This is a genomic window from Lactobacillus gigeriorum DSM 23908 = CRBIP 24.85 (assembly GCF_000296855.1).
GTDB lineage: Bacteria > Bacillota > Bacilli > Lactobacillales > Lactobacillaceae > Lactobacillus > Lactobacillus gigeriorum.
This window is the reverse complement of the sequence record NZ_CAKC01000028.1, coordinates 1-57671: the sequence shown is the minus strand read 5'-3', so window position 1 is coordinate 57671 and position 57671 is coordinate 1. Positions and strand designations below refer to the sequence as shown.

General features: G+C 39.3%; 53 protein-coding genes, 2 tRNA genes, 2 pseudogenes and 1 riboswitch (1 of these 58 running past the window's edge). Of the genes and pseudogenes, 20 read left to right on the top strand and 37 right to left on the bottom strand.

What is annotated here, in order from left to right; genetic code table 11:
* From BN52_RS02490 to trpS, 13 genes are all read right to left on the bottom strand, one after another.
* Window positions 1-374: the 5' portion of an SLAP domain-containing protein gene (locus tag BN52_RS02490; protein WP_008472578.1), read on the bottom strand. 343 nt of this gene lie to the left of the window's left edge; the window shows 374 of its 717 coding nt (coding positions 1-374); the start codon lies at window positions 372-374; its stop codon lies beyond the left edge, outside the window.
* 89 nt (window positions 375-463) lie between these two features.
* Window positions 464-1060, bottom strand: a complete 597-nt coding sequence (locus BN52_RS02485; RefSeq protein ID WP_008472577.1) for an SLAP domain-containing protein — start codon at window positions 1058-1060, stop codon at window positions 464-466.
* A gap of 95 nt (window positions 1061-1155) precedes the next feature.
* Entirely contained in the window at window positions 1156-2541 is a 1386-nt protein-coding gene (gene glmU / locus BN52_RS02480) for a bifunctional UDP-N-acetylglucosamine diphosphorylase/glucosamine-1-phosphate N-acetyltransferase GlmU (RefSeq protein WP_008472576.1), read from the bottom strand.
* 47 nt (window positions 2542-2588) lie between these two features.
* Window positions 2589-3419, bottom strand: a complete 831-nt coding sequence (gene purR, locus BN52_RS02475; protein ID WP_008472573.1) for a pur operon repressor — start codon at window positions 3417-3419, stop codon at window positions 2589-2591.
* A 98-nt stretch (window positions 3420-3517) separates the two neighbouring features.
* The gene (locus BN52_RS02470) at window positions 3518-3775 is read right to left on the bottom strand and encodes a Veg family protein (protein WP_008472571.1); all 258 of its coding nucleotides are present in this window, start codon (window positions 3773-3775) and stop codon (window positions 3518-3520) included.
* Between the two features lie 71 nt (window positions 3776-3846).
* A complete protein-coding gene (gene rsmA, locus BN52_RS02465) occupies window positions 3847-4728 on the bottom strand; it encodes a 16S rRNA (adenine(1518)-N(6)/adenine(1519)-N(6))-dimethyltransferase RsmA (RefSeq protein ID WP_008472570.1) in 882 nt (293 codons plus the stop codon).
* On the bottom strand, window positions 4706-5281 hold the full coding sequence (gene rnmV / locus BN52_RS02460; RefSeq protein WP_008472569.1) for a ribonuclease M5: 576 nt from the start codon (window positions 5279-5281) through the stop codon (window positions 4706-4708). Before rnmV ends, rsmA begins: the two co-directional genes overlap by 23 nt.
* Entirely contained in the window at window positions 5268-6035 is a 768-nt protein-coding gene (locus BN52_RS02455; RefSeq protein ID WP_008472568.1) for a TatD family hydrolase, read from the bottom strand. Before BN52_RS02455 ends, rnmV begins: the two co-directional genes overlap by 14 nt.
* Window positions 6036-8015, bottom strand: coding sequence for a methionine--tRNA ligase (metG, locus tag BN52_RS02450; protein ID WP_008472567.1), 1980 nt, complete (start codon window positions 8013-8015; stop codon window positions 6036-6038). It lies immediately after the preceding gene.
* A gap of 133 nt (window positions 8016-8148) precedes the next feature.
* Window positions 8149-10839, bottom strand: a complete 2691-nt coding sequence (mgtA, locus tag BN52_RS02445; protein WP_008472565.1) for a magnesium-translocating P-type ATPase — start codon at window positions 10837-10839, stop codon at window positions 8149-8151.
* A 96-nt stretch (window positions 10840-10935) separates the two neighbouring features.
* Window positions 10936-11099: riboswitch (M-box (ykoK) riboswitch) on the bottom strand.
* Between the two features lie 60 nt (window positions 11100-11159).
* Window positions 11160-11768 carry a hypothetical protein gene (locus tag BN52_RS02440; protein ID WP_008472564.1) on the bottom strand — a complete coding sequence of 203 codons (609 nt, stop codon included), beginning with the start codon at window positions 11766-11768 and terminating at the stop codon, window positions 11160-11162.
* The gene (locus BN52_RS02435; RefSeq protein ID WP_008472563.1) at window positions 11749-12237 is read right to left on the bottom strand and encodes a deoxycytidylate deaminase; all 489 of its coding nucleotides are present in this window, start codon (window positions 12235-12237) and stop codon (window positions 11749-11751) included. The genes BN52_RS02440 and BN52_RS02435 overlap by 20 nt, the downstream gene beginning before the upstream one ends.
* 17 nt (window positions 12238-12254) lie before the next feature.
* Window positions 12255-13274 (bottom strand): tryptophan--tRNA ligase, encoded by a 1020-nt coding sequence (gene trpS, locus BN52_RS02430; protein ID WP_008472562.1) that lies wholly within the window; start codon window positions 13272-13274, stop codon window positions 12255-12257.
* A gap of 114 nt (window positions 13275-13388) precedes the next feature.
* Between trpS and BN52_RS02425 the strand changes: the two genes are divergently transcribed.
* Complete coding sequence (locus tag BN52_RS02425; RefSeq protein WP_008472561.1) at window positions 13389-13988, top strand: SOS response-associated peptidase; 600 nt, start codon at window positions 13389-13391, stop codon at window positions 13986-13988.
* Between the two features lie 64 nt (window positions 13989-14052).
* A tRNA-Gly gene (locus tag BN52_RS02420) sits at window positions 14053-14123 on the top strand.
* Window positions 14124-14173: 50 nt separating this feature from the next.
* Here BN52_RS02420 and BN52_RS02415 read toward each other — a convergent pair.
* From BN52_RS02415 to BN52_RS02370, 10 genes are all read right to left on the bottom strand, one after another.
* A complete protein-coding gene (locus tag BN52_RS02415) occupies window positions 14174-14836 on the bottom strand; it encodes a CPBP family intramembrane glutamic endopeptidase (protein ID WP_008472559.1) in 663 nt (220 codons plus the stop codon).
* Between the two features lie 89 nt (window positions 14837-14925).
* Window positions 14926-15387 (bottom strand): transcription elongation factor GreA, encoded by a 462-nt coding sequence (greA, locus tag BN52_RS02410; protein WP_008472558.1) that lies wholly within the window; start codon window positions 15385-15387, stop codon window positions 14926-14928.
* 274 nt (window positions 15388-15661) lie between these two features.
* The gene (locus BN52_RS02405) at window positions 15662-16975 is read right to left on the bottom strand and encodes a C1 family peptidase (RefSeq protein WP_008472557.1); all 1314 of its coding nucleotides are present in this window, start codon (window positions 16973-16975) and stop codon (window positions 15662-15664) included.
* 11 nt (window positions 16976-16986) lie between these two features.
* Entirely contained in the window at window positions 16987-17928 is a 942-nt protein-coding gene (locus tag BN52_RS02400; RefSeq protein ID WP_008472556.1) for an ABC transporter ATP-binding protein, read from the bottom strand.
* A 1-nt stretch (window position 17929) separates the two neighbouring features.
* Window positions 17930-18979: an ABC transporter ATP-binding protein gene (locus tag BN52_RS02395; RefSeq protein WP_008472555.1), complete on the bottom strand. Its 1050-nt coding sequence runs from the start codon at window positions 18977-18979 to the stop codon at window positions 17930-17932.
* Window positions 18980-18993: 14 nt separating this feature from the next.
* On the bottom strand, window positions 18994-20025 hold the full coding sequence (locus tag BN52_RS02390; protein ID WP_008472553.1) for an ABC transporter permease: 1032 nt from the start codon (window positions 20023-20025) through the stop codon (window positions 18994-18996).
* On the bottom strand, window positions 20026-20955 hold the full coding sequence (opp3b, locus tag BN52_RS02385; protein ID WP_008472550.1) for an oligopeptide ABC transporter permease: 930 nt from the start codon (window positions 20953-20955) through the stop codon (window positions 20026-20028).
* Between the two features lie 132 nt (window positions 20956-21087).
* Window positions 21088-22710: a peptide ABC transporter substrate-binding protein gene (locus BN52_RS02380; RefSeq protein WP_008472549.1), complete on the bottom strand. Its 1623-nt coding sequence runs from the start codon at window positions 22708-22710 to the stop codon at window positions 21088-21090.
* Window positions 22711-22925: 215 nt separating this feature from the next.
* Window positions 22926-24068 carry an IMP dehydrogenase gene (guaB, locus tag BN52_RS02375; RefSeq protein ID WP_008472548.1) on the bottom strand — a complete coding sequence of 381 codons (1143 nt, stop codon included), beginning with the start codon at window positions 24066-24068 and terminating at the stop codon, window positions 22926-22928.
* A gap of 124 nt (window positions 24069-24192) precedes the next feature.
* Window positions 24193-24846: an HD domain-containing protein gene (locus BN52_RS02370; RefSeq protein ID WP_008472547.1), complete on the bottom strand. Its 654-nt coding sequence runs from the start codon at window positions 24844-24846 to the stop codon at window positions 24193-24195.
* A gap of 165 nt (window positions 24847-25011) precedes the next feature.
* Here BN52_RS02370 and BN52_RS02365 point away from each other — a divergent pair, with 165 nt between their 5' ends.
* Both BN52_RS02365 and BN52_RS02360 read left to right on the top strand, forming a co-directional pair.
* Window positions 25012-25668: a hypothetical protein gene (locus tag BN52_RS02365; protein ID WP_008472546.1), complete on the top strand. Its 657-nt coding sequence runs from the start codon at window positions 25012-25014 to the stop codon at window positions 25666-25668.
* Between the two features lie 193 nt (window positions 25669-25861).
* Window positions 25862-26806, top strand: coding sequence for an ISL3 family transposase (locus BN52_RS02360; RefSeq protein WP_008472545.1), 945 nt, complete (start codon window positions 25862-25864; stop codon window positions 26804-26806).
* A gap of 44 nt (window positions 26807-26850) precedes the next feature.
* On the opposite strand, the gene BN52_RS09585 is transcribed toward BN52_RS02360, so the two are convergent.
* From BN52_RS09585 to BN52_RS02320, 7 genes are all read right to left on the bottom strand, one after another.
* Complete coding sequence (locus BN52_RS09585; RefSeq protein ID WP_008472543.1) at window positions 26851-29061, bottom strand: YSIRK-type signal peptide-containing protein; 2211 nt, start codon at window positions 29059-29061, stop codon at window positions 26851-26853.
* Between the two features lie 767 nt (window positions 29062-29828).
* Window positions 29829-29901, bottom strand: a tRNA-Thr gene (locus BN52_RS02345).
* A gap of 72 nt (window positions 29902-29973) precedes the next feature.
* Window positions 29974-31236, bottom strand: coding sequence for a tyrosine--tRNA ligase (gene tyrS / locus BN52_RS02340; protein WP_008472542.1), 1263 nt, complete (start codon window positions 31234-31236; stop codon window positions 29974-29976).
* Window positions 31237-31496: 260 nt separating this feature from the next.
* Window positions 31497-34472 carry an LTA synthase family protein gene (locus tag BN52_RS02335; RefSeq protein ID WP_040473322.1) on the bottom strand — a complete coding sequence of 992 codons (2976 nt, stop codon included), beginning with the start codon at window positions 34470-34472 and terminating at the stop codon, window positions 31497-31499.
* Window positions 34473-34511: 39 nt separating this feature from the next.
* The gene (locus BN52_RS02330) at window positions 34512-35129 is read right to left on the bottom strand and encodes a glycerol-3-phosphate acyltransferase (protein WP_008472540.1); all 618 of its coding nucleotides are present in this window, start codon (window positions 35127-35129) and stop codon (window positions 34512-34514) included.
* Window positions 35129-36232: an LCP family protein gene (locus tag BN52_RS02325; protein WP_008472539.1), complete on the bottom strand. Its 1104-nt coding sequence runs from the start codon at window positions 36230-36232 to the stop codon at window positions 35129-35131. The genes BN52_RS02330 and BN52_RS02325 overlap by 1 nt, the downstream gene beginning before the upstream one ends.
* Before the next feature lie 277 nt (window positions 36233-36509).
* Window positions 36510-36794, bottom strand: a complete 285-nt coding sequence (locus tag BN52_RS02320; RefSeq protein WP_008472538.1) for a type II toxin-antitoxin system HicB family antitoxin — start codon at window positions 36792-36794, stop codon at window positions 36510-36512.
* A 224-nt stretch (window positions 36795-37018) separates the two neighbouring features.
* Here BN52_RS02320 and BN52_RS10355 point away from each other — a divergent pair, with 224 nt between their 5' ends.
* Together BN52_RS10355 and BN52_RS10055 are read left to right on the top strand one after the other, a co-directional pair.
* Complete coding sequence (locus BN52_RS10355; protein ID WP_008472536.1) at window positions 37019-37696, top strand: SLAP domain-containing protein; 678 nt, start codon at window positions 37019-37021, stop codon at window positions 37694-37696.
* A gap of 6 nt (window positions 37697-37702) precedes the next feature.
* Window positions 37703-38032, top strand: a complete 330-nt coding sequence (locus BN52_RS10055) for a hypothetical protein (protein WP_008472535.1) — start codon at window positions 37703-37705, stop codon at window positions 38030-38032.
* A 60-nt stretch (window positions 38033-38092) separates the two neighbouring features.
* Here the strand turns inward: BN52_RS10055 and BN52_RS02310 are convergent, their stop codons facing one another.
* The gene (locus tag BN52_RS02310) at window positions 38093-38785 is read right to left on the bottom strand and encodes a 2,3-diphosphoglycerate-dependent phosphoglycerate mutase (RefSeq protein WP_008472533.1); all 693 of its coding nucleotides are present in this window, start codon (window positions 38783-38785) and stop codon (window positions 38093-38095) included.
* Window positions 38786-38934: 149 nt separating this feature from the next.
* Between BN52_RS02310 and BN52_RS02305 the strand changes: the two genes are divergently transcribed.
* The 4 genes from BN52_RS02305 to BN52_RS02290 are packed head-to-tail and all read left to right on the top strand — an operon-like array spanning window position 38935 to window position 41890.
* Window positions 38935-39357: a PAS domain-containing protein gene (locus BN52_RS02305; protein WP_008472532.1), complete on the top strand. Its 423-nt coding sequence runs from the start codon at window positions 38935-38937 to the stop codon at window positions 39355-39357.
* An 11-nt stretch (window positions 39358-39368) separates the two neighbouring features.
* Window positions 39369-40112 carry a hypothetical protein gene (locus BN52_RS02300; protein WP_008472531.1) on the top strand — a complete coding sequence of 248 codons (744 nt, stop codon included), beginning with the start codon at window positions 39369-39371 and terminating at the stop codon, window positions 40110-40112.
* A 10-nt stretch (window positions 40113-40122) separates the two neighbouring features.
* Window positions 40123-40914, top strand: coding sequence for a DUF6612 family protein (locus BN52_RS02295; RefSeq protein WP_008472530.1), 792 nt, complete (start codon window positions 40123-40125; stop codon window positions 40912-40914).
* 19 nt (window positions 40915-40933) lie between these two features.
* Window positions 40934-41890 carry a Gfo/Idh/MocA family protein gene (locus tag BN52_RS02290; protein WP_008472529.1) on the top strand — a complete coding sequence of 319 codons (957 nt, stop codon included), beginning with the start codon at window positions 40934-40936 and terminating at the stop codon, window positions 41888-41890.
* 43 nt (window positions 41891-41933) lie between these two features.
* Here the strand turns inward: BN52_RS02290 and BN52_RS02285 are convergent, their stop codons facing one another.
* The 3 genes from BN52_RS02285 to BN52_RS02275 all read right to left on the bottom strand — a co-directional run bounded on the left by BN52_RS02285 (window position 41934) and on the right by BN52_RS02275 (window position 46311).
* Window positions 41934-43766 (bottom strand): monovalent cation:proton antiporter family protein, encoded by a 1833-nt coding sequence (locus BN52_RS02285; protein WP_008472527.1) that lies wholly within the window; start codon window positions 43764-43766, stop codon window positions 41934-41936.
* Between the two features lie 73 nt (window positions 43767-43839).
* On the bottom strand, window positions 43840-45087 hold the full coding sequence (locus BN52_RS02280; protein ID WP_008472526.1) for an SLAP domain-containing protein: 1248 nt from the start codon (window positions 45085-45087) through the stop codon (window positions 43840-43842).
* Window positions 45088-45105: 18 nt separating this feature from the next.
* Window positions 45106-46311, bottom strand: coding sequence for a glucosaminidase domain-containing protein (locus BN52_RS02275; RefSeq protein WP_040473327.1), 1206 nt, complete (start codon window positions 46309-46311; stop codon window positions 45106-45108).
* Window positions 46312-46584: 273 nt separating this feature from the next.
* Between BN52_RS02275 and BN52_RS10350 the strand changes: the two genes are divergently transcribed.
* Complete coding sequence (locus tag BN52_RS10350) at window positions 46585-46785, top strand: hypothetical protein (RefSeq protein ID WP_008472523.1); 201 nt, start codon at window positions 46585-46587, stop codon at window positions 46783-46785.
* Between the two features lie 74 nt (window positions 46786-46859).
* A pseudogene (locus BN52_RS10345) lies at window positions 46860-47276 on the top strand (SLAP domain-containing protein); the annotation flags it as partial.
* A gap of 106 nt (window positions 47277-47382) precedes the next feature.
* Here the strand turns inward: BN52_RS10345 and BN52_RS02265 are convergent.
* Window positions 47383-47589: a hypothetical protein gene (locus BN52_RS02265; protein WP_008472520.1), complete on the bottom strand. Its 207-nt coding sequence runs from the start codon at window positions 47587-47589 to the stop codon at window positions 47383-47385.
* A gap of 372 nt (window positions 47590-47961) precedes the next feature.
* Between BN52_RS02265 and BN52_RS10340 the strand changes: the two genes are divergently transcribed.
* Genes BN52_RS10340 through BN52_RS02255 form a run of 3 tightly spaced genes read left to right on the top strand, consistent with a single transcriptional unit; the run spans window position 47962 to window position 49032 of the window.
* Complete coding sequence (locus tag BN52_RS10340; protein ID WP_236698444.1) at window positions 47962-48387, top strand: hypothetical protein; 426 nt, start codon at window positions 47962-47964, stop codon at window positions 48385-48387.
* A gap of 6 nt (window positions 48388-48393) precedes the next feature.
* A complete protein-coding gene (locus BN52_RS10335; RefSeq protein WP_008472518.1) occupies window positions 48394-48753 on the top strand; it encodes a hypothetical protein in 360 nt (119 codons plus the stop codon).
* Window positions 48754-48765: 12 nt separating this feature from the next.
* Complete coding sequence (locus tag BN52_RS02255) at window positions 48766-49032, top strand: hypothetical protein (RefSeq protein ID WP_008472517.1); 267 nt, start codon at window positions 48766-48768, stop codon at window positions 49030-49032.
* Between the two features lie 190 nt (window positions 49033-49222).
* Here BN52_RS02255 and BN52_RS02250 read toward each other — a convergent pair whose 3' ends face one another.
* Window positions 49223-50737 carry an ATP-binding protein gene (locus BN52_RS02250; protein ID WP_008472516.1) on the bottom strand — a complete coding sequence of 505 codons (1515 nt, stop codon included), beginning with the start codon at window positions 50735-50737 and terminating at the stop codon, window positions 49223-49225.
* Between the two features lie 342 nt (window positions 50738-51079).
* Between BN52_RS02250 and BN52_RS02245 the strand changes: the two genes are divergently transcribed.
* Complete coding sequence (locus BN52_RS02245) at window positions 51080-51313, top strand: hypothetical protein (RefSeq protein ID WP_008472514.1); 234 nt, start codon at window positions 51080-51082, stop codon at window positions 51311-51313.
* Between the two features lie 116 nt (window positions 51314-51429).
* A pseudogene (locus BN52_RS10620) lies at window positions 51430-52602 on the top strand (ATP-binding protein).
* Between the two features lie 74 nt (window positions 52603-52676).
* Here the strand turns inward: BN52_RS10620 and BN52_RS02235 are convergent.
* The gene (locus BN52_RS02235) at window positions 52677-54284 is read right to left on the bottom strand and encodes an SLAP domain-containing protein (protein ID WP_008472509.1); all 1608 of its coding nucleotides are present in this window, start codon (window positions 54282-54284) and stop codon (window positions 52677-52679) included.
* A gap of 781 nt (window positions 54285-55065) precedes the next feature.
* On the opposite strand from BN52_RS02235, the gene BN52_RS02225 reads away from it, so the two are divergent.
* The 3 genes from BN52_RS02225 (at window position 55066) to BN52_RS02215 (ending at window position 57502) form a co-directional block, all read left to right on the top strand.
* Window positions 55066-55920, top strand: coding sequence for a hypothetical protein (locus BN52_RS02225; protein WP_008472508.1), 855 nt, complete (start codon window positions 55066-55068; stop codon window positions 55918-55920).
* A gap of 112 nt (window positions 55921-56032) precedes the next feature.
* Window positions 56033-56476 (top strand): hypothetical protein, encoded by a 444-nt coding sequence (locus tag BN52_RS02220; RefSeq protein ID WP_008472507.1) that lies wholly within the window; start codon window positions 56033-56035, stop codon window positions 56474-56476.
* Between the two features lie 135 nt (window positions 56477-56611).
* Window positions 56612-57502, top strand: a complete 891-nt coding sequence (locus BN52_RS02215; protein WP_008472505.1) for an Rpn family recombination-promoting nuclease/putative transposase — start codon at window positions 56612-56614, stop codon at window positions 57500-57502.
* Window positions 57503-57671 lie beyond the last annotated feature (169 nt).

The following is a 57671-nucleotide window of genomic DNA, read 5'->3' as shown; positions in this document are numbered from 1 at the left end:
ACCTTGCCTTTGCCATCAGTGGTTAAGGTAACCAGCTTCTTACCATCCTGATATTGAACTGAACCCTTAGTTAAACTAGCTGGCATCCAATAAGCCATATTGGTTTGGATGCTGTAGTACCACTTACCAGCAATTTGCTTTACTTCCCAAATAGTGTATTGACCATTTTCTGGAATAGCCTTGCTAGTTTTTTTGCCATTTTTATCAACGAAATAGCCCTTCTTAACAGTTTTAACGGTGCTATTCTTGCCATTGGTCTTGTAATATTGACTAGCTGCTTGAACTGTCATTACAGGAGCTGTAGTGGCTAAAACTGGACTAATGCCTAATAAGGCAACAGTTGAAATTGTAACTAACTTTTGTGATAACTTCATAAGTTTTTCCTCCATGCAAAATATCTTTGCTAATCCAAGTGAATATTTTAGTACTATTTGCACAGATTGCTAGCATTTTTTGCTAAAAGTTAGATATTCTTAAGAATTTTGGTATTGCTGACTTTAATCCAGCCTTCTTTAAGCAAATAATATGGTTTGCCATGGATCTGTTGCTTAGTATAAACTGTCAACTTTTTGCCTTTAAGCAGCTTTACCAAATTTCCTTTACGATTTAAGATTAACTGACCTTGGCGATCGTATAAATAAGCATTATGAATCAATTCAACCGTCGCACTTGCTACCGGATCATATAATTGATAAGTTATTTTTCCTTTACTATCAGTAAAAACCACCATATTTATTTTGCCATCTTCTTGATACCACACCGTTCCAGTGGTGCTGCTTGCAGGTAGCCACTGTTTTTTCTTCGTTCCATAAAGTAGCCCTTGATCGGTAATCTTGACATAATAAATCCGCACGCCACTATTTGCGCGATATGGTTTAACTGCCTTAATTAACCGCACATAGCTCTGCTTAGCATCGGTTTTGATAATTTCTACTGGATCGGTTTCTACTACAATTTTCGGCGCCTTGGTTTTATTTTTAGGACTAGCAGTCACAAGCGTACTAGGCAACATTAATAAACAGCCAATTAGGGTCAAAATTTTTATCAGCCAACGATTCATATGAGCCACCTCTCTCAAGCTCATTGTACTACGTTAAAGTAAATAATTGGTTTTTAGCCATTAAAAAACCGCCTACTAAGAGGTGGTTAAAACCATTATTGCCAGTCTTTTCCTTCAGATAAAGGCAACTTATGCCAGTAATCAGGTTTATTAACTTGACGGCCACGGCCAATTGCCATTTCATAACGAGCAACATCCTTAGTAACAGTAGTATCAGCTGCTACAAAGGCATGATCAGCTACATTGATTGGTGCAATCAAAGTTGAACCAGCACCAATAAATGCCTTATCGCCAACATTAGTATGGAACTTCTTAACGCCATCAAAGTTAGAGAAGATTGTACCACAGCCGATATTAATATCCTTACCTAAGGTTGCATCCCCAACATAAGTTAAGTGACCAATCTTGGTATTTTCACCAATTTCAGCCTTCTTAATTTCCACAAAGTTACCAATGTGAACACCTTGACCAATCTTAGCATCTGGACGAAGGTGTGAATTAGGACCAATATCGCTCTTGTCAGCCATTTGCGCATGATCTAAAGTCGATGAAGTAATCGTCACTTCATTGCCAACAACAGAATCAACGATTCTTGAACCACTTGTAATGTAGCAGTCATTGCCAATTTCAGTCTTGCCCTTAATTACTACATTGCCTTCAATGATCGTATCATTGCCAATCGTAACGTCAGCATCGATATAAGCAGTAGTTGGGTCAATGAAAGTTACGCCATTGCGCATATGAGCTTCATTAATCCGTTTTTGCATGATCTTCGTTACTTGTGCTAAAGCAATACGGTCGTTGACGCCAAGGCTTTCACTAAAGTCATGCATTCGGTAAGCCCCAACGCGTTCGCCTTCATTACGCAAAATTTCTAGCACATCAGTTAAATAATATTCTTCTTGAGCATTATCATTTTTCACATGACCTAAGGCTTCAAACAACTTCTTGTTGTCAAAACAATAGACTCCAGTATTGATTTCTTTAACTTTTAATTCTTCTGGCTTGCCATCTTTTTGTTCAACAATCCGCAAGAGATTGCCTTGATCATCGCGAATAATTCGACCGTAGCCAAAAGGATTAGGTGCTTCAGCAGTCAAAACTGTTGCTGCGTTGTCTTTTTGAGCATGGTAGGCGAACAAGTCGTTAAAAGTTTTAGCAGTTAACAACGGTGTATCCCCATATACTACTAAAGTTACCCCTTCTTCTTGACCAAGCATGTCTTTGGTGGTCAAAACTGCATGCCCTGTACCTAATTGCTTAGCTTGAAATGCAAATTCTGATTGCCCTTGTAACATATCCTCAACTGCTTCAGCACCAGTTCCGACAACAGTAATAATTTTTTCTGGGTCAACGCCTTGAGCAGCTGTTACCACGTGTTCAACCATGGTCTTACCACAAACTTGGTGCAAGACTTTATAAAGCTTCGATTTCATACGAGTACCCTTACCAGCAGCAAGGATCACAACAAATTTCTTCACAGTTAATAACCTCTTTTAAATCAATCTTAGCTCCTAGTATACCATTTTTATAATTGACTAAAATCAGTTTCTGTTAAGAAGTTGCCTGGTTCTGCTAAAATAATTCGTTTTTGAGTATCGATCTTACTAATCTTCACTAATGATAGGTAGTCTTCAACCAATTTTTCTTTGTCAAAATCAGCTTCACAAAGTACGCAAATACCTGCAACTGTTGAGTCGAACTCGCGAGCAAGTTCTTCCATACCGGTTAAAGTACCGCCACCCTTCATAAAATCATCGACTACTAAGACATTAGAGTTTTTCTTCAAAGCTCTGGTTGGCAATTCCATCTTAGCCACGCGATCCAATGAAGATGAAATATAGTTAACAGAAACAGTCGCACCTTCAGTCACCTTTGAACGTTTACGGGCAGTTACAAATGGAACGTTCAAGTAACGTGCAACTGATTGGGCAAGTGAAATCCCCTTAGTTTCAACTGTCATTACGACATCAATATCTGAATAAGCATAGCGGGTAGCAATTAAGCGGCCAATCCATTGCAAGTCCTGAGAATTGCTTAATACGTCTGAAAGGTAAACGAATCCACCTGGCAAAATTCGGTTAGGATCTTCAATTCTAGAAGCCAAATCGCCCAGATACTCTTCTGCATGACCCTTACCGATATAAGGGATATAGCGCACCCCGCCAGCTGCTCCAGCTACAGTTTCAAGAATACCGTCTTGATTAGTGGCAAGCGTGTGCTTCAAAATTGCTAAATCTTCGGAAATTGATGATTTAGCAGCATCATAGCGTTGAGCAAAAAACGGCAATGAGATTAAAGTATGTGGCCGTTCCATTAAATACTTGGTCATGTCTACTAGTCTTTCTGAACGTTTCATATTATTTCCTTCCTAATGTTTGTAATTTGTCTTAATAACTATACTCTAAATGCAAAAAAAAAGCACTAACATTTGTAAAAAATGTTAGTGAAAATTTTTTATGCTTCTACCGCTTCTTGGTCATCGTCAAATTCTAAAGCAATATTCTTAGTAAGCAAATCAGTATAGCTATAAGAAACGTGCTCAAAGTTATTTTGATCTTGATCTAATTCAACTACAAACACTGCTGGGAAAGTTTCTCTCAAAATTCCACGGCGTTTTGTAATTTTCTTACGCCCCGCTTGAGCTACAACGGTAATTGAATCACCCAAGTGAGAATCCAGCTTATGCTTAATTGTAGTAATTGATGTTGGCATTAAAACAACTCCTTTAAGGAGCATTTTATCACAAATTAGCCTATATAGCAATATGTTTCATGAGAAAATATTTATGCTGTTATTAGTTTTGCCAACTCTACGAATTGTTCAATTGTTACATTTTCCGGTCTAGCCTGTGGCTTTAAGCCTAATTCCGCAATAATTTTAGCTCTTCTATCTGAATCTGAAATTAGATTTTTTAAATTATTGTTGAGCGTTTTCCGTCTTTGTGCAAAACACATTTTAACCACTCTGTTGAAGTGTTTCACATCTCCGACAGCTATTTTCTTAGCAAGCGGACGCAACACCACTACGCTTGAATCAACTTTGGGTGCCGGCATAAACGAACTATGGTCAACCGTCAGCGCTAGCTTAACTGCCATCTGCGTCTGTACGGCAATCGTTAAGGGACCATAATCCTTGCTATTAGGTTGAGCTTCCAATCTTTCAGCAACTTCCTTTTGCATCATTAAGGTTAATGAGACAAAATTCAAATCAGAATTAGCCAAGCTAAAAATAATTGGTGTCGTAATGTAGTAAGGCAGATTGGCTACAACTTTGATTGGCTGCGAAAAATCAAAGAAGTCACCGATGTCCGCTTTAAAATCAGCCTGTAAAATGTCCTTTAATAACAACTTAAAGCGACTAGCTAGATCTTCGCCTGCAATTTTAGCCGGTAATTCATTATCTAAAATTTCTGGCAAAGAATCATCGACTTCATAAGCAAATACCTTAGCTCCAGCCAATAGCAGTTGCTCTGTCAGCGACCCAATGCCTGGTCCAATTTCGATTACTTGATCACCAGCTTCAATTTCTGCTGCCTCAATTATGCCCATTACTGCTTGATGATCAACTAAGAAGTTCTGCCCAAGATTTTTCTTAGCTTTGACAAAATAACGATTAACAATCGCCTGCGTTCTTACGGGATTATCAATTGCGATCGTGCTGTTCATGCTTAACCCCCTCAACTGCTTGCGTCAATTGAGCAAGCGAAATACCAAAAGTCTGCAATCTCTTATAAAAAGTTTGAGAATTGCCATAACCAATACCTAGTTCAATTCCAACTTGTTCGCGCAACTTACGGGCGCATTGTCCCCCAGCTAACCCCAAAGCTTGGTATGCTTCACTAGTTAAATCGCTAGTACGCTTTTGTTCATGCAAATCGCTCAATGCACGTTCAATCGCCTCTTTCGAAGCATGTTCAACGCCTAAGCTACCAGTTTTATGGGGTTCGCCTTCTTTACGCGTGATAAATGCTTGCTTGGCAGTTGGGACCGCTTCAGTTACCAGACGTCTAATGCGCTCGCCATTAAAATCAGGATCGGTGAAAATAATGATTTCTCTAGTTTGACTCAATTGCTTTACTTTAGCTAAAAACGCTTCAGATACAGCTGAACCATTGGTTTCTAAAGTTTCAATTCCAGGAAAAAATTGACGTAAGCGAATGGTATCATCTTTACCTTCTACAACTACAACTGCATTAAAATTCTTTTTATTCAAGCCCATACACCCTCACTGTATTCGCATAAGTGGCAGCCGCTACTTCTTCAAGCGAAATTTCACGCAAATCCGCAATTGCCTGTGCCACATAGTGCACATAAGCAGGTTCATTTTGCTTGCCACGATACGGCTTAGGCGTCAAATACGGCGCATCAGTTTCAACTAGCAAGCGATCAAGTGGCACTAGCTTAGCTGAAGCATGAACATCAACAGCCTTGGTAAAAGATACCACGCCTGAATATGAAAAATTGATATTTAAAGCCATAAATTTTTCCAGCCATTCAGGATCGCCGTTAAAATTGTGCAAAATTGCACCGTATTCAAGATTGCTTTGACGCAAAATATTATAGCAATCTTCAAAAGCATCCCGCGTGTGGATGTTTACTGGCAATTGTAATTCATGAGCCACTTCAATTTGGCGAGCAAAAACTTGTTGTTGCAGATCGCGTGGCGATTCATCCCAATAATAATCAAGACCAATCTCGCCTAGCGCTACTACTTTCTTTTCGTGCAATTGCGCAATTAAAGTAGCTTCTGCTTGTTCATCATAATCCTTGGCAACATCAGGACAATAGCCCACCATAGCGTAGACGTTATCAAATTCATTAGCCAGCTCAACTGCTCGCTCATTGAATTCAGGATCTTGACCTACACAAATCAACTTGTTTACGCCCAAGCCCTTAGCGCGTTCCAAATAGAGCTGTTCCTTACCACGAAAAGGCGTGTCATTTAAATGAGTATGGTTGTCAATTAACTCCATCTAGCCTAATTCCGCTCCAACTTCATGTTCATCGCCAACGATTGCCAACTTCACTTTGCTATCCTTTTCGCTAGAAAGCAACATACCTTGGCTTTCTAGGCCCAACATCTTACGAGGCTTCAAGTTGGTTACTGCCAAGACCTTCTTGTTTAACAATTGACTTTCATCAGGATAGAATTTTCTGATTCCGGAAAGAATTTGCCGTTTCTGACCATTGCCAAAGTCCAATTCAAAGCGCAATAACTTGCTTGAACCTTTAACTGGTTCAACTTCCAAGACTTGAGCAACTTGAATTTTAACTTTGTCAAAATCATCAATCGTAATGAAGTTTTCTTGTTTCTTCTGTTCACTACGAGTTTGTTTCTTGGGCTTAGCTTTCTTCATTTCTTCTTTGATGTACTTGACTTCTTCATCGTTCTTCAATCTAGGGAAGATTGGTTCAGGCTTTTCGGTTACGCGATTTTCCCAGCCATAAGCACCAAAATCAAGTACCTTTTGACTATCATCATTCCAGTCAAGACCTAATTGCTTAAACATCTTAAGCGGACTTTGAGTCATAATTGGAGAAATCAAAACTGCTACTAACCGCAAGCTTTCAGCTAAGTTAGTCATTACCCGAGATAATTCTGCAGTCTTGCCTTCCTTATTTAACACCCAAGGAGTAGTTTCATCGATATATTTGTTAGCACGACTAATCAACTTCCAGATGCTATCAAGTGCTTGAGAGAAATGAAGCTCGTCCATTTGCTTTTGATAGCTGGCAATCGTTTCTTTAGCTACTGCTTGTAAATCAAGGCCAAGTTCATCTTGTTCTTGGCTAACAGCAGCAACGTGGCCATTTTGATATTGATTGATCATTGATACTGTTCGGTTAAGCAAGTTACCAAGGTCGTTAGCCAAATCAAAGTTAACGCGTTCCACGAAGTCTTCTGGTGTGAAAATACCATCAGCACCAAATGGAATTGCCCGCATCAAGTAATAGCGAAGCGCATCTAAGCCATAGCGGTTAACGATCATTTCAGGATAAACGGCGTTGCCCTTAGACTTCGACATCTTGCCGTCTTTCATCAATACCCAGCCATGACCAAAAATTTGCTTAGGAAGTGGCAAGCCTAAAGCCATCAACATTATTGGCCAATAAATGGTGTGGAAACGAACGATTTCTTTACCAACCAAATGAACGTCAGCAGGCCAGTATTTCTTGAAAAGTTCATCGTTATCTGAACCATAACCCAAGGCGGTAATATAGTTAGATAAAGCATCAATCCAAACATAGACTACGTGCTTAGGATCGCTAGGAACAGGAATACCCCAGTCAATCGTTGTCCGTGTTACTGAAAGGTCTTCAAGACCAGGCTTGATGAAGTTATTGATCATTTCCTTTTCACGAGAATGAGGCAAGATAAATCCTGGGTGTGCTTTGTAGTATTCCACCAAGCGATCAGCATATTTACTCATTCTAAAGAAATATGAAGGTTCCTTAACTAAACGAACTTCATGTCCTGATGGTGCCTTACCACCAATCACATTGCCAGCATCATCCTTATATACTTCCGCAAGCTGTGATTCAGTAAAGTACTCTTCATCTTCAACTGAATACCAACCGGTATATTCACCAAGATAAATATCGTCTTGCTTAAGCAATTGCTCAAAAATCTTTTGTACAGCTTCAACGTGTTCCTTATCAGTTGTACGGATAAATTTATCGTAAGAAATATCCAATAACTTCCACAATTCTTTGTATGAAGCAGCCATCTTATCCACATATTCTTGTGGCTTAATGCCTTGTTCTTCAGCTTTTTGTTCAATCTTCAAGCCATGTTCATCGTCACCTGTCAAAAAGAAGGTATCGTAGCCTTGACTACGCTTGTAACGAGCCATGGAGTCGGCTGCAACGCTAGTATAAGCATTCCCAATTGTTAATTTACCAGAGGGATAATAGATCGGGGTTGTAATGTAAAAAGTTTTTTTATCAGCCATAAAATTCTCCTTAATGAATTTACTTTATCTACTATAATACACCATTAGAAACTTGATAGGCTAGCAAAGACAAGCAAAAAACCAGAAGGCCTGCTTTTTGATACAGACCTTCTGGTTTTTTAATATTTTATTCTTAAATCAAAAACTTTTCTTTTCTTAAATATATTTGCTTAACTGCCGTTGTCAACAAAATGTATAGTACCAACAGCCCAAAGACAATCCAGATAAAATCAATTGGCATCTTGCCAAAGTCTAACGCTTGCTTTAATCCTGAAAATGGCAACAAAGTTCCAATTACGCCGGCGCCAAAAGTTGCCATCATAACTGACCAAGTAGCCCGTTGCTTGATAAATGGCAAAGCCTTATCGCGCAAAGCATGAATAACCATTTCCTGTGTCCACAAACTTTCAATGAACCAGCCAGTATGGAAGATAGTCACAAAGATTGCCTTTTGGGCAAGCGACAAACTTGCATAATCGCCACCTACTAGATGTGGACAAATCACAAAGAAGAGGATGGCAAAAGTAAGGATGTCGAAGACCGATGAAGTTGGACCAAAGAAGAACATAAACTTGGGTAATTTCTTAGTCGACCAAGTCCGGGGCTGTTCCAAATAAGCTTCAGACATTTCATCAAATGGCAATGACAAGCAGCTAGTACCATAAAGCAAATCAACAATCAGTAGTTGCAATGGTAACATTGGCAAAAATGGCAAAAACGATGAGGCAATCAAAATCGATAAAATATTACCGAAGTTTGAAGAAAGCATGATCTTAATGTACTTCATCGTATTACCAAAGATCTTACGTCCGATCAAAACACCTTTTTCTAAGACATTAAGATCTTTATGCAACAGGATAATATCGGCTGATTCCTTAGCAATATCAACCGCTGTATCAACTGAAATTGAAACATCTGCTGTTTTCATTGCGGGTGCATCATTGATACCATCACCCATATAAGCGACTGTATGACCATTGGCCTTCAAAATTTCAATAATCTTTGTCTTCAATTCAGGCGATAACTTGACGAAAATATTGCATTCTTCAACCATTTCCTTCAATTCGTCATCGCTCTTATCAATCAGATCGCTACCTTCATAAACCGTATCGACATTCAAACCCACTTGTAAGCCAATTGCACGCGTAACTGCTTCATTATCGCCAGTCAGAATCTTAACCGTGATTCCATCTCGTTTCAAATTGGCCAAAGCTTCCCGAGCACTTTCTTTTGGTGGATCCAAGAATGCTAAGTATCCGGCCAGAATCATATCACTTTCATCTTTAACCGAAAATTCACCAACAGGAGCAGGACTCTTCTTATACCCGATCAAAATTACCCGCAAGCCATCTTCGTTCATATCATTGATATTTTCGAGAATCTCATGCTTACGCTCATCAGTAAGTGGCAACACTTGCCCTTGCTTTTCAATATGGGTGGAAATAGCCAACATTTCTTCGGCTGCACCTTTAGTTACCAACAAGTGTTCACCATGTTGTCGATCTGAATTGGCGACAACTACGCTCATGCGTCGCCGACTAAAGTCAAATGGAATTTCATCAATCTTATTGTAGTCTCGTTGAATTTCAGAAATATCCAATTCATCCCCAGCAGCATCAATTACCGCCGTATCAATTAGATCCTTCATCCCCGTTTGGTAGTAAGAATTCAAGTAGGATAATTCCAAAACGCGCTTATTTTCTTGCATTTCCAGGTCGTAATGCCGTTCAAGCACTACTTTGTCTTGGGTCAAAGTTCCAGTTTTATCAGTACAAAGAATATCTGCAGAGCCAAAATTCTGAATCGCATTCATCTTTTTTACGATCGTGCCGTGCTTGGACATTTCAACAGAACCCTTAACCAAATTGGAAGTCACAATTACTGGCAACATTTCTGGGGTCAAACCAACTGCAGTTGCAATTGCGAAAATTAACGCATCAAGCCAACTGCCTTTAGTTAAACCATTAATGATAAATACTAATGGCGCAATGATAGCCGTCATTGTAAGCAACAATTTAGAGATATCTTTAATGCCAACGTCAAATGCAGTTTCTTTAATCTTATTCTTGGAAATGTCTTGTGCCAACTTACCAAAAATCGTGCGATTGCCCGTCGCAAAAACAACACCTTGACCTGAACCAGAAACGATCGTCGTGCCCTCATATAAGATATTTGGGTAGTCAAGATAATCGTTATCCCTGCCAATTCGTGGAAACTTAGTAGCTACCTTTTCTACCGGATTAGATTCACCATTGAGCGAACTTGAAGAGCAGAACAAGTCCTTACTCTGCAACAATCTCATATCAGCTGGCACCATGTCCCCAGCAGCTAAATTGATAATATCGCCTACAACTACCTCAGTAGTTGGCAATTCTTGGTTTTCTCCATCACGCCGAATATTAGTCGTTACTGAAACCAAACCCAAAAGTGCTTCGACAGCATTTGAAGTGTGAACGTTTTGAATATAGCTGGTCAAACCCGAAATAATGACCATTACTAGCATAATAATAACCGTACTTAAATCTTTTTGGCTACTTGGTACAAAAAGATAGTCAGTACATAGCGAGATTGTTGCCAGTAGCAACAACACGATAGTAAACGGATTTAAGAAAGCTTCAATTAAAAAACGAATTCTTGAATCATGGCGGTTTGAAGCAATTTCATTAGCGCCATATTCTTCGCGATTAATGGACGCTTGTTTACTAGATAACCCATCTGCACTTGCATGAAGCCTCGCCAAAGTTTCACCTCTGGTTTCCTTAGCGATGGCTTGAACTAACCGTAAATTTACGGTGCTGTTTTGTTTTGTTCTTACATTCAACATGCAAATCCCCCCTAGCTTCGATGTTTCTAGGCAAACAAACTTAAAAAACCACCTGTACAGGAAACTGCACAAAGGTGGTTTTATGCCAAACAAGGCTTGTTGTACTCGTCGTTCAGTTTTAACACTACGTGACGTAAGCACATGCTAGCTATCTGGATGCCGCCTTAAGTCGACGGCACCTATTTAACCCGTTGGCATCTCTAGATGTTTCTGGGCGATAGCGTGTGTTCACGTAGGAGTCTCACCTAACAGTTCATTTGCGATATTTAATTTTCTCTTTGAGTTTAAACTCTTATATTGGCTACGTCAAACCCTTTTACCTAATCTTTAGAATTTTCTTGCTTTGCCCTAACCGTCCGGAATAGATAAGCAAGTCCCATCACAATCACGGCAATACCAAAAGCAACTGGTAAGGCTACGCGGCGCGGATGACTGATCTGATTCAACTCATCATTTGAAAGATCATATTTGTCCAAAGTATATTGATACTCTTGATCAATCTTTGTGGCACAAGCCCGAAAGACGAATCTAATCCCTTCATTGAAAGTAGCTTTATTAGGACTGCGCAACGTATCAGCAGCTGCTCTAATAATGTTCATCCGTGAATCAGCTGTAAAAGCCCCATGCAAATCCTTGCTAGAATAGATTTGAACATTTTGCTTTTTGCCTTTTTTACCAACCACGATAAAAGCTGTCCGCTTATATGAATTCAACTTCGGTGGCGTCAACTTATCCAATCGTTTGACCGTAATTACGCTAATTTGTGGTTGTTCCTTAGTCTGCAAGTAGCGGTTGTTTTTAGATAAGATTAAGTCTTTAGTGACTGGTTCTAATATTTTAGCTTGGTCGTCAACATATGGCTGGACAAAACCAGTCGTCATCACAAACATCGCCACTAAAGCCAAAATACTAGTTAACTTGACCCTCATCGTCTTCAAGCTTGCGCGACAACTGTTCAACATATTTTCGATCAATTTTGATTTGCTCATATTCTACTCCACAATCTTGCAATAGCTTAATTGCCAAAGGATTATCACGATAATTAAAGTAATAGTTGATCCGCTTAACGCCGGATTGAATTAAAGCTTTGGTGCAATTGTAACAAGGAAAATGCGTTACATAGATTTCCGTATTGCTAGTTGAAACCCCGTTTTTAGCACATTGCGTTAAGGAGTTGATCTCGGAGTGAATCGTTCTTACGCAGTGACCATCAACCATTTGGTGTCCAACTTCATCACAGTGAGGCTGGCCAGTAACTGCGCCGTTGTAGCCAGTACCAATAATACGATTATCTTTGACCAAAACGCTCCCTACTAAAGCACGGTTACAAGTCGAACGTTGGGCAATAACCAATGCTTGCATCATAAAGTATTGTTTCCAAGGTATCCGATCACGCATATTATTATCCTCTCGTTTTATCTATCGAAATAATTCAAACCAATCGCAGCTCTTACTTCATTTAAAGTGGCATTGGCAGTTTCGTTAGCTTTCTTTGAGCCTTCAAGCAACATTTCATAAACGCTGTCTAAATCTTGGGCAAATTTTTCACGACGTTCGCGGATTGGGGCTAATTCGGCTTCCAAAACTTGGTTCAAGTAACGTTTGATCTTTACATCGCCTAAACCACCCTTTTGGTAAGCAGCTTTAAGTTCTGCTACTTTATCCTTATCTGGATCAAAGACATCTAAGTAGGTAAAGACCATATTGCCTTCAACTTGACCAGGATCTTCCACATGAATGTGGTTTGGGTCAGTGTACATTGACATAACCTTTTTCTTAACCGTTTCTGCATCGTCTGCAAGGTAAATGGCATTTCCTAGGGATTTGGACATCTTCGCATTGCCATCAAGACCTGGAAGCCGGCCATGACCCTTAGCTGGGAAGTAACCTTTTGGTTCAACAAGAACTTCTTTGCCATAGATGCGGTTAAATGAACGAACGATTTCCCGGGTTTGTTCAAGCATTGGCTCTTGATCATCACCTACTGGAACAACAGTAGCCTTAAAGGCCGTAATATCTGCAGCTTGAGAAACAGGATAATTTAAAAAGCCAACAGGAATAGAATCCTTGAAATCCTTTTGTTGGATTTCTGCTTTAACCGTTGGATTTCTTTCAAGTCGCGCTACTGATACCAGGTCCATGTAGTAAGCAGTCAATTCGAACAAAGCTGGAATTTGGGATTGCACAAAAATGGTGGACTTTTCAGGATCAATTCCTACAGCTAAATAGTCAAGAGCTACTTGGACCAATGAATTGCGAATTTTTTCAGGATTGCGGGCATTATCAGTTAAAGCTTGGGTATCCGCAATCATGATATAAGGATCGTAGTTGCCTGAATCTTGTAGTTTAACTCGATTCTTCAACGAACCGATGTAATGTCCAATATGAAGTTTTCCGGTAGGACGGTCTCCGGTAAGCAAAATTTCCTTTGCCATAATCAATCTCTCGCTTTCTTTTTCATCATTTTATCGATCTTATGTTATTGTTTTCATTTTAACAAAAAAACCTTTATTATTAAACAAAGAGACCGTTTTTATGGGGGACTTGTGATGTGTAATCAATTTACTCTGCCAACTTATTCTTTGCTCAAAAAATATTTACAAACAGAATTAGCCTTACCACTTGTTGATTATGAGCAGGATTTTTCTAGCCATGATATTTTTCCAGGTCATACAGCACCCGTTCTGCTGTATGACCATGAAAAATTACAATTGGTGGATAAAACCTGGGGCTATCCTAGTCCAGTTGATGCCAAAAAATTATTGTTCAATGCGCGGATCGAACGTTTCTATGAGGCCAAGCCTTCGCTTTGGGATCATTCATTTAAGCGCCAACGCTGCTTAATTGTGTGTCAGTCTTTTTATGAATATGGTCCTGAACGAATTAAAAAAGCCAACGGTCGTTACTACCGTCAGCAATATCAATTTTATAATGAACATGAGCCATTAACGCTAGTTGCTGGAATCTATGATCAAGATCGTTTTTCGATGGTGACTACCGCTCCTAATAAAACGATGGCACCAATTCATCAACGCATGCCTCTTGTGATCGAACCTAATGAGTTGCGCCGGTGGCTATTTCAGAATTTTACTTCATTAATTGATCGCAGTCAGATTCAGTTGACAGCTACCAAAGTAACAAGCAAATGATTGCTCTAACCTCAAAAATTTATTCGCTTTCATCCCACAAACATGATAAAATAGTAAACATAGCGCGGGTATAGTTAAATGGTAGAACGTCAGCTTCCCAAGCTGAAGATGCGGGTTCGATTCACGCTATCCGCTTATTAAAAAAGGAGTCATCATTCAGATGGCTCCTTTTACTTTGTCTATATTTACATCATTACCACGATCAAAACACCGCTCAAAATCGCCAAATAAATTGGCATCCGCAAAGTCTGAGTATACATGTAAGACCATGCGAAAAACATCCCGTAAGCTGCCTCAATTACTAGCAAAATCAACGAATGCTGGAAATTCAATAAACTAAACAAAATTCCTGAACAAACGATGCCAATCAAGGCAACAGTTCGATTATTATCTCTAAATAAATAGTTAAACAAAAAACCGGTAGTAAGGTACTGCTGCAGAATTGGTAATACAATCCCTTCTGCCAACATTAAAAACCAAAACAATCCCGTACTTTCATGTTTAACAAAGCTAGCCTGAAAACCGTAGCTAGGAACCTTACCTAAAGTCTGGAAATACATCACCAAAATTCTACTGGCGATAGTCGCTAGCGTTAAGCCGACCGTCAAACCAAAGTCACCTAGGACCGGTAAGGTAGCTACTCGCTCAAAGAAGCGCTGCTCGCGATTAAAGCGATAAACATAGAACAACAAAACCATTGTTGTTACTAATGCATATAAAATTAAGTCCCAAACTCGAAGCGGTGTCTTCTGGCTTACTAATTCGACCACGCCAGCTGCCATAACATAGGCAATACAATACACGACGAACCGAATCAAGTTACCTTCTCTCGAATTAGGTGTATTCACATTTCCACCCCTATCTTTACTTATAAGCTATATTATAACAGAGTTAGTCATTTAAAAAATAAGAATCCTTTACAAAATCCACGCTGGCGTTACTTAACTGCAACAATCGTAACTTGATAATTGCCTGCTGGCGCCTCTACTGTAACCGTAGTTCCAGCAGCTTGTTTCATAATTGCTTGTCCAAGTGGCGAATCAAATGACACTTTGCCTAATGCCAAATCTGCTTCCATCCGCCCAACGACTTGATAAGTTTCCACTTCATCGTCATCATCAAAGCGCAATTCAACGCTTTTGCCGAGATTAACTAACCCATCATCTTGTTTTTCAACGATTTCTGCATATTTTAATTGCTTTTCTAGATAACGAATACGGCTCTGCAAATGGCCTAAATCGCGCTTAGCTTCTGTATACTCTGTATTTTCTGATAAGTCGCCCAAAGCTCTAGCAGCCTGCAAAATTTTGATTCTACGAGGACGATCTTGCTTCAACTTAGCAATTTCTGCTTCAATTTGTCGATAGCCTTCCGGCGTCATTTTTTGAAAATATACCATAACTTTTAACCTTCTTATTCGTTATGTTTGATTTTAGTGAAAAAAATGGTACAAGTAAAGAAAAATCGGTCAAGGAAGTTGCATTCTAAGCGTATCAACAGTATCATGATGATGTATTGAACTATTGCTTTACTAATGTTAATAATAGTGATGGGTCAATTCAATTGATTAACTTATATCTAAATGCAAGAAGTCCTATAAGTAATCAGTTTACATAATTCTCTAAACTAAAAGGCTCGAAGGTAGATCCTTCGAGCCTTTTTGCTTACTATTTTTATGCCATTGAATCCCATGGCTTGATTGGCGTAGCTGCGCCTTCGGCAAGCTTAACCAGTTCTGCTGGCAAGTATTGCTTCTTAACCACTACTTTAAATAAATATTCGTCGAACCACTTGTCGTCCATTACAAAGTAACCATTCTTGCCGACCTTAGTGCCCCAAGAATTTTCAACTTTCCATTGACGTGGCTTACCAGCAACTACATCAACCCCCACCAAAGTCATGGCATGAGTTGAGCCACTAGCCCCCGTCAACAAGCGAGCTTTTTTATCTAATTTAGTTTCAATACCCAAAATCGTATCCGTTTGATACAAATCAGCAGCTAAGATTCCTGCTTGACGATCGCTAGCCTTGCCAACGTCACAGCCAAACCACAACGTTTCACCAGCCTTCAACTGTTCAATGGCGGCTTGTTTTAAGACATCGATTTTAGCATTTAAGAACTGCACTGGTACGCCACCAACGACATTGTCTTCAAATGGCAAGCCATAAAGATGATTGAATTCGTGATCAGGTGCATTAAATACGACTACATAATCATCAAGATCATCAGTAAAGTATTCATGGAAGAAATCAAGTGGTGTTAAATCCTGCTTGAGTTGATATTGACCATTATCGTCTTTGTATTCCAAGTCGAATTTTTCAACTGGCTGACCAAAGGCGATTACTGCCATCCGGTAGACTTCACTCAAGAAGGCTTGACGCTTGGCTTCAACTGCATCATGGTCGCCTTTTTGACTTAATTCGCGCAAAACTAAGGCATCTTCGCGCAATTTCATGTTCAAAGCTTGGTTAAAGGCTGCGGTATTATTAGCAGTAAAGCTTTCAGATTGGGCATAAGCAGGTACTAAGCCATACTTTCTGATCAGCGAAACTGCCATATGCCATTGACCACCATCAGTGTCGGGTGCCCGCAAGTAGCTTTGCACTAACCGATCATCAAGCGGTTCATCAGCCGTTTCCAAGATCCGATCAAAGAAAATATTTGCTCTTTCAATTCGATCCCAGAAAAACAAGTAGCTTTGTGAAAATAAAAAATTCTTAGCTTGATACTTCTTAGCAAATTCATGACGCAATACGTTTAACGCTGCAAACAACCAGCAGCGGCCTGATTGCTTTTGATCCGTCACATTGTCAGTGGGAATTTCAATTGAAAAAGTACGATTCAAGCGATCAACAGCTGCAGTATTGTAGCTGGCTTTTTGCACGCCATTGGTAACTACTGCTAATTCAGCCACGTGATTTTGTGCTTGACCAGCATAATCTTTCTTAAATTGTTTAATTTCATCTAATGATAATTGATGTGCCATACTTACCTCGTCTATTCGTAACTTTGCGCAACCGCTTCGTAATGAGCCACTTCGTCGTCTGCACAACGAACAAAATGACCTGGACGAATTTCATGCATCGTCCGCTTTTTACCATCAAATTCTTCTTTGTTGGCATCATAAGTCAAACGTTTACGACTGCGTTCAATTTCTGGATCAGGAATTGGGACTGCTGAAATCAAGCTCTTCGTATAATCATGCAAGGGATGATCATAGACTTCATCAGCTGGTCCTACTTCTAGCAACTTGCCGAAGTGCATTACGCCAATTCGATCTGAAATAAATTTTACCATTGATAGGTCATGCGCGATAAATAAGTAAGTTAAGCCCCGCTTTTTTTGCAATTCAATCATCAAGTTGACCACCTGAGCTTGAATCGAAACATCCAAGGCTGAAATTGGTTCATCGGCTACGATAAATTTTGGTTTAACGGCTAGTGCACGCGCAATTCCAATTCTTTGGCGCTGACCACCTGAGAATTCATGAGGGAACCGACTAGCATGGTTTTTATTAAGTCCCACTGTTTCCAGCAATTCTTCAACCCGCTTTCGGCGCTCGTCCTTATCCTTAACTAGGCCATGGATGTCGAGACCTTCCGCAATAATGTCCTCAACTGTCATTCTTGGATTCAAAGAAGCATACGGATCTTGGAAGATCATCTGCGCTTGACGGCGGAAAGCCAATTGGTCTGAGCGAGATTTTAATTTAGCGACATCTTGACCATCGAATAAAATTTCACCCGAGGTTGGATGATACAATTGCAAAATTGATCTTCCAGTCGTCGTCTTACCCGAACCGGATTCGCCTACCAAACCAAAAGTTTCACCTTCATAAATATCAAAGCTTACATCATCGACGGCTTTGGTGGTATGACGTCCATTTTTAAAGTATTGCTTCAAATGCTTAACTTGCAAAAGTGCCTTCTTTTCAGTCATCTTATTCCCCCTTATCCGCTGATGCTTGCATTGCTTTAAACTTCTTCCACCGGCGTTGAATTTCCAATGGTGGCTCTACTTCTGGTGCTCCCGGTGCGAGCAGCCAAGTGGCCGCAAAATGTGTTGGCGAAACTTGGAAAAATGGTGGCTTGCGTTCGACATCAATGCGCATCGCATAGGCATTACGTGGTGCAAACGGGTCGCCTTTAGGTGGATCCAGCAAGTCTGGAGGCGTTCCCGGAATTGCTTCAAGCTTTTCGCTTTCCAAGGTTGGCATCGAATTAATCAAGCCCCATGTATACGGGTGTTGTGGATTATAGAAAATATCGTCAACCGTACCATATTCCAAAAACTCTCCGGCATACATTACGGCAACGCGATCAGCCATGCCCGCAACCACGCCTAAATCGTGCGTAATAAAGATAATCGAAGTCTTTACCCGCTTTTGTAAATCTTTCATCAAGTCCAAGATTTCTGCTTGTACGGTTACGTCTAAGGCTGTAGTTGGCTCATCCGCAAGTAAAATTTCCGGTTCACAGATCAAGGCAATCGCAATGACAATCCGTTGGCGCATCCCACCAGAGAATTGATGCGGATATTGATTAATTCTTTCTTCCGCATTCGGAATCCCTACTGCCTTCATCATTTCCAAAGCCTTTTTCCAAGCTTCCTTTTTGGAAACGCCCTTGTGCTTAATCAACGGCTCTGCAATCTGTTGGCCAATTTTCATTGTTGGGTCGAGCGAAGTCATCGGATCCTGGAAAATCATCGCAATCTCATTACCACGAATCTTTTGCCATTCTTTTTCTGACAAGCTAAGCAGATTTTTACCATGAAAATTAATCTCGCCACCCATTACCTTGGCGTTTTTGGCTAATAAACCAATAATGGATCTTGTAGTAACCGACTTACCTGAACCGGATTCGCCGACAATAGCTAAAGTCTCGCCTTGATTCAAATGGAAAGAAACGTCACGGATGGCTTTAACTTCACCAGCATAAGTATGAAAGTCAATTTTTAAATTTTTTACATCTAAAATTCTCTCTGGCATGTAAGTCTTCCTTTCTATTTCTGTCCTCTAGGGTCAAAGGCATCACGGAGACCATCGCCCAATAAGTTAAAGGCAATCATTAAAATACACAAAACGATGGCTGGATACCACATTTGATATGGCAAGAATTGGAAGTTCTTTTGCCCTTCGTTAAGCAATACCCCAAGCGAGGTTTCTGGTGCAGTAATTCCGATTCCGATGAAACTTAAGAAAGCTTCAAAGAAGATTGCCGAAGGGATCGTATACATCGTTTGAATAATAATGATGCTGGAAAGATTTGGCACCAAGTGCTTCCACGCAATTTTCCAGCCTGATTCACCAAGTGAACGAGCCGCCAAAACGTATTCTTCATTTTTTAAACTAAGCGTTTCTGCCCGTACCTGCCGTGCCATCGTTGTCCAACTGGAGATGGCGATCGCTAAAATAATTGAAGTAATTCCTGGGTGCAAAACCACTAACATCAAAACTACGATAATCAAGTTTGGTACGGAAGAAATGATTTCAATGATTCGCTGCAGGACGTTGTCTACGCCACCGCCTTTCCAACCAGAAACGATTCCGTAAAACACCCCAAGCGTAAGGTCAAAGAAGGCTGCCACCAAAGCAACGATCAACGAAACTTTAGTACCATAGATAATTCTTTGAGCTAGCGAGCGGCCAAGATAGTCAGTTCCGGCAATAAAGTACTTATCCTTAGGAACGTTGTTTTGGGCATAGGCATCAACCCATTGACCATTTTGCTTAATTTTGCCATTTAAGCCATTGATCGCATCAAGGCCAGGAACTTTCGCTGGCAAGTTAGCATATTCTGGATGCGATCTAACCAAGGTACTCTTATTGATAAAAGGCGTTGAGCCAAAAGCTACCAAAACCATCAAAATAATGACAACGGCAGAAATAACTGCTGCCTTGCGCTGCTTAAACCGTAGCCAGACATTTTGTCCAAAAGAGAGCGAAGGTCCAGAAATCTTTTCGTTGTCTTGCGCAGCGCCTTCTGGTAATGGTTCAAAATCTTCTGGGGTTAAATTAAGGTCTTTTTCATCCATTTACGCTTCGCCTCCTGCTAATCTAATTCTTGGATCAATTAATCCATAAATAATATCAGTAATCAATAAAATTACCACTAAGCCAATACAGTAAACCATGGTTACCCCCATGATCGTTGGGTAGTCATTGGTCAAAATCGATTTAACGAACTGTTCCCCAATACCAGGAATGTTGAAGATATTTTCAATTACCATTGATCCGGTCATCAAAGCCACAGCATAAGGTCCAATCAAAGTAACCAACGGAATAAAGGAATTCCGCATTGCGTGCTTGCGAATTACTTCCATTCGACTTAAACCTTTAGCTTTACCTAATTCAATGTAGTCGCTACTGAGCGTATCAACCATGCTGGTACGAATAAACCGCGCTGTTTCCGCCAATGGCCCCACTGACAAGGCAATGGTTGGCAAAATCGTTTGGGAGAAATCACCCCAACCGGCAATTGAGAACCAACCTAGCTTTAAACCAATGTAGTATTGCAATAAAACCGCCAAAACAAAGTTAGGTACACTCTTACCGATAATGGCGATGACCGTGGCAGTTGAATCAACCCAGGTTCCTTGTTTCATGGCAGCAATTGAGCCAATAATTACGCCCAAAATTACGCCGACAATCAATGCCTGCAATCCTAATTGTACGGAAGCCCCTAATCTCGCTGCTATCAAGCTAGACACTGGTTGGTTACTGTATTGGAAACTAGTCCCAAAGTCGCCATGGAGCATCCCACCTAGATAGAGCAAATATTGCACAATTAATGGTTTATTCAAGCCATATTGTTCATTCATGATATGAATCTGTTGTGGGGTCAATTTTTCTTCATTGGCATATGGTGAACCTGGCATGAACTTCATCAAGAAGAAAGTGATCGTCGCCACAAGAAACAAAGTGAGAATCATGTAAAATATTCGTTTTAATAGATACTTTGTCATAAATCCGGCTCCCTCGTATTAATGTTACATTTTTGTTTTAAGTTTTTTGTTATTATAGCAAATTTCTTACTATTAGTCAGTTATCGACCATTCATAAAAAGAAAAAGCAGCGATCACTGCTTTTTCTTCTTGCTATTTAGCTACGTAAGCTGACTTAAAGTTATAGTTCAAACCAGCTCCATTGTAGACGATACCCTTGATTGAAGGACGAACGAGCCATGCTTCAGTCTTGTAGTAAAGTGGTGAAATACCTTGTTCCTTAAGCAAGATCTTTTCAGCTTCCTTCAAGTCGTTCCAACGTTGAGTTTCGTTACCAGTAGACTTAGAATCAGCTACTAATTGGTCGAACTTAGCATTTGACCATTTACCGTTGTTGTTAGCATTCTTTGAAGTAAAGAGGTCGATGAAGGAAATTGGATCCGCAAAGTCGGCAGACCAACCAGAAACAACGATATCAAAGTTACCATTGGTTGAACGGTTCAATCTCGTCTTAAATGGTACGTTAGCAACTGATACCTTCAAGCCACTAAGGTTTTCTTCCAATTGACTTTGCAAAGTTTCGGTCGTCTTTTGACCAGCATCGGTATCGTCTGACAAGATTGAGAAGGACAAGCTCTTGACGCCTAATTCCTTAAGTGCCTTTTGGAAGTACTTCTTAGCTTCGCCAGGATTGTATTGGTTAAATTCCTTGTCGCCAACCACATCTGACCAATCTTGACCACCGTGGTTAACTACGCCCTTGGCAGTAAGGCTAGTTGCTGGAGTGTTAGAACCACCAAGCGCATTCCCTAAAGCCTTACGGTTGATTGACATTGAGATGGCTTTACGCAAGTCTGCGTTTTGGAACATCTTCCGCTTTTCATTGAATTGTAAGTAGAAGGTGGCTGCCGTATCTCTCAAAGTGTAGCCAGGGTTGCTCTTTAAGTTCTTAGTTTGTTGTGAGTCAAGCATAACCGCATCAAGCTTGTTTGATTGGTAAAGGTTGTAAGCCGTTGATGGCGTCTTTTGGACGGAGTAGTTAATCGCCTTCAACTTAACTGCTGACTTGTCCCAGTAATTAGGGTTCTTAACTAACTTCCAAGAAAGGTTAGAGCCTGTCCAGCCCTTTTGAACGAATGGACCGTTGTAAACCATGTATTTAGAAGCGGTACCGTACTTATAACCGAATTTTTGGACGGCTTTTTCTTGTTGTGGGAAAAATAGTGGGAAGCCCATTAACAGCTTGAAGTATGGGATTCGCTTGTCCAAACGAACAACTAACTTGTAGTCGCCTTGTGCTTCAACCCCTAAACTGTTAACAGGAGCCTTACCAGCAGAAATTTGCGTAGCGTTGTGGACGCCTTCGAACAAGTAGGCATATTCTGAAGCTGTCTTAGGGTTAACTGTACGACGCCAAGAGAAGACAAAGTCTTTAGCTGTAAGTGGCGTACCATCTGACCACTTAGACTTTCTTAAGGTGAAAGTCCAAGTCTTACCATCTTTAGAAACTTGGGTCTTGGTTGCCAAAGCATTTTCAACTTTATCATTTTCGCCTAAACGGTATAAACCTTCTTCGACGTTACCAAGTTGATTCATACTCGTAACATCGGTTGCCTTAGAAAGGTCCATCGTTGGGATTTCTGCATTTTCGATCCAATTAACAACTTGCTTAGCATTTGATGAAGAACTGCCACTCTTATTTGAACCACAGGCTGCTAAGACTGAGGCTGACACAAGAGCAACTGCGCCAACGCTAAATACTTTTGTAAGCTTCATGGTCATTACTCCTCTCATTTATGAGAATTTTATTGCTTTTTAATTGTTATCAAGTATATTCCCGATAAAATTAAAAGTCAAATAAAATTTTTATTTTTATTGTAAATGATATTCTTACACCTGAGTAAATCCTTTTTATATCAGTAATCTTAGCCTGAGAAAAAACAAAAAAAGAACGAACTTCTCAGATCGTTCACAATATAGCCTATTAATTTTTATTTATAATTTGGAGCTTCTTTAGTAATTTGTACATCGTGTGGGTGCGATTCGCGCAAACCAGCATTAGTAATTTGCACAAATTGCGCCTTTTCAATTAATTCTGGAATGTTAGCTGCTCCGCAGTACCCCATACCTGAACGCAAACCGCCGTCAATTTGGAAGATAACGTCAGAAACATCGCCCTTGTATTCAACGCGGGCTTCAATTCCTTCTGGAACCAACTTGTTAGCTTCGTTAACGCCACCTTGGAAGTAACGGTCGCTTGAACCATGAGCTTGCGCCATCGCACCAACTGACCCCATGCCGCGGTATGCCTTGTACTTCTTGCCTGCAACTTCGAATAGTTGGCCAGGAGCTTCTGTCGTTCCTGAAAGCATACTGCCAAGCATTACGGCATTACCACCAGCAGCTAACGCCTTAACGACATCGCCTGAGTACTTGATACCACCATCGGCAATAATTGGCTTATTGTATTCACGAGCAGCAGAAGCAGCATCATAAATTGCCGTAATTTGTGGAACACCAACGCCAGCTACGATTCTCGTAGTACAAATTGAACCAGGTCCAATTCCTACTTTAACGACATCAACTCCAGCATCAAACAAAGCTCTTGTAGCATCCCCAGTAGCAACGTTACCAGCAATTAAAGTTTGCTTTGGGAAGTGATCGCGAATTTCCTTGATCTTGCGCAAAACTCCAGCAGAGTGACCATGAGCAGTATCGATCACGATTGCATCTGCACCAGCTTCAAGCAAAGCTTCAGCTCTTTCAAACGTATCGCTAGTAACGCCTACGGCAGCTGCAACCAATAAATGATTATCCGCATCAACTGCTGCCTTAGTAGCACTAGCTGGTACAACTACGCTCTTAACATTGGCAACTTCACTGGCTTGTGCTTGAATCGACATGTTCTTGTGGATTACGCCAAGACCACCTTGAAGCGCCATGGCAATTCCCATTGCTCCTTCAGTAACAGTATCCATGCCGGCACTGATTAAGGGAATATGCAATTGCAAATTGTCGGCTAACTTAGTACTCAAATCAACTTCGTTAGGCAACACGTGACTTTCAGCCGGAATCAACAACACATCGTCAAAAGTTAACCCCTTTTTGGCAAACTTATTTTCCCAATTTGACATCCAAAAGCTCCTTTTCTATTTTCAAAGCAACGATAAATTAGTTTTACTTTACTAGTAGTTAAGCTATTGGTCAAGAGAAAAACCGTTCGACTTAATGATAATTTTCACTCCGGCAAAATATCCCTTAAACATTCCATTCTGCTAGGAATTTTGCTACGAACTCTTTCATATATTCTGTCCGTTCATGGGCTTCTTTTTTTCCACCAGCGGTATTCATCAACTTTTCCAGCTTAAACAGCTTTTCGTAAAAGTGATTGATCGTAGTTTCTTCATGCTCACGATATTGATCATGGCTGACTAATTCGGCTGGCTTGATTGTTGGATCATAAATCAAATTGCCATGTTTGCCACCGTAGGTAAAAGCCCGTGCAATACCAATTGCACCCAAGCTCTCAATCCGGTCGGCATCCTGGACATATTGTCCACTCATTGGCAGTTGGTAGTGATGTTCAATATTTTTCGAAAATGACATGTGAGTCATAGTAAAAATAATATCTTGGATTTCTAAATCTTCAAAGCCAACTTCGGCCAATAATACTTTGATTTTGGCTAAAACGCCTTCTGGATCGGCACATACTTTTTCATCAATTGTATCATGCAAATATCCCGCACATTGGATAATAGTGCTGATGCGACTAGTTTCACTAGCTTCAGGATGATCCGCCAGATACATTTTCAAGGCTAGATGCGCTACGCGTTGACCATGGTAAAAATCATGTCCCGTTTTTTCATTTTGTAGTTGTGCTTTAACAAATTCGATTACTGCTTCAATGTTCATAATTAATCCTATTCCCCTTTGGTCAAAAACATCGCTTCCGCTTGATTTAAGCTGCTTCCCAGCTCGATAGTTAAAAAGCCATTGTATTGATACAATAGCTTTTCTTTCATATTAATTATAAATTATGTGCCAAACTCTGTGCCATGTCCATTAATTAAATCAATCATGCGTTTATTAACATCTCGATCGATACCTGCATCAACAACTATCAGCAAATTGGCTGAAATATTTAAAGTCAATTCAAATTATTTTTATCAAGATTTCGATGAGACAAATATTTTTCGCTATATAACTGAGGTTCTTCATAATCATTATTTTAAAACTGAGCTTTCACAAGATAACCTGCACCAAGAAATAGTCAAATGGTTAAAAAGCCCTTTTCTTCCTTCCAAAACCAAATTTGCTTCAAATAGCATTCACACTCCTGATCAGCTCTATTGTGACGAAAATGGAACTATCAAACCTGAGTTTAAAGACTTTCCTATTACTGATAAAATTTCGAATTTTTGGCAAACAGAATTTAAATTTCTATATAATGACCCACAAATTATTTACTTTTCAGAATTTAGTAGTAAATATTCATTTGAAGAACTATTAGCAAATAAGATACATAATCACGCACTCTTCATTTCAAACAAAATGCTTTTAGATGCATTAATTGAAAGTACTGCCAATATATCTGAAAAAATGAAAGAAGTTATTTATGATTATAGAAATGGAACACAGAGTTATGATGCTATAATTGAAAATACTGAAATAGCCATATCTAATTTATCTACACTATTAACTTCGTTAAAAGCGGGAAAAAATATTGATAACTAAAAAAGCTTACTACCATAAATTTGGTAATAAGCTTTTCTTTTACTATTTTGGCTGTATAATTTTTCCTGTTGATGAATATCTATGATATCCTATCGACAGGATTTTTTATTGCGTAAAAAAAGAGGACATAGCCTCTCTTAACTTAAAAATCCTTCTTCGACTAATTCAATTAAGTTTACTTGGAGTTTTTGCTATGTCCTCTCTTAATGAGAGTATTAAATTTTCTCTCAATATTGAAGACCCTAATATTATTTTTTCTGATTATTTTAAAAAATGGATTAACGGCAAATATCATAATCTCTATCTAGCTGAGCTTATTCAACCGCATTGCCCTTACTGCCACTCCCCTAACCTTAAGCATAATGGCCATTATACTTCTAAGCGAAAAATACTTTCTGCTCTCACTGAAGATCGCTCAATGACCAGCATAGCTAGAGAACATAATGTATCTGTCAACACGGTTCAAAGGGTATTAGAATCCTGCTCTTCTAACTTTTATGATGATTTTGATCATCTACCTAGACACTTAGCTTTTGATGAATTCAGAGGTACAGGTAAAAAACTGCACTTTATTTGTCTTGATGGTAATACTCACAAAGTTGTTCAAATTCTTAGAACTCGTTTCAAACCTGATATTCTACGCTATTTTTACAAGTTCACCCCTAAAGCTCGTGCAATGGTTAAAACAGTAACTATGGATCTTAATTGTTACTATCCCTTAGTTGCTAGAGAATTATTTCCAAATGCTCAGATAGTTATTGATCGTTTTCACATGGTTCAAATGCTTACTAGATCGTTTAATATTTTTAGAGTTCAAATCATGAAGCAATTTAATAAAAGTGGCCGTGAATATAGGCTCTTAAAGTCTCCTTGGAAGCTTTATCTCATGAAGTATGACAAGCTTAATAGGACTACTCCATATTACGATAAAGACTATCTTACTCAGGAACATGTTGTCTTAGATGGTTTTAGCTCAACTTATTCTAATGGTTGTCTTGAAGGAGTTAACCGTAAGATTAAACAAATTGAACGTACTGCTTATGGTTATAGAAATTTTAGTCATCTCTTAATTAGAATTAGACTTGAAGAAAATATTGTAAAAGAAAAGGAATCAAGCAACTTTTTCTTCGTTGCTTAATTCCTCATTAAACTTATCCATCAACAGGATTTGCAAAAGAACCATTAATTTTCTTTCTTACGATTAATAGCTATACCAAAAATACCCAAAGCAGCTGCTAACAAGCCGATAATTGAAAGAAGCATACCCTTCTTTTCACCAGTTTGTGGTAATTTATCGCTATTGGTCTGACCAGCTTTAACCCCTGTAGTTGCAGCTTGAGCTACACCAGTTAAGCCGTTTTCTTTTTGTCTAGTCATTGGATCAGCAATTGATTTACCATTGTTTGGTTTATTATTATCAGTTGATGAATTCTTAATACCTGTCGCCTTAGTCTTACTCTTGCTTTCCTTTTGGCTTCGGCTATTATTTGCCTTTTTATCTGGCTCATCAGTAGGCTTAGAAGCATTGTCAGTTGGCTTTGACGTATCGGTATTATTGTCAGTTGGTGCAGTATTTGAATTATTTGAGTTATTGTCACTAGGATTTATTGGCACAATCGCACCTGAATTGTTACCACCATTGTTGTCATTATTACTGTTGTTATTGTTGTTATCGGATGGATTATTTGGTTTTTCAACTGGAGTTACAGTAATTTGACCAGAATTAGAAATTGTCGTGCCATTGAAATCTCTAGAATAAGTAACAGTATAAATTCCTGGCTTAGACAAATCATACTTTCCGTTAGCATCTGGCTTAACGGCTTGACCATCTTTAGTGATAGTTACCGTAAAGTCTTTAGCAGTTAGTTGTGCTGCAGTATTATCCATTCTAACTGCGCTATCGGTCTTTTGATCCCAGTAGCGATAATTAGTTGGATCAGCAACTTTATTAACCATAGTAGATGGATCCCAAGCAGTTGGTGCAGTTTTGGTTGTATAAGTTTCATCTTGATTAAGCAAAATTACCGGTACAACTTCAAAATAAGGATGTCCCTTAGTTTCACCTTCTACTGGATTACCATTTTTATCAACCACCTTTGAACCAGTTTTACTTAACTGATACATGTAATATGGCACTGGCTTGCCATTACTAAAAGCTACACTGAATCCATGTTTAGTTAGATAATCTTCATATTTATCAAGAAGTAAATACGAATTGGTATAGCTGCCATAGACCGTACTCTTGTTAGTTGGCGTGCTGTAATTATATATATTACCCTCCCAGAAACCATTCATGAAGTCTTCATCACGGTACACAGAAGGATCCAAAGTAAGTGCACCTGGATTATCTGGGTAGTCATGAGTATAATTGTTATTTCCTACATTAACCATTGGATAAATCTTGTCTTCTGGATATAATGGCGCATAAGTTGAAGATCTGACAACCAAATAACCAGTCCGTTGTCCATTTTTAAAAATCATAAATTCATTGTGATCATCAATCGTGGTAGTAGACTTCTTAGCAGTAGTGTTAAGCACAAATGGAATTACTAAATCGATTGCATCATTAGCTTTAACAGTTAGATTAACTGGCACCTCCCCTACGTAGCGCAAATCACCATCACGTGATTTAACCCCATCTAAAGTTTTAGTTAAAGAACTAATATCATAAGTATTTCCCTGTTTGCTAGTAACTTTAACATCACTTATTCTACTACCATCTGGAACTAAACTAGATTCTGGACGTCCTGCCTTATAAGGATTAAGGTAATCAGGCATTCTCAAAGTATAATTAATTGTCTGGTCTTTATCAGCATTGTTTTGATAGTAAAAATGAAACTCTAAACTATTTGGATCGTATGCACCAGCATCCTTATCTAATATGGAATTAAGCACGACTCCTTTAGGTTCATTCTTTTCTGCAGCATATGAACTAGCGTATTCCTTACCAGATGCATCCTTTGCAGTGAAGTAAATGTTATACTGTCCATCTTTAGATTCATTATAAATTAGTTTTGAATTTGTACCTTGAAGGTTAGGGTTGTTATAAAAAGGTGTATCAACTACTTTTTTACCATCATAGCTAGGTACAGTGGTAGATGGTGCAATTGGTGTTGTTGTATCAGTAGGATCAATTTGACCTTGAGTAGTAGTTTGCTTAGCTGCTTTAATTTTGGCTGGGGTTGCTAATTCTTGTCTACCATTATCTGTACTACCATTATCTGTAGGTTGAACAGGCCCTTTATTTGTATCAGTAGTTGCAGGCAAGGTATTAGCTTTAACCTGATTACTTGTTTGCATGAAAAACATTCCTAGACTAACTGAAGCTAACCCAATAGTTAATTTTCTTAAAGAAAAGCGGTTTTGCATTTCTTGTCTATTTTTGTTATCCATTAGTAAATCTCCTCGATTTCCATCACCGTAAAAATAACTAATATAATCTATACTAGAGATTATATATTTCAAATATCGGTACCTATTCTAGAATGATTATTTTAATTTGTCAAGCAAAAAAGGCTTGGTTTTATAAAATTCTTTAACAAGATTAACAAAAATGAATATTATTTTCTAGTTAATATATACGTATACCCAACTTATAAAATAACGCAAAAATAAAAAATATTGATACCAATGATTGCTCGTTACATATAATTTGCTTGTTATTTTAAATAGCAAAAATTGAATTAAATCCATTATTGTCTTTGTAATATCACTGCTATTTATTTTGTTAGTGCTTTCTATAAAATACAGGCTGTATAATTTTTCCTATTGATAAATATCTATGATATCCTATCGACAGGATTTTTTTATTGCATAAAGAAAGGGGCCATAGCCTCTCTTAACTTAAAATCCTTCTTCGACTAATTCAATTAAGTTTACTTGGAGTTTCTGCTATGTCCTCTCTTAATGATTGTATTAAATTTCATCTCAATATTGTTTTGCAAAATTAATTTCAATAATACGATGCACAAGCATTAAACATTTATAAACACTAGTATATCAACATTTTCGAGTGATCAAATAAATTTTTCTGACACACAGTTAATTTTCTGTGTCAAAATCTGTGTCAAATCTAAAAATAGCATCTAATTTGATTTATTCAAAAAGTGATAAGAAACCTGGTTTAATAACGATTTATTACTAATAAAATTTTCTATAAAAGCTGCTTCCCAGATTTGAACTGGGGACCTCCTCCTTACCACGGCGGTGCTCTACCTCCTGAGCTAAAGCAGCGCTTATATTATACACAAAAAAAGATGAATCATCATCTTTCACATGACAATTCATCTTAAAGAAATATCTAATTTATTTAACGTGTACCAAAGTGTACTTTCTCTTACCCTTACGGATAATTACGTATTTGCCATCAAAGGCAGCTGCTGGATCAACTACGAAATCAAGATCATCTTGACGTTCACCGTTAACATAGATCGCACCATTAGCCACATCTTCACGGGCTTGACGTTTTGATGATTCAATCTTAGTTTCTACTAAGAAGTCAACGATATTCTTAGCTTCGTTAGCAATTTCAGCACTTGGAGCTGACTTCAAAGCACCTTCAATTTGCTTGACTGAAAGTTCCTTGATTTCGCCTGAGAACAAAGCTTCAGTAATCATTTGTGCTTCTTTCAAACCAGCTTCGCCATGAACGAACTTAGTTACTTCTTCAGCTAACCGCTTTTGGGCAGCGCGCTTCCAAGGTTCCTTTTCAGTTTGTTCAGCCAAGGCCTCGATTTCATCACGGTCAAGGAAGGTGAAGTACTTCAAGTATTTAACAACGTCGCGGTCATCTTGGTTAATCCAGAATTGGTAGAATTCGTAAGGACTGGTCTTTTCTGCATCAAGCCAAACAGCGCCACCAGCAGATTTACCAAACTTCGTACCATCAGCTTTAAGCATCAATGGAATAGTTAAACCAAATGCAGGACGATCTGAGCCTTCTAACTTGTGGATTAAATCGATACCAGCAGTAATGTTGCCCCATTGATCGCTACCACCGATTTGCATTTGCACGCCATTTTCCTTGTTCAAGTGGTAGAAGTCGATAGCTTGCAAAATTTGGTAAGAGAATTCCGTAAAGGAAATTCCGTTTTCAAGACGGCTGGCAACTACATCTTTGTTGATCATGTTGTTAACTTGGAAGAACTTACCATAGTCACGCAAGAAATCCAATAGGTTCATATTGCCAAGCCATTCAGCGTTATTTCTGATTTCAAAGTTTTCAGTACCAAACAAGCGCTTCATCTGGTTAGTTAAAGCTTCTTCATTGTGCTTAACTTGTTCTGCAGTTTGCAAAGTACGTTCAGTCTTACGACCAGATGGGTCACCAATTGCACCAGTTCCCCCACCAATCAAAATAACTGGATGGTAGCCTGCCATCTGGAATCTCTTCAAAATCATGAAGGGAATCAAGTGACCGATGTGTAACGAATCCCCAGTTGGGTCAGTTCCACAGTACAAAGCCAAGTCATCATGTTCAGCTAAGTACTTGCGCAAACCTTCTTCGTCAGTTTCTTGATTGATCGCACCGCGCCATTTTAAGTCTTCTAAGATGTCGAATTTTGCCATAAAAAACCTCCAACAAAAAACGCCCCTCGAGCCTAAGCTCAAGGGACGACTAAATTTCATTATTAGCCGTGGTACCACCCACGTTTGTGCATTATGCACCTCATTAAATAGTTGCTATAGGAACTACCCTATTCGTATTTCGCCAAATCAGCCTGCCTAGCTCGCACTAACCGCTAGTTCTCTGAACTCCGAGCTGTTTGCCTACTTTCTAGTTATCTATGATCTTACTGAGTTTTTATCCAATAGTCAACCACTAAATTTTATTTATAAAAACCAGCAGTGGCTAAGCCGTATGCATCCCCAGTAGTCATATCATATTGCACCATCTCGTAGTCTTCAAGCAAGTCTTGTTGTTTCTTGGTCAAAGTCTTTGGATCAACTTGGTGACCCTTTTGATTGATCAATTCAAAACCTTTGTCGCCTTCGAAGTTAATCGTTAAGGCTGGCAATTCCTTGTGAACTTTGGTCAACAAGGCTTGGTATGGCGTAACCTTTGAGTTGGTCTGTTCCAACATCATGGCAATAAAGTCACTAGTGTTGACGAAGTTAGTTCTAGAAGTCAACTTAGCCTTTGAACCATGTTCGCGCGCATATTTGTTTGAGTAAATGAAGTAACGCGTTGAGTGCATTTCTACTGGATACTTAGCAGTATAGCTTTGTGACAAGATGCTTGGGTAGTGGTCGCCGTAGAAGACAATCGTGATCGGCTTCTTGATCTTGTTGATTTCCGTAATAAATTGTTTTACAGCTTTATCGGTGTATTGAACACCCTTGATATAGGTTGCCATTTGTTGCTTTACGGCACCGTTAGTGAAGAGTTCACCAGTAAACTTGCCCATGTATTCGTTCTTTGGATACCAATCATTGTAAGGCATGTGGTTTTGAATGGTGATCAAGTTAATAAATTGACCGCCTTGACGTTCGTTAATCTGCCTCAAGCCGTTGGTGTAAGCCGTAAAGTCAGAATTATACGTACTCTTGCCTAATTTCTTTTGATCGATAATCTTGTATTTAGAACCATCATAAACAAACTTGTTAAACTTGAACCGCTTGTAATCTTCGATTCTCGAGTAGTAAGTACCAATGAATGGGTGAACCGCTGACTTGTAGTCAAAGTTCATACCGATAGTTGGATAGTACTTGTAACGAGGAACTACTTGAACGTATGGCGTCAAGGTTGATCTAAAGAGTCCCATATTGAGACCAGTTAAACTTTCCCATTCCATGTTAGCCGTACCACCACCGTAACCAGCACTAAGCATCGTACCGTAGGTTGCTTTATTCTTCAATGATTCAATATACTTCACTGGATTTGGCACAGATCGATCAAGCTTAATCGTTGGGAAGGTATGAGGATCGACAAAACTTTCACTCAAGTTAAAGACGATCGTTTGATCCTTCAAATTATTCTTTCTCGTCTTATTAATTTGTGCTGCAATTTTAGCATAGCGACTAGCCAATTCCTGCATCGACTTCTTAGAATAGCCCTTTGGCTCATTCATGATCTGTAAGTCGATATAGTTGAAGAAGTTCAAAACTGGTCCATTAACCTGGATATCTCGCTCTGGGTTTCTGAAGGATTGCTTGTTGTCAAAACCACGGTTGATGTGGTAAATTACGCCACCATCATGGTTAAAGCGGAGTGGCGTCAAGAACAAGAGCAAGCTGACCAAGGCCCAAATTCCTCTTCGCTTCCATGAGCCCTTCTTTTTAACTGGGAACTTGATTTCCAAGAAGACCGCCAACGCTATGATTACCAGCAAGGCTACCAAAACGATAATCAACAGCTTTTGGCCAACCATTGGGATCAAAGTCTTGATGTTGGCGGCTTCACTCAATTCACTTGGATAAATTGGTTCCCCACGCAAGTTCAACTTAACTTTGTTGGCAATTGCCCAACCAATTGCAATTACGGTTACTAATACCGTTGAAGTCCAGTAACGCGTAGTGATGAAGTAAAAGATCGAGAACATTGCATCTAAGAAGATCGTGGTCAACACAATCGCAAAGAATTTAGTTCCAAGCAAGAAAATTACAGCGTTGATATCAGTTGCAGTACTAATTTGAATCCGCAAGTTATCAGATTCAATCAAGAACGAGCCAAAGCTCAAAATGTAGAACCATGCCCAGGTAAGCAATTTGACGCGATTTTCGAGGCACCAGGCCACGCTCTTTTCCCAAGTAAGTTCAACCACTTCTGCCAAATTCTTGCTGGCATTCAACGCTTGAATCGTGTTTCTAACTGGTTTCCACTTAAATAGATACTTGCGATAAACGCCACCAAGCAAAACGCAAACCAGCATCATGATCATAACGATCAAAAATTTATTCAAGCCGGCACTATTAGTAAAGCGGAAGGATCCCATAAAGCTCTTAGAAATTGGCGCTTCCATGATAATAATCACAGGAATGAAGTAGCGCATTTCTTTAGCACTAAAGGAAAGGATTACTTTTCTAAAGATAATGAAGGCCGAAATTACCATCAAGGCCATAAATGGCGAAGTCTGGTTACTCAAAAAGCCACGGTTCCATAAACTCAAGCTTCTTCCTGACAATAATTGATACCAGTAAACCCCGTTAAATCCAGGTACCCCGATCAAAACTACCAAGAAGGAGAAAATTCCGGTTAAAAAGGCACCTTTAAAGACTTTGCTACTAATATTGATATTGGCTAAAAACATCCCCCATGCAAAATAAAGGATCAAATAAACGCCAAAAATCGAATAGTTGAAGAGCATCGTACCAGCACTAGTAGCAAAACCGACAATCGTCAGCAAACTCAACAACAATAAGTTTTGCTTGAAGCTAATCTTGTGTTGCAAGTCATAGATATAAGGCTGTGCCAGCATGGAAAAAACTAATCCAGCTAGCGTCACTGAAGTACTCGTCAACAATGGGAAGAATACGCCCCAAAGTCGCCACATGTTAAAGTGTCCTGGTAATCTAAAGAAGAACACGACGTAGTACAAAATCAACGTGACGATTGCTAACAGCCAAAACCGAAACGGTTCAGCGATGCTAACCTTTTGTTTACTATAAACCGCCCCAAAGACCATCATGATTAAAATCATCGTGGCACTTTCGGCCGTTGCCGGAACAAATCTCAACACGCTCCCTAAAGGAAATCTTCCTAGTGAGCTACCAAATGAAAAGACTTGAACCAGCATAAAGAAAGTTGCAATCAACAGACAGATAATCTGCCATGAAGTCAAAGATTTCTTTTTTCTCTCATTCATCTTTCTATATCTCTAGTCCTTACTAAATTTGCTTTTTTCTCAATTAACCTTGATTCCCAACTTTTTCTTGATGGTATACAAGATATCGACCTTTTTGCCTCGGCCCGCAAAGAAATCGACAATATCCTTGCGGAATTGCCAAGCCATCACCAAAGTCATAATTAAGAAAACTATCCCTGCTTCTTGCGCTTGAGTTGTTACATAGCAACTAAATAACAGCATAAACACAAGAGGTGGAATTGTTAAGTTTTGCATTGCAGCCGTTAACACCAAGGCTACTAGCAAAGTACTAAAACCCGCTTGCCAATTATAAGCCACGCTGACAAGGGCAGCTACCGCTACGCCTTTGCCACCGCGAAAATGATTCCAGACGGGAAAGCAATGTCCTAAAATCAAGCCTAAACCTGCATAAGCCAGATCAACTTTAGCCGGCAACCATAGCGCCACCACAAGCAAAGCCACGGCAGTTTTGAGCAGATCGCCACTAGCCGTCAAGATGCCGTACTTTTTACCAAAAACTGCTCCCATATTGGCCGTTCCCGGATTACCCGAACCATACTTGGTGGGATCGCGTTGCAATAAAATTTTTCCGACTACCATGGCTGCTAAAAAGTTTCCGCAAACATAGCCGATGGCTAATGCTAACAGTCGTGCCATCAATTGTCCCCCGTTCCGGTATTGTAATCATAGATGTGGTAATTCTGCGTTTCGCCACTGTCGAAATCAAAGCCATTTTCAACGTTCTTCTTATTTTGGAAGGTTTCGTTGTTATCCAAAGTTTCAGGCGTCAGTCCTAATTCCGTGCGGACATAATCGGAAACGCGCTGCAATTCCTTAGTTGATTGAATCTGGTAAGCCGCATCATCAATATACGCACTATAGCCATGAAGATAATCGCTTTTAACCTTTTCTGCACTTGAACGATAGTTCAAGACAATCTCTTGCAGAGCGCTAAACGGCAAGTTCGTCCGCACGTTTTTGGAAATTGACGATAGCACTGAATCAAGGTTGGTCAAGGTATTAGCCGACATCGCCTTTTTAATCAAGGCCGTAATTACCTGCCTTTGACGCTTTTGACGACCATAATCGCCTTCGGGATCGTCATAGCGCATCCGCGAATAAGCCAAGGCTCCACCGCCACCCATATGGGTCAATTTACCCTTTTTAAAAATATAGCCACCATATTCAAAGCTGAGCAACGGTCGAATGTTCAAACCGCCAACATAGCGAATCATCTTCATGATTCCACCCATGTTGACTAAGGCATAGTACTTCACCGGAACATTGAGCATGGTCGAAACGGTATCCATGGCCATTTGGGCGCCACCGATGGAATAGGCCGCATTGATCTTCTGTACTTCAAACGAACTCGTTCCAATCATTTGCGCCATCGTGTCGCGTGGAATCGACATCAAAGTATAGCGTTTCTTCGCTGGATTGACGATTGCTAAAATTATCGTATCCGTATTACCCATCTTTTCTGTTCGATCTAAGGCTCCAGTATCAGTTCCTAAGAGTAAGACGGCAAACTTCTTCTTTCCGTCGAATTCACCCTTCTTGATCTTAACGCTCGTCTTTGGATCATAGGTTTGATCAACTGCATTTTTAGTTTTGAAATAAATATAAGCAGAGTAAGAAGCAGCCGCAATTGCTACCACCGCAATTATGCTGATGATCCAAGCTAGCCAATGACTCTTCTTATATTCTTTGGCATGCACATCAACCCGTCGTTGTGCGGGATGTTTTTCATTATTTTTCATCTCAAACACCTAATATGTTGTTAATTAACAATGTATGTATTATAGCAAAAAATACTTCTTATGGTAGAAGTACCGTCAGATCTTATTAAAATCATTAACTTCATTATAGTTATTTTACCAAAAATAACGTCACGTCGGCAGAATCGTTCAGAATTGCTAATGCAAAAATAGTTAATCTATATTATAATAGACACGTTCCATAAAATTAAAAACAAAATTATTTTTTGGGGCAAGTTGATAAAAAGAGGCACTTCTCATTGTGGGAAGTGCCTTCTTGCTATATTTGATAATCGATGCGATCCTGTGAAGCTTCCGTCAAATCGGCGGATACATTGACGACCACGCAATCTTTTTCAACTTTGATATCTTTAATATTAGTTGGCTCAGGAAGTTCTCTTCTACTGTAAAGACGACTAGCTAAAGTCGTAGCTGCCATCTTCATCGCATCTTTTAAGCCTCTTCCCTCCGTAATTGCTCCCTTGAGATCAGGAAAACTGATAACGTAAAAATCGTCTTCGAGCTTTTTAAAAATAGCCGAGTAAGTAACTATTCTATGACTCATATTCATTCCTTCCATTCTTGTTAGTTTTATAAATAATAATAAAACAAAATCAGATTTTTGGGGTGAATAATGCAAGAAAATCGAAGAATTTTTGATAGTTTTAACTTTTTATAAGGTAATTTTTTATAAGCATCGCTGATACAGTCTATTGCCAATTCCTGTTATAATGTTTTGATGTAAACGCACACATTATAATTACAATAACTTTGGAAGGATGATGACTAATGAAGCATGCTCGCCGTTTAATCATTAAAAGCAGCCTAGGTTTGTTGTTTTTGTTGACGCTATTTGTGGGAGGCAAAACCGTCAAAGCTGATTTCTATGATGACCTCAACGACATGATGCCGTTAACTGTGGCCAACGACGTAACCGATTATAATGTCATCGAAGATGATACCTACGTCTATAACATTCAGGGCAAAAAATCAGCGCACAAAGTTACTGCTAAAATCAAGCGCACGGGACAAACCGTTAAAGCGATGCAGTTCAAATTAGCTTACGGAACTTTCGTTAACGTTCAAGGCAAACGGACGATCAATGGCCAAGAATTCTACCAAATTGGCCCGAACGAATTCGTTAAAGCCAAGTACGTTCAACAAAAATCAGAAGTGCCAACACCAACAGCTAACGTCCAAGATGACTCTGATGAGTTTTGGGATGACGACGAAACAGACAATGATGAAACTAGCACTGGTAACTACGACAGTTGGGCTTCAGCTGGCTCCCGCTATAACTTGTCCGAAACCTGGATCGACAATACTAGTTCTAAGAACAAAATGATTAAAAACGCCATCAAACTGCTAGGCTACTTCCATTACGGCAGCGGTTCACTCAGAACCCAATATGGTTCAATTGCTAAACCTAATAAAAAGGGCTACACTGACTGCTCCAGTTTTGTTTGACTAGTAATGCGCAAAGCCGGTTACTACAAAGCTGGCAGCTGGCCATTCTACACTAAGTCAATGGAAATCGATGCGCGTAAGAACTACCGCTACTTGCGTCAAATCAAGCCTAGCGAAGCTAAAGCTGGCGATATTGTAATTGCTAACGTCGGCAACGGCCTTGGCAATAACGGCCATACCGCGATTATCGATGGTCCATACAATGGCTGGGATACGCAAATCATTCAAGAAGGTGGCGACGACGGTACTGGTCCCGTTCACCGTTCTCACTTAGGCGACTCTCTTGGTGAATACTTGATGGCTGGTAAAATTACCTACGCTCGTCCAATTAAATAGTTGTAAATAAAAAGGCTCTGACCGACATTTAGTCGACAGAGTCTTTTATTTGGGATGAAATTAGTCGTCCAACTTTTCCTTGTTAACAACGTTTAATTGTTCATCGAAAGTGTAAACAACTGGTTCACCAGTCTTCATTTCCAAGTCCATGATATCTTCATCAGAAATATTTTCAATGTACTTAGTTAAAGCACGAAGTGAGTTACCGTGAGCAGCAATAATTACGTTCTTACCGCTAAGTAAGTCAGGAGCAATGTGATCTTCCCAGAATGGCATTACACGGTCAAGAGTAACCTTTAAGTTTTCAGCCTTTGGTACGATGTGTGGATCAAGGTTAGCGTAACGACGATCGTGTGCTTGGCTGTATTCTGAATCGTCTTCGATAACTGGTGGTAAAACATCGTATGAACGACGCCAAATGTGAACTTGTTCGTCACCGTACTTTTCAGCAGTAGCCTTCTTGTTCAAACCTTGAAGAGCACCGTAATGACGTTCGTTAAGTCTCCAAGTCTTAGTTTCTGGGATCCAGAGTTGGCCACTTTCTTCCAATGCAAAGTGCAAAGTCTTAATGGCACGAGTTAAAACTGAAGTATAAGCTTGGTCAAATTGAAGACCGTGTTCCTTAATTAAACGACCAGCCTTCTTAGCTTCTTCAACACCTTTTTCTGAAAGGTTAACATCAACCCAACCAGTAAATTGGTTAGAAAGATTCCATTCGCTTTGTCCGTGACGGATCAATACTAATTTTGACATGAAAAATCTCCTTTGAAAAATCAATATATCCGTGTTTTATTTTACACGTTTATTGCAAAATTTCATAGGAAATCACGAAAAAAAGCGATTCAGATTAGTGATAAAATGGTACTAGTGTAAATATAATTTAATAGAAGCGAGTGAACTTTATGGAACAAGATATTCAATTGCTTGGCGGTCATCTTAGCCTAGCAGAATTAAATGCGATTTTTAAAACCATCCCTCAGGAATTCGACGTGCTCGATGCCAACGATCGCGTGGTCTGGTCATCGATGAACGAGCACCGCGTGTTCAAGCGCACCCCTGATGATGTCGGCAAAAGCGTGTTCGAAGTGCATCCCGGCCACAGTCAAAGCCATGTCAAAGCTGTCTTGCAGCAGATGCACGACAACAAGCGTCAAAGCATTTCGATTATGATTAAGAAAAACGGCCAACCAATGAATATTGCTTTCTATAGCTTGCATGATCCTGAAGGCAATTATCTCGGCTGCGTTGAAGTAACTCAGCCAGTTGCCCAGCTGCAAATTAAAGGTAGCTTCTGGCGCAACTTAAAAAACATCTTCAAAAAATAGAAAGGTACTTTATGAAACGAAAGAGTTTAGCTTATTCCATCATCTTATTGTTGACGCTAGCTGTAACTGCTTGTGCTAAACCCAAGACCAACGAAAGCAAGTCGCCCCTTCCAAGTGTACAAACGGTTTTAACTGAAGCAGTCAAAAGCAACTTTAAAACCATGCGTGCCACTTGGAGACAAACCAACGCCGAAGGCAAGGTTTTACAAAAAACCGAAGCCAAATACAATCACCAACCATTAGTACTTTATGCCAACTTCACTACCAATAGCAATCACTACCAAATTTGGCTGAATCATAAAGCCAGCTATGTGAAGATGCAGGGTACGGCTACCAATCAATGGTTCAAGACTAAGTTGAGCAAGTCTTCATCCTATGCACAATTGACTGACGATGCAGCCAAAGCTGCCCTGCTCTCTTTTACTGACCATGCTAAGCTCTTCAAGGTTACGCAGACAAATGGCTATCAATTAACCTACCAAGGTACTAGTGGTAAAATTTGGCATGACATCTCCGGCAACAACGTCATTACTTCGATCATTGGTCTTGATCTTAATGAGGTCAAACCCGCAGAGATGAAGGTTAAAATTGCCACAGATAAAAAATATCAATTGCAGGCAATTATGATCGATGCCGCTTATCGCGAAAGTGGTAGCAAAAAGCATTTGCAATTCAGTGTCGATCAAATCAACAAGCTACCAGCTTTAAAGATTCCTAGCAAAATCCAAAAGGCTGCAATTGATTTAGGAAAGTGAGAAAGCAAAAATGAAAATTCGTAAATTTTGGTATTTATTGTTGCTCTTGCCACTCTTGATACTGGGAGGCTGTAAAAATCAAGCCAGCAAAAAAGCGCCGGCTCCGTTAACGAAGGCTGAAGCCATCAAGATTGCAGGCAAAAGCTTTAAGAGCGGTCAGGTCATTCAATCGCTAAAGCTTAGTAGCGATACTTCGTCGCAGGTAGTAATTGCCAACACCATTTTTGGTGGCGAACGGGCAACTTTCCATATCAATAACCAAATTTCTAGCGAAGGCAAAACCCGTCATTCTGAAATTTGGGTTAACAGCAACCATTTGTACATGAACGGTTCATCAACGTGGTATAAAGCTGATCTGGAAAAAATGACCAGTCATACATACGCTGACGTCGTAGCTGCCATTTACAACAATCCAATCTTAACTGATCCAAGTCAAATCAATTACAAATTCAGCAAGAAGAAAACCCTATACACGCTAACAGGAAAAACTACTGATGCTAAAATGATAAAGGCCTTTATTGATAGTATTGCAAGCAGTCTGCCCCAATCTACCAACCAGGCAGATGTCTTGTCGAGAATTCAAAAATATAGCAAAAATTCAGCTTTAACGGTAGAATTGTCTATAAGAAATCGAAAATTGGTAGGTGCCAATTTCTTCGTCAACGCCAAATTCGGTAAGTTGATGAAAGTTCGGTGGGGGCAAAGCTTCGGCAACTTTGGTAGTCACGACTTCTTGAAAGTTCCAACCAACGTTTTAGCTGCTAAGCCATTGCCTACCACCAAGAGCACCAAAAAGAATTAGAGAATGAGGAAGTAAGACGATGAAATTAGGAATTGTTGGAAGTGGGATGATCGTCCACGACTTTTTATCAGTTGCGGATCAAGTCCCCAATTTAGAATTAGTCGCCATTTCTACCACTAAGCGCAGCGAAGCCGTCGGCAAGAGCTTAGCGCGCAATTACGGCATTCAAAAGACTTACACTGATAACGAAGAATTGTTTAGTGACCCTGACGTAGATACGGTTTATGTCGCAGTTCCTAACTCACTTCATTTTGAAGTGGCTAAGGCAGCTTTGATGCACGATAAAAACGTGATCTGCGAAAAGCCGTTTGTTGCTACGGTTGAAGAAGCGTTGGAATTGAAGCAAGTAGCTGATGACCACCACCGGTTGATCGTCGAAGCCATCACCAATGTGCACTTGGAAAACTACAAGCATATTAAGGAAGCCATCGCTGGAATTGCACCAATTCACATTGTCAGTTTGAATTACACACAATATTCAAGTCGCTATGATAGCTTTTTGGAAGGCGAAATTGCACCCGTCTTTGATCCTGCTCGTGGTGGCGGTGCCTTGATGGATCTTAACATCTATAATATTCACTTAGCTGTAGGTTTGTTTGGTAAGCCAAGCAAGGTTAATTACGAAGCTAATATGCAAAAAGGCGTCGATACTTCTGGAATTTTGCAAATGAGCTATCTTGATAAGCAAGCGGTATTGATTGCCAGCAAGGATTCCTTTACCAATCCTCGTTCCTTTATTGAAGGCGAAAAAGGAACCATCTACTTTGATGGTTCTACGGGAACTTTGACTAACTACACCTTGGAACTTAAGGCGGGAGCTAGTCAGGAATATAACTTTAACCAATACAACCATCGCATGATTAGCGAGTTTGTTGACTTCGTTAAGGTAATGGATACGCACGATCAGGCGTTAGCTGATAAGTGGTTTAACCATACCTTGCATGTGCTGGAAGTTCTGGTTGCTGCTAAGGCATAGAAAAAAGCCATCTCCAATTTATGGGGATGGCTTTTATAGTGTGCTATTTCTTACCTAAAATGTGACGGATTCTATCAGCAGCTTCAAATTCACCGGAGAAGATCAATTCATCCCCTGGCTCGATTACCGTTGAACCATGTGGCGCAATCCATTCGCCATCACGACGAATTCGACTAACTGTCATCTTATCGATGAATTCCCAATCCATCAAATGTCTACCTGTGTAGTGGGTATTGGTTACAACAACTGAATACAAGACATTCTTGGTATCAGTCATAATTTGGTAAACTGCTGGCGATTCGATTAAGGCTCTCATCAGGGCAGAACGAACATTAGTAAAGTTGAAGACGCCAATTTCGTTATCTTCCAAATCCTTGACTGTGTCCGCATCTGGCTGACTTAAGCGAACGATCACCCGAGCAACGCCATTAGCTTTGGCCAACTTACCTAAGCGATAGTTGGTCTTGTCATCATGAGCTGCTGCTACGAAAATATCGCCATTGAAGGCGCCATGCTTGAGCAAATCATCTTGTTCAAGATCTTCCAATAAGGTTAAGTCTGCCCGACTCTTGAAAATATCATAGTGTTCAGGATCAGCCGTGAACACCTTAACTGAATACCAGTTGCTATGCAAATCGTGAATTACGGGCATAGTAAAAGTATTAGCACCAATAATTACTACCCGTTGCTTGATGCGATCTTCAGGAGTGAGCTTAAAGTTAGAGTTAAAAATAATTGGACTCACAATACATACAATTACCGCTGCCAAAATAAAGGCATCAGATTGTACGGCGGAGATCACTTGCAATCTCCGTGCTACTTGCAAGGTTGGCAACACGATCGTAATCGTAGTTGCAGTCAAAAAGCCACCAGCAAAAGCATTGCGTCGGTTAAACTTCTTGAAGTACAGCAAAACTACTGGCAACTTCGCTAAGAAGAAGCAAATTACCAAAACAGGGAGTAACATCAAGGCACTTGGACGTGCAAACAAGCTACGCAAGTTCAGGTTGACTCCCGTTACGATAAAGAAGATTGGAATGAAGAAGCCGTAGCCAATTGAAGTCAATTTGTCTTTAGTCGCTTCGCTTGGCTCAAGCAACTTCATTACCATCCCTGCCAAAAAGGCACCGAGGATGTTCTCCGCCCCAACACTTTCAGCAACTGTAACCAATGAGAAAATCAGGAAGAACGCCAACCGAATATCGATTTGCGTCGTCGACTTCGTAACTTTAACAAACCAGTTGTATGGTTGGCGGAAACGATAAAGCAAAAAGATCGCTGCCACAAACAGCAAGATAATCAACCATAGCTTTTCGGGATCGCCACCATTAATTGAGGCATAGATCGTCAATAGCAGCAAAGGAATAACTTCTCCCATGACCGCAGTTAATAAGATGGTTTGGCCAATAGGACGATTCAAAATATCCTTTTCCTTCAAAGTAGCGATTACTACCCCAAGGGCAATCGTCATAAAGATAATCGATGCTAAGTAGATTTCACCGAATAAGCCAATGGCTTTAAGAAAGAAAGCTAAAATCACTGACATCCCGGCAATGCCAAAGAAAGCAGCCGTTGCAGTTTTTAGCGGATCGACTACTTGTCCCGTATGACTGGTAGTCTTCGGATTATTCTTGCGCTTAAGCAATTCAAAGTCGATTTCCATACCGGATAAAAACATCAATAAGATCACGCCTAGATTTGAAAGGAAAGTCAAATCATGACTGATCTTAACTAAGTTAAAGCCACTTGTTCCCATAATAATTCCGACAATAATTTCGGCCACCGCAGTTGGTACATTCGTTACCTTAAAGCGGGCCATAAAGATCGGGATCACCAAGGCGAGCAAGACAACTAAAAAGAGTGATAATTGTTCCAAAGATAAACCCCCTTTTAAATTACATCCAATTATACTAAAAAAGCCACCGCTTTCCTAATATAGAAACTGGTGACTATTGTAAGTTATTAGCTTTTACGAATTGCGTTGGCCCGATCGCATAGTATTTGATTCCACCAATGGTTACCTTGCTACCATAGGTCTTGACGCTACCGCCTTGAAGCAGTTTGGTCTTGCCTACTCTTACGCCTACTGGGTTGTAGATATAAGCATTATGCTTAACCAGCCGAAGCAAGCCGTCTAAGTTGCTAGCAACAATGTACTTTTTATTGCTTAGTTGGTAGAACTTCCGTCCATTGATCAACTTGCTAGTCTTAACATTAACGGTAATACCAGCTTTTTGGAGCGGTTGATCCTTAAGCCGCTTGCCCTTGCTGTCATACAAATAAGCATCATGCATCAAAGTTTGCTTGCCAGGCTGTACTTCAGGAAGTGGCGTTACTTGCCCCTTATCTTGGTTTTGGTCTGGCTTTTTGCTTGTATCTTTATCCTGACTTGGCTTAGATGTTGATGGTTTTTTGCTTGGCGTCTTCTTGTTGTAATAGTAAGAAATCAAGTCGAAAAAGTCATCCATCGAATAGCCCCAGGAAGCAAAGTAGCCATCGGGATCACCATGATCAGTCTTGCCGAGAAATTGGCTGACGGCTGAGTGTGACCAGACGGTGCCTTCACCATCATGGGTTGCGTTAATTGGGGTTAACCCATAGCGCTTGAGCACCCCGGCGACATAGATGGCGTCGTTATTGATGCTTTTGACAAAATCATCAATATTATCCACTTCACAGAGTTCAATGTGAATGAAGCGGTCGTTAGCCATGGGACCGGCGCCCCAGGCACCATAATTCGGCGTCATCATCTGCATTACGGTATTGGCATCGATGAAGGCATGAACGTAGGCATACATGTTCATCCATTCGCGGTTGAAATAGATTGCCTCATCAAAAGCACTGGCTCCGGGAGTAGCCGTTTCATGAATTACCACTCCTTCTGGCTTGCCATTGCGATATTCGATCTTGTTGTCTTCGCTATAAAAAGGATTGTATTGAATTCCTTGGGCTTGAAGCCATTGATACAGATAAGTTACGCCAACATAGCTGTTTTTCTTAGCAAGATTATTCAGCTCTTTCCCAGTCGCATAGGTAGTAACGCTTGAATTACTTGATCTGTTTGAGCTGCTAGAGCTGCTGGAACTACTAGTCTTAGAGCTATCAGTCTTGGCGGCCGTAACGCTTGTAGATTGGCTTAGCAAAGGAGTGGCAACTGTCAAAGCTAATGCTAGAGTTATTACTTTAGTAAACTTCAAATCAGTTCCTCGCTTCCTTTATTTCACAAAATTATTAGCCTTAACGTATTGATTAAGTCCAATCTTGTAGTACTTTTGACCCACGATTGTGATCGCACTACCGTAAGTAGCTAACATGCCACCCTTCTTATAGACAGTTTCATTGTCTCGGTTACCACTGCCATTGTAAACATAGCTGTTGTGACTGAGCATTCTAGTCGTGCCATCGATATTGCCGGCAGCAACGTATTGGTTTTCACCAATGATGTAGTACTTCTTACCTTTGATAGTCTTGGTGCCGTAAGTGTTGATTGCAGTATCTTCTCTGAGCATCTTGACGCCCTTAACACGCTTATGATTGCTGTCGTAAACATAGGCATTGTGCATCAACATCTTGCTTACTTTGGTTTCTACTTTAGGTGCTTGAGAAATGATGCTGGTCTTAGCAAAAACCGTTGAATTTACCCAACCTTTACCGGCGATGTGCATTCTCTTGGAGCCATTGTAGTAAGTGATAGTCTTATCAACAGTTACTTGTTCGCCCTTGGCAACTGAACCTGACTTGGCAGAAATAACATGATCGGTTGGCCAAGCATAAGTAGCCGCATTTTCCCCAACAGTATAAGTCTTGGTTTCATTTGAAATCGTAGGATCGTATTGTGTTAAGTTGTATTGGGTAATTCTTAAGTTAAGACTGGAATCGTAATTGTGATCAGTCGCATAGGTACCGGTTAAGGCTTTAGTCGCATCGGCATAAGTAGCGGCATTTTCAAGCCAAGCTCCTTGGTAGCGCGTTGGTTGCCAGGAAACTCCGAGCCGCAACTTTTGTCCGTTGTCATCAAATGAGCCTTCATAAGAATCGTAAACTCTGAAAGCAGCATTGATGTAATAGCTCTTGCCTGAAGCATCTTCTTCACGAGTCTTAACGGTGTAAGTTGGTCCGGTCCAGTCAGTACCAGCTTTAATACCAAAAAGATTATTGGCTTCGGTAGCTAAAGTAGATTGTCCCCAACCTGATTCGAGGATTGCTTGGGCAATCATAACTGAAGGATATAAGCCGTAAGTTTTTGAAGCTTTTTGTGCTTGGCGAGCTGCTTGGGCAATAAAATCAGCTTGGTTATTCACAGGCTGAGCAGTTGTGGCTGCTTTAACTTCTTTAGGCTTAGCGAAAGTGCTAAGCAATGGCATAGCGGTAGCAGTTAAGGCAGCAATCGTGGCAACGCGAGATATTCTTTTTCTATTCATGGTCAGATTTTCCTCCTTAATTATCAATTCTATTGTATCCGCCAAATGCAACTTACTCAACACATAACCCTTCTTTGTAGCCAAAAAATAATATTCTGCAATAATTTCGGTTCTTTTATTACAGCCTGTTAACAACTGCCCCTTGCTCCTGTCGCTGCTGCTGGCGTTGTTGTACCTGCTTCTACTGTTTCAGCTGCTGAAGCTACTGACCTTGGTACATTAAGAGGCACCATTGTTCTTGACCGTGCTTCAAATACTCAATTCAGTATCAAATTGAGCGATGCTCAAAAGGATGCTATCTTACAATTAGGTGGCGATGCATTAAAGGATGCTAAGCCAGAAGATATGAAGTATATTACTGTTAAGTCAGCATCTGCTTCAAACTCAAATGGTGAATTCCAACAAGTTGTTACATTAACGGTAATGTTCCAGCTCTTGCAAAGGGAGCAGCTGTTTACACATTCGGTAAGGTAACTGTTAACGGTGTTGAATACACTCTTATCAACAAGGAAGGCTCAAACGAATTCGTTAAGAGTTCAGACTTAACTGCTACTAAGCCAGATACTACTGTTGCTAGCCAAAGCAAGACTATTATGCATAACGCATTCTACTACGACAAGAACGGCAAGCGTGTTGGTTCTGACAAGGTAACTCGTTACAACTCAGTAACTGTTGCTATGTCAACTACTCCTATCAATGGCAAGGCTTACTACGAAGTAATCGAAAATGGTAAGGCTACTGGCAAGTTCATCAACGCAGACAACATTGATGGTACTGAACGTACTTTGAAGCACAACGCATACGTTTACAAGACTTCAACGAAGCATGCTAACAAGGTTGTTCTTAAGAAGGGTGACAAGGTTCGTACCTACGGTGGCTCTTACAAGTTCAAGAACGGTAAGCAATACTACAAGATCGGTAACAACACTGACAAGACTTACGTAAAGGTATCAAACTTTAATTAAGTCTATGTAGTAGATAAGATAAAACGAGGCAATTTGCCTCGTTTTTCTTTTGCTCTAAAAAAGACGTCGCTGTTGCGACCCCCTCGGAAAATATTGTTGTTACAACTTAGCTCTGTTTCAGAAATTCTTCTAACTGCTTATCATAAAATACATTGCCATACTTTTGCTTTAATTGCTGCAGGATTTGTTGGCTAGTGCAGCCAACATCTTTCAAAGAAGCGACTAAGGTAAGTGCACCTGTTTTAAGGCCTTGCTGTAGGCCTTTCTTTTCACCAACTTGCTCGCGTTCAAGCATTCTAGTTTCAAAGTCCATAATAGTATCCCTCCATTCTGGATCAGCATTCATTGATTTAATGCGTTTTTGTGCCCTATCAAAAAGTTTATCGCTATGTACTGGCAAATCTTTCATGAGTTTGACTAAATTCAGCAATGTTTCAGTCTCAGTTCCGTCAGGAACTCAGTTTGAGTTAATTATAATTTTAGTCAAGCCATCCTGAAATATATCTGCATGATTGTCTATGTTAATAGTTTGGTACGTAGACTTAATTACAGCTTTCTGTTTAATTAAAAAATAAGCTTTTCAGCATAATAATTTCTAGCTATACAATCAATGCTTCATCCTGTATAATACTATTCAATATTTAAAATAATATAGATATATTCAAACATAGGGAGTGTGATGGATGTGTCAGCCTACAAGCAACGTAACTTGGGGATTATTAGCTTGCCCACTGACATAAAATATCGTAATTGGTCCAAGGACCTTACCAAATGGAGAATTGAGAATGACGCGCAACTAGCGCAGTACATTACGTATGACAATAAATATCGACTCAATAAGAACACATTGGCAGTCTATGAGTTCAAGCAAAATCCTATCTTAGGCAAATATAAGGCAGTATCCTTCGACCTGAATCGTGGAATTGTGCTTAGTCAGAAGTCAACACATGCCATGAGGCAAGGATTGATGCGGCATGCCGTACATTGCGATATGATTTGGCAGAGAATGCTAGCTCGCGAGGCTGGAGTTGATATCTATCAAGGGATTGTCATGTACAATGTGCTTTATTTTTCAATGCATGCATTTAGTGGAAACTTCTTCACGGACTAGATTTGCTTGCACTGGATTAAAGACTTCCACGTCAAATGCCATGATCAAGCTATTTTCAACAGTATTGCACTTAATGAAAATGGCTTGGTCTATAATTTTGCCTTTGATTCGCCTAAGCCTAATCTTACTAAGATAATTGGTCAGTATCTGTTTCATAATCATTATTATTCTGACTTATATTATCAGCATATGTTGCAAGAAAATAATCTTCGCGTAACAGCCATTAATTCTGACTCAATCCTGCATAATTCCAACTATTATGTGCAACTGGACTTGTATGCTATTGATAGTTTTAAAAAGCTAGCAGACAAATTCTATAATCATGTTTTGAACTTACACCTACTTACGATTGGGAAAGAATTTTAGCCATTAGATTATTTGCGCCGGGAGCAACGTGTATGTGAGCGCAATACAGTTATCGATGAAGCTTATGATCTGGGCGAAGCAGCTGCCTGGGACAACCTTGTAGCACTGAAGAATGAGGTTAAGAAGTTGAGCCAACTTGAACAGGTAATTCTTTTTGACCACTTGCTCGAGCGGAAAACTATCACGCAGTTAGTTGAAGAATGCGGTGTCCCGCGCACCACATTGAAGCGACTAAAACAGCAACTATTAGGTAAATTACGCGCTGTGATTGAAAGATAATAATACGTTAGAAAAGCCATTTCAGTGTGACTGAAGTGGCTTTTGTCAATGAAAATATAAATATTAGAGCAAAAGAAAAATGAGACATTTTCCTAAGCTTGCAGCGACAATAAAAGGTGCAGAAAACTTAGTCTTTCTTATTTTTACTGAATATTTTTTCATATAATATTTGGCATTGATTCATATTTAATCAATTTAGATTGGTAAAGAAATAGACTCCGCGTTTTTCCATTCGTATAATTCCAATTTCTCTGCACTTTTGAATAATTTTTGATGCAGAATTTGGTGCTATCTCTAAGAAACTAGCAAGTAAATTTCGGTTAAACGAATATTTAAAGCTATATCTCATATAAAATTCTAGTAATTTCTCAGTAGTTTGCTCTCTAAAGATTTTATCTATACCTTTTTCGTTCCATTTTTTAATTATATTGCTTTCTTCTCTTTGAAGTGGACTCTTCTCACTCTGAAGTGGACTCTTCTCATTTTGAAGTGGACTCTTCTCACTCTGAAGTGGACTCTTCTCACTCTGAAGTGGACTCTTTGGCGTAGCAATTCCTCTGTTAGGTAAGGTTACTAAGAATACTGTATCATCTGAATAGAAAATGGGTTGTTCTACAAAATTAGTATATGCACTTAAGATTCGTTGGATACCACTACCGCGGCGATCCATGTAATGTAGTCTACCAAAAATGTCAGAGATTATTTCGTTCCTTCTCATAGAGGGAACATGTTTTAAATTAAGATCCTGAATTCTACTCCCATTAATCATGCCACCAGGTGATACAATTTCCATTCGATCATCAAACATATCAACATGTACCTCAGAACCCTGAATCTGGTAATCACGGTGAATCAACGCATTAACTAAAACTTCTCTAACAGCCTTGAATGGATAATCGCTATTCTCTTCTCGACGCATTCCGCGAATTGTCCAAGGATTCTTAGAATTAGTTCGAATAAATGCTTCCGCGTTAAACAACAAAGTAATCAAACTTGCATCTGTGAATTCCTCATCATCTAAAGCATCTCCGTCAACGCTTCCTTTTTCAGTTCCTTTCCAACGAGTGCAAACAATCTTAGATTGGCGCAAATAGCCTTGATCACATAACAATAGTCCTGCATTAGTTACGATATTATCTTGGGTTACAAATCCCATCGAAATTAAATCACGTGAAATATCAAATTCTTCGCCAGTTTCTTTTTTGAAAGTAGCAGCTAATAAGGTGAAACTTACATCTGGTAATTTGTAACTAGTCGGAAGTGCATCAAATGTTTTATTCATTCCTTTTAGCAATAGATTATTTTGCTCTATCGGTGTTGCTTTTTCTGAACGGTCTCCATGCCGCATAAAAATCGCATGTTCTTGTGTATTGATATAATAATATGGGTAATCTGGCCCAGGAGCGACTTCTAGATCAATGCATTTCTTATCTGGATATTCACTATCAATAGGAGTTAAAGTAAATCTAGGCCATGGTGAAACTCTGGTAGAAATGAATTCGGAGATTTTAGAAGAAGTTTGTTGCAAATTATCTATTCCGATAAATTTATGTTCTTCATCAGTCACGCCAAAGATGATGTGTCCACCTTTAGTATTGGCAAAAGCTACAACAGATTTGAGCCAGCTTACAGGTTTAATGGTCTCTAATGATTCTTTGTAATCAAGATAAGTGGCTTCTATATTTTTAATTTCATCTAACTTCATTAACACACTTCCTTATATTTTTTTGTTTTATTATATCATGTAAGGTCCGATCAAAATTAGCTGGTTGGAAAGACTTTTGCTGTAAAGAATCTTATATAGTCTTGTTTTCTTTGATAAACTTTGATCTCTAAAGTCGAATTTATGATTGTCCATTTGTATAATTATAAAAGAAAAGGAGCTAACGAGTAGCTGTCGTTAGTCCCAATCGTAACCTAGAATGACTTTTGAGTTAGCTAATCCTTATGATTATCTTTTTTGTTAATCATAAGGATATTAAAAATGGGCAAGTTTTTACTTTGATTCATGAACCAGTTCATCTGTTTATGGATAAAGCAGAAATCCTTGGTCCACAGAACTGTACTCAAAATTTTAGTACCAGATGAATTATTCAACAAAGAAGCGGCTAATGAGACTGATATTGAATCATTAGCCGATAATTTTGAAACTTATGCTATGTTTTTTCGCTATGTAGATGATGCCTTAATGAATCAAAAGATTTCTTACACTGATGCATTCAATATGATGGGTGTTGGTTACAGGGAATATAAGACATCGAAAAAACTATTGCTGAATTAGTTTGAACATTAAAGCGCAATTCACAGCAATAAAGATTATTGAAAATTCTTATTAATTTACTTCATAAAATAAATTTCACTAAAATATAGATATGATTTGCTTTATGAAATAATTTAATTAATCGCCCACAGTATTTGAAGAAATTAGTAGGTTTTAAAGACACAGAGTTTATCAAAGTACTAACTGGTGTCCGTCGATCTGGGAAGTCATTCATTTTATTGCTTTATCGCCAATATTTGCTTAAATCCGGTGTAAAAGACGAGCAGATAATCTATTTGTCGTTCGAAGATTTTGAAAACATTGCTCTATATGATCCTGAAAAACTTTATGCCTTTTTGCAAGAACATATAATTGACGGCGAAAAAATGTATATTTTACTCGATGAAATTCAATATGTGAAGGATTGGCAAAAAGTGGTGAATAGCCTGCAGCTTAAATTTAACGATTACAGGTAGTAATTCCCAAATCCTAAGCGGCGAGCTAGCAACTCTTCTGTTGGGGAGATACGTTGAAATTCCTGTTTATCCTCTTTCTTTCAAGGAAATGTTTAGTTTTAAAGATATCGAGGAACTGACTGAAAGAGAAATAGACAAATTTTATCAGGAATATATTAAGTTCGACGGTTTCCCTGCAGTTGTGCTAGCTAAAGACGAGCTAAAAAATACTATCTTGCCTGGTATCTACAATACGATTATCGTAAATGATATCGGTTATAAAAATGGCTTGCGTGAACCTGAATTAGTAACTTTAGTCGCTAAATATCTTGCTGATACAGTTGGACAATTAATTAATCCAAACAAAATTGTAAATACTTTGAAATCCAATCATTTTAAAATCTCATACTCAGCGGTGCAAAGATATCTAACTTATTTTGAAGAAGCCTACCTTTTTTACAAAACTAATCGTTATGATATTAGAGGTCGAAAAATGCTTGCCACCCAAGGAAAGTATTATATTATCGATTCGGGGTTAAGAACGCAGGCAATTGGCGATCGGCTCAGTGATCGTGGCAGCATTTTATTGTTTTTGTTGAATTATTAAGACGTGGATACAAAGTGCAGGTCGGGAAATTAAATGATAAAGAAATTGATTTCATCGCAACCAAGGTAAATGATCGAAAATATATCCAAGTTACTTACCAGTTCTCGGAGAATTCTGACAGGGAAATCAATAATTTATTACAGATTCCTAACAATTATCGGAAGCTGGTCATCACTGATCGTTACGCCGGTCCAGAAATGATCAACGGTATTCCCATCATTAACATCCGTGACTGGTTGTTGGAGTAAAATTGATCAAACAAAAAAACGAGGCATTTGCCTCGTTTTCCTATTTGATTAGCGCTAGCTAAACGTACTGGTTATTAACGGAAGTTAGCAACCTTTACGTATTGGTTCTTACCAACACGGTACATTTGTGAGCCATTGATCATGAATGACTTACCGTAAGTAGTCTTTGAAGAACCCTTCTTCAAGGTCTTAAATGCCTTGTTACGCTTACCGTTTGACTTGTAAACGTATGCGTTGTGCTTCAAAGTACGTGAAGTACCGTCAATGTTACCAACCTTTACGTATTGGTCCTTGCCAGCAAGCTTGTAGTACATACCCTTTGACTTACCAGCAGCATCCTTCAATTCAACTGGAGTTGAAACAACTGATACTGAGTCGTATGCACGAAGAACTGGTTCACTAGTTGCGTTACCGTTCTTGTCGTAGATAGTTGCGATGTGCATTACAGTCTTAGTAGTAGTAGTTTCGTTAGCTACAGTTGGGGTTACGTTGTCAACATTAACAGTTACAGGCAAAGTTGCAGTAGCACCGTTATTATTTGACTTAGCAGTCATGTTAATAGTGAATGATGCTGGAGCAGTGAAGTAGCCGTTATCATCAACCTTAACGTTTTGCTTTTCCAATTGTGCCTTAATGTCATTTACTGGTACAAAAGTATCAACATTTTCACTCTTAGTTAATTGACTTGCTTTGTATTCTTGAGTCAAAGCAGCAAATACAGAGTTAACATTAAGTTGACCATTTACAGCATGTAAACTTACTGAACCTGAAGTTACAACGTTACCAGTCTTAACTGAGTAGAAGTGAGCTTCTTGAAGATCAGTTGAATCATATGCCCAGAATGGAGCCTTAACTTCACCAAGCTTAGCAACACCATTTGCATCAACAGCAACCGTTAAAGTTCTACCGTTGTCCTTGGCACCTTTATCCATGAATACGGCACCGCCACCCAAATGGAAGGTAACAGGTTTGTTTGCCATCTCATTACCTAAGTTGACATATACACCGTTAAAGTCTGCTACGTACATACCAGGCTTTAAAGTCTTTGGATTTTGAACTTTGCCATCAAGGTCAGTAATTGTAGTGTTGGTACCGTTAACCAAGTTGTGTAAAAGTGCAGTATGGTTTTGACCCTTAGCATCAGTGTAAACAATGTTACCGTTGATTGCACTTGGAGCACTCTTGGTTGCAGCTACAGCTGAAATATTAACAACAGTGTTGGTGTTAGCATAGAATACTGATGATGAACCAGCATTAATATTTTCTGATGAAGTGGTAGCAGGCTTAGCTTGAGTAGTTGAAGTAAGGACTTCAGCATCACCGGTTAAAACGTAGTTACCTGCGTACTTACCTGAGGTAATTTGGTAAAGGCTTAAGCCACCTTTTGCCCAATCCAAACCAACACTCTTAGCTTCTGCTTCAGTCATTGGAGTAAGCTTAGTAGAAACAGTAAATTCAGTGTTTACTTTAAGGTCTGAAGCACCCTTAGAAGCAATTGACCATTCATTTCCATTCTTACTGAATAACCAAGCAGCTCCGTTTTTAAGGCGAATGTTTTGGGTAGTGTCACTAGCAGCTGAAACAACAGTAGAAGCAGCTGGAACAACAGTAGTAGCAGCGACAGGAGCAACAGCTAATAAAGCAGCAGCAGCAGCGCTAACAATTCTTAAATTTTTCTTCATGTGGTCTTTTCCTCCTTGAAATATAAAAAATGTAATAGGCCATAGGTTCAGTATGGTGATTAGGAGCCTATAATGTACAAAACCCTTCAAAGCAAGATCCATGAGTTTATAACTCTCATGAGGTAGTAGTCATTGCTGAAGGATCAGCATGCGTACAGGCGACACGCCTGAAGCACGTCCTATTACTTACCACGATTCATATTGTACCTACATTTGGCTTTTAAAGCAAGCCTGAAAGCCATTATTTTTACTTTGTAACATACTTATCAAGTCTTTTACTCCCTGATCATTCGCCTTTGTATCCAGTAAAAATGCCATAAGATAAATAAAAAAAGGGTGTCGCCATACCTTTACCAAAATTTATAGCTTTTATTATAAGTTCGTTAATTTTACATTTTTTTGACAGAGGTTCAATCTTTTGTAACGAAAAAACCGCTTCAAGCCTTCTTATTGTCGGTTGATTTGACAACAATTTTTGCTTTCTCCCCTCCCCTTTTATTCCATTTTTGCCACTTGCTCCTCTATACTTGTATTACATAAAGCAACATCATTTTACTAGCACTTTATTCCTAATCTCTAAAAGTCACTGCTTCCGATTTTTAGTTCAGGTTCGTTATTTGCATTTTGTGGATAATTTGCTCAGATTTGAATATCTACCTCATTATAAATAATCTTCCTCCTAATTTTTCCATTTAGCTTTTTCTACTAAATTTTTGCTAATGACGCAACTATTTGGTACATTGGTTTTAAGAAATCGGTTACTTATAAGAAGGGATTTTTTATGAAGTTAAAAAAATCAACGCTCATTACTGCAATTTTTGCATTCATGATTGCTGTCGGTGCGTGTTTTTACATTTATCATCAACAAAATGCATCGACCGTAGCGCCAACTAGCGCCGAACTTACAGAATACAACAAAATCATTAGCCAAGGTAAGGCAGCTGCTCGCAAGATGCAATATGCTAAAGCCCAAGCTTTGTTTGAGCAAGCTTATGCTAAGCACCCTACTAAGGCTGCCAAGATCTATACTAAACAAGCTAAGAACTTACAATTGGCCATTAAGCAAGCTAGGAAGAGCCAATTTTCAACGGGAATCAAAACCGCTCAAACCGTTATCAATGAAAAAGGCTATTGGTTGTTAAACGATCATGCCAAGCGCTTGATCACTACGCTTAAAACCGCTAAAAGCAACTATCAAAATGAAATCAAGCCTTTATTAGCACAAGCCACTACTGCAGAAAGCCAAGGCCAAGTTGATACTGCTCGCGAGAACTATCAAAAAGTCCTTGATCTTTCCTATATTAAGCAGCCATATTACCAAAAGTATTTCCAACAAGCTGAAGCTGGTATTGCTCGTCTCAAAGATCAAACCAATTCCACCACTAGCAAGCAATCTTCATCAAGAGATACAGGAACAGCTGGCACTACTGGTGCTGGAGCGATGGGTGATCACACTGTTAATGGCAAAACAGTTACCCAACCTACCCTTGATGAAATCCGCGCGCAATTAACTAAGCTTGGCTACAATGCCAGCGCTTGGAGTCCACAAGACTTGATTGACCTCTTCCGCCACGCTAGCGAAAATGGTCATACCAAGCCAGAACAAATTACCAAAGAAGACGTTGATTCCTTCTAAAAGATAAGAAAAGAATAGAATTAATTGCGCTAGTATTTGCCTTTATTCCTAAAACTGAGTAAAATTATAATTGATTTTCTGATTTTTTATGTACAGATAAGGAGCGCTCGCATTGACTGAAGAAGAAAAGAACGTAAACCAAAAGGCTGAATCCGAAAACACTGAAGATGCTAACAAGCCTGACTTAACTGTGGTTATGCCAGAACCCAACCGCGTAGTAATGCCTGCCGAAGTTTACAAGGAACAACCACTTTCCTTGCAAGTCTTCGCTAACTTCTACATTTCCAAGTTCGACGAAGATGATCTTGAAATCATGAGTTTATATGATCAAGTTCACAACACAGTTGATATTAACAAGTACTTACTTAACAATATCCACTTTCCACGTAAGACTTTGGTAAAGCACGCTTTGCAATACCACGATTACAACTTCAAGGCAATTCTTGATGAAATTGTTAAGGATGAACAAATCGATCCAGAAACTATGCTTACTTTTGAAAGTTGGGACACTTGGTACGAAAAGCGTCGTGCTAAGATCACTGGTTCATTATCATAGGATAGAACAACCAAAAACGGGCAATTGCCCGTTTTTTTGTACCCTTTTTTCAAGAAAAAAATAATTTTTTCGATTTTTTGCGTATCTGGGGGTTATTTTGCTCTCAAATCTATAATTACGAGGAGGCAAAACTTCATGGATTATGAAGTCTCAAAGGAATTCGGCTTTACCGAAGATAAGATCTTTGGTTGGGTCATGGAAAACGAGGAGTTTTGCTTGTACATTTTACGAATCATCTTTCCCTTTTTGGAAATCAAGGAGATCGTAGAGTTTAACAAGCAGGATGCGCTAGGCAACGATCAAAGAGAGGCTAAGGATATCAGACTTGATATCAAGGTGGTCGACAAGAATGGTCGCATCTTTGATATTGAAATGCAAACATCGCCAAGCAAGTACTTAAGTCGCCGTTTGAGATATTACCAATCAACGATCGATGGAGCTAAGGTGTTAAAGCCAGGTCATGATTACTCTGAACTGCCTGATACCTTCATCATCTTCTTGTGTTCGTTTGATCCGTCTGAGGCTTTTTCTAAAGTTGATAATCGAGCAGTTCATTTCTTCAAAACGATTGATACCAAAGATCATGCTTTAGAGTTGAATGACGGCGCTACTAAGGTTATCATTAACTCAAAAGGCGACTTTACTGGCGAAAGCGAGGAACTTAAGGAGCTGGCGAAGTTGATGAACGATGAAGAAGTTAGTCTAAATGAGCACTTCATTTGGGCTCAGAAACGAATCAAGGAACTTAATCAAGACAGGAGATCAGATATCATGGACTACGAAATGAAGATCATGGATGCCAGAATTAGTGGTCGGGAAGATGGCGAAAAGGTTGGAGAAAAGAGAGGCAAAGAGCTGGCAAATCGTGCAGGAGTTAAGAATTTAATTGATGTTTTAAAAGATGATGATTATACTTCTGAAGATATTTTTTCTAGAATAAAACGAGTATACGGCCAATGCTTCTCAGACGATGAATTAAAGCAATTCATCGCAGAAGCGAAAAACGATTCTTTACAAGAAGCTTAAGTTATATCATATTTTACAAGAACGGGCATTAGCTCGTTTTTTTCTTTGTAACAAGATCCTTTAATTTTGGTAAAGACTTACAAAAATTATGTCAATAACTTAGGATAATGTCCTAAAATTTGTTAATTATTAGCGGAGATTTTTCTCCGCTATTTTTTTATGTATATTG

Coding starts and splice junctions, on each gene's coding strand:
- BN52_RS02485 (WP_008472577.1), bottom strand. CDS start 1,060: ATGAATCGTTGGCTGATAAAAATTTTGACCCTAATTGGCTGTTTATTA.
- purR (WP_008472573.1), bottom strand. CDS start 3,419: ATGAAACGTTCAGAAAGACTAGTAGACATGACCAAGTATTTAATGGAA.
- BN52_RS02470 (WP_008472571.1), bottom strand. CDS start 3,775: ATGCCAACATCAATTACTACAATTAAGCATAAGCTGGATTCTCACTTG.
- rsmA (WP_008472570.1), bottom strand. CDS start 4,728: ATGAACAGCACGATCGCAATTGATAATCCCGTAAGAACGCAGGCGATT.
- rnmV (WP_008472569.1), bottom strand. CDS start 5,281: ATGGGCTTGAATAAAAAGAATTTTAATGCAGTTGTAGTTGTAGAAGGT.
- BN52_RS02455 (WP_008472568.1), bottom strand. CDS start 6,035: ATGGAGTTAATTGACAACCATACTCATTTAAATGACACGCCTTTTCGT.
- metG (WP_008472567.1), bottom strand. CDS start 8,015: ATGGCTGATAAAAAAACTTTTTACATTACAACCCCGATCTATTATCCC.
- mgtA (WP_008472565.1), bottom strand. CDS start 10,839: ATGTTGAATGTAAGAACAAAACAAAACAGCACCGTAAATTTACGGTTA.
- BN52_RS02440 (WP_008472564.1), bottom strand. CDS start 11,768: ATGAGGGTCAAGTTAACTAGTATTTTGGCTTTAGTGGCGATGTTTGTG.
- BN52_RS02435 (WP_008472563.1), bottom strand. CDS start 12,237: ATGCGTGATCGGATACCTTGGAAACAATACTTTATGATGCAAGCATTG.
- trpS (WP_008472562.1), bottom strand. CDS start 13,274: ATGGCAAAGGAAATTTTGCTTACCGGAGACCGTCCTACCGGAAAACTT.
- BN52_RS02425 (WP_008472561.1), top strand. CDS start 13,389: ATGTGTAATCAATTTACTCTGCCAACTTATTCTTTGCTCAAAAAATAT.
- greA (WP_008472558.1), bottom strand. CDS start 15,387: ATGGTATATTTTCAAAAAATGACGCCGGAAGGCTATCGACAAATTGAA.
- BN52_RS02405 (WP_008472557.1), bottom strand. CDS start 16,975: ATGGCACATCAATTATCATTAGATGAAATTAAACAATTTAAGAAAGAT.
- BN52_RS02400 (WP_008472556.1), bottom strand. CDS start 17,928: ATGACTGAAAAGAAGGCACTTTTGCAAGTTAAGCATTTGAAGCAATAC.
- BN52_RS02395 (WP_008472555.1), bottom strand. CDS start 18,979: ATGCCAGAGAGAATTTTAGATGTAAAAAATTTAAAAATTGACTTTCAT.
- BN52_RS02390 (WP_008472553.1), bottom strand. CDS start 20,025: ATGGATGAAAAAGACCTTAATTTAACCCCAGAAGATTTTGAACCATTA.
- opp3b (WP_008472550.1), bottom strand. CDS start 20,955: ATGACAAAGTATCTATTAAAACGAATATTTTACATGATTCTCACTTTG.
- BN52_RS02380 (WP_008472549.1), bottom strand. CDS start 22,710: ATGAAGCTTACAAAAGTATTTAGCGTTGGCGCAGTTGCTCTTGTGTCA.
- guaB (WP_008472548.1), bottom strand. CDS start 24,068: ATGTCAAATTGGGAAAATAAGTTTGCCAAAAAGGGGTTAACTTTTGAC.
- BN52_RS02370 (WP_008472547.1), bottom strand. CDS start 24,846: ATGAACATTGAAGCAGTAATCGAATTTGTTAAAGCACAACTACAAAAT.
- BN52_RS02365 (WP_008472546.1), top strand. CDS start 25,012: ATGCGTTTATTAACATCTCGATCGATACCTGCATCAACAACTATCAGC.
- BN52_RS02360 (WP_008472545.1), top strand. CDS start 25,862: ATGTCCTCTCTTAATGAGAGTATTAAATTTTCTCTCAATATTGAAGAC.
- BN52_RS09585 (WP_008472543.1), bottom strand. CDS start 29,061: ATGGATAACAAAAATAGACAAGAAATGCAAAACCGCTTTTCTTTAAGA.
- tyrS (WP_008472542.1), bottom strand. CDS start 31,236: ATGGCAAAATTCGACATCTTAGAAGACTTAAAATGGCGCGGTGCGATC.
- BN52_RS02335 (WP_040473322.1), bottom strand. CDS start 34,472: ATGAATGAGAGAAAAAAGAAATCTTTGACTTCATGGCAGATTATCTGT.
- BN52_RS02330 (WP_008472540.1), bottom strand. CDS start 35,129: ATGGCACGACTGTTAGCATTAGCCATCGGCTATGTTTGCGGAAACTTT.
- BN52_RS02325 (WP_008472539.1), bottom strand. CDS start 36,232: ATGAAAAATAATGAAAAACATCCCGCACAACGACGGGTTGATGTGCAT.
- BN52_RS02320 (WP_008472538.1), bottom strand. CDS start 36,794: ATGAGTCATAGAATAGTTACTTACTCGGCTATTTTTAAAAAGCTCGAA.
- BN52_RS10355 (WP_008472536.1), top strand. CDS start 37,019: ATGAAGCATGCTCGCCGTTTAATCATTAAAAGCAGCCTAGGTTTGTTG.
- BN52_RS10055 (WP_008472535.1), top strand. CDS start 37,703: ATGCGCAAAGCCGGTTACTACAAAGCTGGCAGCTGGCCATTCTACACT.
- BN52_RS02310 (WP_008472533.1), bottom strand. CDS start 38,785: ATGTCAAAATTAGTATTGATCCGTCACGGACAAAGCGAATGGAATCTT.
- BN52_RS02305 (WP_008472532.1), top strand. CDS start 38,935: ATGGAACAAGATATTCAATTGCTTGGCGGTCATCTTAGCCTAGCAGAA.
- BN52_RS02300 (WP_008472531.1), top strand. CDS start 39,369: ATGAAACGAAAGAGTTTAGCTTATTCCATCATCTTATTGTTGACGCTA.
- BN52_RS02295 (WP_008472530.1), top strand. CDS start 40,123: ATGAAAATTCGTAAATTTTGGTATTTATTGTTGCTCTTGCCACTCTTG.
- BN52_RS02290 (WP_008472529.1), top strand. CDS start 40,934: ATGAAATTAGGAATTGTTGGAAGTGGGATGATCGTCCACGACTTTTTA.
- BN52_RS02275 (WP_040473327.1), bottom strand. CDS start 46,311: ATGAATAGAAAAAGAATATCTCGCGTTGCCACGATTGCTGCCTTAACT.
- BN52_RS02265 (WP_008472520.1), bottom strand. CDS start 47,589: ATGGACTTTGAAACTAGAATGCTTGAACGCGAGCAAGTTGGTGAAAAG.
- BN52_RS02250 (WP_008472516.1), bottom strand. CDS start 50,737: ATGAAGTTAGATGAAATTAAAAATATAGAAGCCACTTATCTTGATTAC.
- BN52_RS02235 (WP_008472509.1), bottom strand. CDS start 54,284: ATGAAGAAAAATTTAAGAATTGTTAGCGCTGCTGCTGCTGCTTTATTA.
- BN52_RS02225 (WP_008472508.1), top strand. CDS start 55,066: ATGAAGTTAAAAAAATCAACGCTCATTACTGCAATTTTTGCATTCATG.
- BN52_RS02215 (WP_008472505.1), top strand. CDS start 56,612: ATGGATTATGAAGTCTCAAAGGAATTCGGCTTTACCGAAGATAAGATC.